Origin of the sequence: Leifsonia sp. 22587 (assembly GCF_052044215.1) — a bacterium.
GTDB classification, from domain to species: domain Bacteria; phylum Actinomycetota; class Actinomycetes; order Actinomycetales; family Microbacteriaceae; genus Leifsonia; species Leifsonia shinshuensis_C.
Genome location: NZ_JBQENB010000003.1, coordinates 157,437 through 212,962 on the forward strand (window position 1 = coordinate 157,437; position 55,526 = coordinate 212,962).

Here is a 55,526-nt window from a genome sequence, read left to right on the forward strand (position 1 = left end):
CAACGGTTCGCCGACCGACAACAACGCGACGCTGTTCAAGAAGGGCGCGCACAGCGTCATCGACTCCAGCGGCTACAAGGTGCTCGCCGAGTTCGACACCCCCGGATGGGACCCGGCCAAGGCCCAGGACTGGGTCTCCGGCCAGGTGTCGCAGTTCAAGGACCAGATCAAGGGCGTCTACGCGGCGAACGACGGCACCGGTGGTGGCGCGATCGCGGCCATGAAGGCGGCCAACGTCAACCCGCTCCCGCCGGTGACCGGTCAGGACGCGGAGCTCGCGGGCATCCAGCGGATCCTCGCCGGTGACCAGTACATGACCGTGTACAAGGCCCTCAAGCCGGAGGCCGAGAAGGCGGCGGAGCTCGCCGTCGACCTGACCAAGGGCAACAAGCCGAAGGGCGACACCACGGTGAACACCGCGGGCGGCGCGGCGATCCAGTCGTTCCTGCTCACGCCGGTCTCGGTCACGACGGACAACATCCAGAGCACGGTGGTCAAGGACGAGTTCTACGGAGCCGACTCCGCCTCGAAGATCTGCACCGCCGACTACAAGGCCGACTGCGAGAAGTACGGCATCAAGTAACCCCGTAGGACGATCCCGGCCCGGGATGCCCCTTTCACTCGGAAGGGTGCATCCCGGGCCGGGTGGTTCCGATCTAGCCTGAGAACAGGAAGCATGCTGCGCACAGCTCGAAGGAGAACGCCGTGACCATGGAATCCGCCATCGTGGACGAGGAGCGGTCGACCCGCCGGCCCGTCCTCTCCCTCCGCGGGGTCTCGAAAGGGTTCGGCGCCGTCCAAGCGCTCACCGACATCCACCTCGACGTCTACGCCGGAGAGGTCGTCGCGCTGGTCGGCGACAACGGCGCCGGCAAGTCGACGCTCGTCAAGATCCTCGCCGGGGTGCACCCGCAGGATGCGGGGACGATCGAGTTCGACGGCCAGGAGGTCTCGATCCCGTCGCCCGCGGCATCCCGCGAGCTCGGCATCGCGACCGTGTTCCAGGACCTCGCCCTCTGCGACAACCTCGACGTCGTCTCGAACCTGTTCCTCGGGCGCGAGATCACGAAGGGCACGCTCGACGAGGAGGAGATGGAGAAGCGCTCGTGGAGCCTGCTCCGTCAGCTCTCCGCGCGCATCCCCTCGGTGCGCATCGCGGTCGCGTCCCTCTCGGGCGGTCAGCGGCAGACTGTCGCGATCGCCCGGTCGCTGATCGGCGACCCGCGCGTCGTCATCCTCGACGAGCCGACCGCCGCCCTCGGCGTCGCCCAGACCGCCGAGGTGCTCAACCTCATCGAGCGGCTGCGCGAGCGCGGCCTCGGCGTCATCCTGATCAGCCACAACATGGCCGACGTGCAGGCCGTCGCGGACCGCGTCGCGGTGCTGCGCCTCGGCCGCAACAACGGCGACTTCCGCGTACCGGAGGTCAGCTACGAGGACATCATCTCCGCCATCACCGGCGCGACGGACAACGTGGTCGTCCGCCGTGCCGAGCGCCTCATGGAGGCCGAAGAATCCGCAGAACGGAGCCCGGAAGCATGACGAAGGCAGGACAGACGACGGCGTCCTCCGCCGCCGAGACACCGGCCGAGATGGCGGCCGACCTCCAGGACGAGCGCCTCATCCGCGAGGAGGGCCTTGCCGGAGCGGTGCGCGCGTTCGGCCGGCGGGTGCGCGGCGGCGACCTCGGGTCGCTCCCGGTGGTCATCGGGCTGGCCGTGATCTGGGTCGTGTTCCAGATCCTCAACCCGAACTTCCTGAGCGCGAACAACCTGGTCAACCTGACGCTGCAGTGCGCGGCGATCGGCACGATCTCGATCGGCATCGTGCTGGTGCTGCTGCTCGGCCAGATCGACCTGTCGGTCGGCTCGGTCAGCGGTGTGGCCGCGGCCATCCTGGGCGTCGGCTTCACCCAGCTTCACTGGCCGCTGTGGCTCACGGTGATCGTGGCCATCCTGGCCGGCTCGGCGATCGGCCTGCTCTACGGGTTCCTGTTCACGCGGTTCGGCGTGCCGAGCTTCGTGATCACCCTGGCCGGACTGCTCGGGTTCCTCGGCCTGCAGCTGTGGATCCTCGGCGCGAACAGTTCGATCAACATCCCCTACGACTCGTGGATCGTGAAGTTCGCGCAGCAGTGGTTCCTCCCGCCGTGGGCGGCCTACGCGCTGGCCGTGATCGCCGCGGGCGGGATGTTCTTCTCCGACTTCCGCCGCAACGTGCGCCGCCGGAACGCCGGGCTCTCCGAGGGCTCGATGACGGTGGTCGCGGTGAAGGCCGTCCTGCTGCTCATCGGCCTCTGCATCAGCGTCTGGTACCTCTCGACGGACCGCGGGACCGGGGCGATGTTCCTGTTCTTCGTGATCCTCGTGATCGTGATGAACTTCCTGCTCACCCGCACCCGCTGGGGCCGCTCGGTCTTCGCGGTCGGCGGTTCGGTGGAGGCGGCCCGGCGCGCCGGTATCCGCGTCAACCGGGTATTCATCAGCGTGTTCATCCTCTGCTCCACGTTCGCTGCGGTCGGCGGCCTGCTCGCCGCCGCGCGACTGGCGTCGGTCGGCGCGGGCTCGGGCGGCACGGACACCAACCTCAACGCGATCGCGGCGGCGGTCATCGGCGGCACGAGCCTGTTCGGCGGGCGCGGGTCGGCGTGGTCGGCGCTGCTCGGCATCCTGGTCATCCAGTCGATCTCGAACGGCCTGACGCTGCTGAACCTGGACTCGTCGTACCGGTTCATGATCACCGGAGCGGTGCTGCTGCTCGCGGTCATCATCGACTCGCTGTCGCGGCGCTCTCGCGAGTCGCACGGCCAAGCCTAGGGACCGTCAGGTCCCGCACCTGAGGCGGGCGTGGGAAAGTGGTGGGATGACCCGGACCACCACCTTCCGCGCCCGCCTCCTGCGTTCCGGCGCAGAGCCGCAGACGGTGACCGTGCGGTCGTCGTCGGACGCCCCGCCGCGCACGCTGCGGCGCGCCGCGGGCGGTGGCGGGACGCTCAACTTCGACGTCTACGCGCTGCTCGACGCGGACGGCTGGCCCGCCTCCGCCACGTACACCTACGTGGAGTCGCTCTCGCGCGAGCCCGCGGCCCCCGACGCGTAACCCCTCCCCCGATTCCCCTTTCGCCGAGGTGCACGTTGTTGCGGTCGACGCGCCGTGGGAGTGCGCAACAAGGTGCACCTCGGCGAAGGGGGAACGCGGGTTAGAGCGTGGCGGCGGCGGCCGCGCGGGCGGCGGCGGGGGCGGCGTCCAGGATGCGGGCGACGGCCGCGTCGTCGTGTGCGGCCGTGACGAACCAGGCCTCGAAGACGCTCGGCGGGAGCGAGACGCCCTGGTCGAGCATCGCGTGGAAGAACGCCCGGTAGCGGTACGCCTCCTGCCGCTGGACCTCCGCGTAGGTGCGCGGCGCCTGCGGGTAGTCGCCGAAGACGAAGCTGAACAGGTTGCCCGCGCGCTGCACGCGGTGGGCGACGCCGGCGGCGCCGAGCGCGTCCGAGACGCCGCTGGACAGCGTGGCGGCCACCTCGTCGAGCCGCGCGTAGACCGCGGCGTCGGCGTTGGCGAGCGTGGCGAGACCCGCGGCGACCGCGACCGGGTTCCCGGACAGCGTGCCCGCCTGGTAGACCGGGCCGGCCGGCGCGAGGAAGTCCATGAGTTCCGCGCGTCCGCCGAGAGCCGCCAGCGGCATCCCGCCGCCGATGACCTTGCCGAACGCGACGAGGTCCGGCGTGTAGCCGCGGTCGAGCCCCCAGTAGCCGGCCGGGCCGACCCGGAAGCCGGTGAGCACCTCGTCGAGGATGAGGAGGGCGCCGAACTCGTGGGCGAGGTCGGCGAGGGCCGCGTTGAAGCCGTCCTCCGGGGGCACGACGCCCATGTTGGCGGCCGCTGCCTCGGTGATCACGGCGGCGATGTCGGGGCCCTGCGCCTCGAAGACCGCGCGGACCGCATCCAGGTCGTTGTAGGGCAGCACGATGGTCTGCGCGGCCGTCGCCTCCGTCACGCCGGCCGAGCCGGGGAGGGCGAGCGTCGCGAGGCCCGAGCCGGCCTCGGCGAGCAGGCTGTCCGAGTGCCCGTGGTAGTGGCCGGCGAACTTGATCAGCAGCGGGCGTCCCGTGAACCCGCGCGCCAGACGGATCGCGCTCATCGTCGCCTCGGTTCCGGTAGACACCAGCCGCAGCTTCTCGACGAACGGGACGCGCCCGATGACGGCCTCGGCCAGCTCGGTCTCGGCCGGGGTGGATGCGCCGAACGAGAGTCCGCGCGCCGCCGCCTCCTGCACCGCCTCCACGACCGCGGGATGCGCGTGGCCGAGGATGGCCGGACCCCACGACGCGACGAGGTCGACGTACTCGCGCCCCTCCGCGTCGGTGACGTACGGGCCGCGCGCCGACACCAGGAACCGCGGCGTGCCGCCGACGGATCCGTAGGCGCGGACCGGCGAGTTCACGCCGCCCGGGATGACGCGCTGCGCCCGCTCGAACTGCTGGAGGTTCACATCGGTCATCGCAGCCATCCCGCCACTTCGGTCGCCCAGTAGGTCATGATCGCGTCGGCGCCCGCACGCTTGGCGCCGACCAACGTCTCGTGGATGATGCGGTCGCGGTCGATCCAGCCGTTGGCCGCCGCGGCCTCCACCATCGCGTACTCGCCGGACACCTGGTACGCCCACACCGGGACGTCGCTGATGGCGGCGACATCGCTCAGCACGTCGAGGTAGCTCAGCGCCGGCTTCACCATGAGGATGTCCGCGCCCTCCTCGAGGTCGAGCCGCGCCTCGCGCAGGCCCTCGCGTCGGTTCGCCGGGTCCTGCTGGTACGCGCGGCGGTCGCCGGAGAGCTGGGAGTCGACGGCCTCGCGGAACGGCCCGTAGAAACCGGACGCGTACTTGGCCGCGTAGGCGAGGATCACCACGTCGGTGTGCCCGGCGTCGTCCAGGGCCTCGCGCACGGCGGCGACCTGGCCGTCCATCATCCCGCTCAGTCCGAGCAGCTGCGAGCCGGCCTCGGCCTGGGCGACGGCCATGTCGCGGTAGCGGAGGAGGGTGGCGTCGTTGTCGACGTGCCCGCGGTCGTCCAGGACGCCGCAGTGGCCGTGGTCGGTGAACTCGTCGAGGCACAGGTCGGTCTGCACCACGAGCGCGTCGCCCACCTCGTCGGCCAGCACCCGGGTGGCGACGTTGAGGATGCCGTCCGGATCGGTCGCGGCGGAGCCGACGGCGTCGCGGGTCTCCGGCACGCCGAAGAGCATCAGGCCGCCGACGCCGGCCTCCGCGGCCTCGTTCGCGACGCGCTTCAGCGAGTCGAGGCTGTGCTGCGAGACGCCGGGCATCGAGCCGATGGGGATGGGCTCGGTGGCGCCCTCGCGCACGAAGAGCGGAAGGATCAGCTCGGCGGGGTGGAGGCGGGTCTCCGCGGTCAGCCGGCGCATCGCCGGGGACTGCCGCAGCCGTCGGGGACGGATGACGGGATGCAGTTCACTCACTCACATCAGCCTACGCCCGCGTGGCTGAGCGGCTGCCGAACGGTCCCGGTAGCCGGTTCGGTGTCAGTACTCGTCGTCGGAGGTGTCGACCGCCCGGGAGAGCGCGACCTGCACGACGGCGTCGATGAGGGATGCGGCGGTGCGCTCGGCCGCGATGACGTCGACCCGCAGGCCGAAGGCGCGGGCGTCGCGGGCCGTCTGCGGGCCGATCGCGGCGATCAGCGTCGACTCCGGCACCGGGCCCAGCTGCTGCTGCACCTGCTCGGCCACCGAGCCGCTGGTCACGAGGATCGCCTGGAACAGTCCGTCGCGGACCTCCGTGACCACGTTCTCGGGCACCGGGACGCCGACCGTACGGTACGCGACGACCGACTCCACGTCGTGGCCGATCCGGCGGAGGCCTTCGGTGAGCAGCGGCTTGGCGATCTCGGACCGGAGCGTGAGGACGCGCAGCGGGAAGGCTCCCTGCGTGGCGGCCTCCCACTCCGCGAGCAGCCCGCGCGCCGAGTTGTCCTCGGAGGGCACCAGGTCGACGTGGTAGCCGGCCGCGGCCAGGGCAGCCGCGGTCGTCTCGCCGACGGCGGCGACGCGGGTGCTCGGCGGCACGACCGCGCGCTGCGAGCTGAGGACGTCGACCGTGGTCGCGCTCGTGACGGTCATCCAGTCGAACTCGCCGTTCGCGAGCCGGGCGAGGGCGGCCTCCAGGGCCGGCGCGTCCGCCGTCGGAGCGAAGTTGATCATCGCGGCGACGACCGGGGAGGCGCCCTTCGACCGCAGGTCGGCGGCGACGGAGTCGCCCCACGGACCGCCGCGCGGCACGAGCACGCGCCAGCCGGCGAGCGGCTTCGGGGTCGGAGCCGTGTTCGTCATCGCGAGCTCCCCAGCGGCGCCAGGTCGGCGGCGCCCGCGCCGAGCAGCTCGGCGACGACGCGATCGCCGACGTCGTGGGCGGCCTCGTCGAGGTGGGCGGCGCCGAGCGAGTCGGGCGTCGCGGCGTGGGAGGCGGTCAGGTGCTCCGAGCCGTCGGGCCGGTACACGGTCGCGGTGAGGAAGAGGAGGCCGTCGTCGACGAGCGCGGTCGCGCCGATCGGGGCGGCGCATCCCGCCTCGAGTCCGGCGAGCACGATCCGCTCGGCGACGACCGAGGCGTGGCTCGTGACATGGTCGACCGCCGAGAGGGCCCGGGCGATCGGGCCGCGGCCCTTCTCATCCCCGGCGCGCACTTCGAGGGCGAGGGCGCCCTGGCCGGGTGCGGTCGGCATGAGCGACAGCGAGAAGTAGTCGGTCACCGCGTCGAGGCGGCCCAGCCGGCTGAGACCGGCGGCGGCGAGCACCACCGCGTCCAGCTCACCGGACGCGACCATCCCGAGGCGGGTGTCGACGTTGCCGCGGAGGTCCACGATGTCGAGGTCCGGGCGCTGCGCCTTGAGCTGGGCGACGCGACGCGGGGATCCCGTGCCGACGCGTGCTCCCTCCGGGAGCGTCTCCAGCGTGAGGCCGTCCCGGGCGCACAGGGTGTCGCGCGCGTCCGCACGCTTCGGGATGGCGCCGATCACGAGCCCGGGAGCGGGCGCGGTCGGCAGGTCCTTGAGCGAGTGCACGACCAGGTCCACGTGCCCGGCGCTCAGCGCATCCCGCAACGCCGTCGCGAACACCCCGGTGCCGCCCAGCTGCGCGAGCGATTCCCGCGAGGTGTCGCCCTGCGTCGTCACCGTGACGAGCTCGACGTCGGCGCCCGTGGCACGGGCGATCGACTGGGCGACCGCGGTCGTCTGCGCGACCGCCAGGGCGCTGCCGCGCGTGCCGATGCGCAGCACGCCGTCGCGGCGCTCGGCCGCGCCGTCGACCCTCGTCACGGTCCCGGTCACGGCGCCAGTCCCGCAGCGGCCGGCTTGAAGCCGAGCCGGACGTTCTCGCAGCATCCCGGACGGCACACGTCGTACCAGGGGCCGAGCGCGGTGACGGCCGGGCGCTGGTCGGCCGGGACGGCGTCGCGCCGCTCCAGCACCAGGTCGACGAGGCCCTTCACGTAGGCGTGGTGGGTGCCGGGGGTCGGGACGCGGACGGCGACCAGGCCGTTCTCGTCGCTGGTCTCCATGGCCTCGTTGTCGAGGTCCCAGAGCACCTCCATGTGGTCGCTCACGAAGCCGAGCGGCACGATGACGACGGCCTTGACGCCCAGCGCGGGAAGCTCGGCGATCCGGTCGTTGATGTCGGGCTCCAGCCACGGCATCGACGGCGGGCCGGAGCGGGACTGGTAGACCAGATCCCACTCGACGGTGCCGCCGGTCGCGGCCTGCGCGACGACCTCGGCGACCGCGAGGTGCTGCGCGGCGTACGCGCCGCCCTCGCCGAAGCCGCGCGACGCGGGTCCGGACTTGGCCGCGTCGGTGGAGGGGATGGAGTGCGTCGAGTACAGGATGCGCACCTCGGTCGCGGGGTCGAGGCCCGGCAGCTTCTGCTGCAGCTCGTCGATCGCTGTGCGGACGCCCTCGATGAACGGCTCCACGAAGCCCGGGTGGTCGAAGAACTGGCGCACCTTGTCGATCTGGATGCGCCCCTCCAGGCCCGTCGACTCCAGCGCGGCCGCGAAGTCCTCGCGGTACTGGCGGCAGCTCGAGTAGGACGAGTACGCGCTGGTCGCGATGGCGATGAGCTTGGTGAACCCGCGCTCGTCGGCCTCGCGCAGGGCGTCGGCCAGGTACGGGTCCCAGTTGCGGTTGCCCCAGAGAACCGGCAGGTCGATGCCGCGCTCGGCGAGCTCCGCCTCCAGGGCCGCCTTCAGCTCGCGGTTCTGGTCGTTGATCGGGCTCACGCCGCCGAAGTGGCGGTAGTGGTGCGCGACCTCCTCCAGGCGCTCCTCCGGGATGCCGCGCCCGCGGGTGACGTTGCGGAGGAACGGGATGACGTCGTCCTGGCCCTCCGGGCCGCCGAATCCCGCGAGCAGGATGGCGTCGTAGGCGGTCGGCTCGGTGACGTGCTCCGGGCCGGATGCCGCCGCGGGGGTGGCGCCCAGCACGCGCTGGGCGGGCTGGGCGTCAGTGGTCTGCGCGTCGGTCACTGGAGGACCTCCACGACCTCGGCCGCCTCGATGCGGCGGCCGGTGAAGAACGGGACCTCTTCGCGCACATGGCGGCGGGCCTCCGTGTAGCGGAGCTCGCGCATCATGTCGACGAGGTCGGTGAGCTCGTCCGCCTCCATCGGCAGGATCCACTCGTAGTCGCCGAGGGCGAACGAGGCGACCGTGTTGGCGAGCACCGAGCGGAACGCGGCGCCCTTCCTGCCGTGCTCGGCGAGCATCTTGCCGCGCTCCGCGTCGGGGAGCAGGTACCACTCGTAGCTGCGCACGAAGGGGTAGACGCACAGCCAGTTGCGCGCCTCCTTGCCTCGGAGGAAGCCGGGGACGTGGGACTTGTTGAACTCGGCGTCGCGGTGCACGCCCATCGCGTTCCACGTCGGGAGCAGGCTCTTCAGGAGGCGCGTGCGGCGCAGCTGACGGAGTCCCCACTGCAGGGTCTCGGCCTCGGGACCGTGCAGCCAGATCATCAGATCGGCGTCGGCGCGGAGACCGGAGACGTCGTAGAGCCCGCGGGTGGTCACCCCCTGCAGTTCGATGTCGGCGATGACGCCTTCGAGCTCGTCGACGAAGGTCGGCACATCCGTGCCGTCGAGGTCGTCGGGGCGCGCCGGGTCACGGCGCAGCACGGCCCAGAGGGTGAAGCCGGTCGGGTTCTCGTCGGGGGTGTCGGGGGCGGACGACTCTGCCGGAACGGCAGCCGGGGTACTCATACCCACAGTCTCCCTCCGAAACCTGGGAAGGCCAAAAACGTGCCTGCGCTCACCGTCGGACGAGGACCACGATGCCCCAGACCGCGCCCGCCACCGCGACAGCGGCTCCGACCGCGAGCCCGGCGAGAGCGGCCGGGTTGTCCTTGCGGAGGCGCTGGATGCGCTCGCTCGCCCGCTTGGGCACGTTCAACTTGTACTCGATCGCGTCCACGGTCGCGGCCAGCTCGGCGCGCGCCCGGTCGACGTCGCTGCGGTCAGTTGTCATACTTGCCCAGCCCCTTCAGCGCGTCCGCGTCCTCTTTGATGCTGTCGATGGTCTGCGACGGAGCGATGCCGTCCATCTTCTTGAACGAGCGGATGCCGATGAGCGCGAGCACGACGGCGATCACGATCAGCGCGCCGAAGACGATCAGAGCGGCCGCCCACGCGGGGAGCGCGACCGCGATCCCGAGGATCGCGGCGGCGATCAGCGTGCCGAGCGCGTAGAACGCCAGCAGCGCGGCACCGATGAGCAGCCCTATGCCGACCCCGGCATATTTGGCCTTCTCGGCGAACTCCGCCTTCAGATGGGCGAGCTCCACCTTCAGCAGCCCGACGAGCTGTCGCGGCAGGTCGGAGACCAGCTGCCCCAGAGACTTCGTGCGCGCACTCTCGGGCCGTACCGGGTCGGTCATCGCGTCTCCCCTCGTCGCTTCCGTACAGTACTCCGTCAGGAGGCCGACGGGCCTGAGCCGTCTGCGGCCCGGATGGCCGCCTCGGCGGCCGGCGACGGGTAGGGGGCCCGCGCCTCGCGGCGGCGCTCGTTGGCGCGCACCACGAACTTCTTGATCGTCACGTAGACGGTCTCGGGGAACTCTCCCACCTTGTCGGCCACGAAGTCCTCGACCGAGTGCACCTGCTTCTGCACTCCGGGCGACTCCCAGACCTTCGCGGCCGCGGCCTTCAGCTGCTCGTAGCGTTGGCGACCGGCACGCGCGCCGAGCACGTAGCCCACCGCCGCTCCGGTGATGAAGAGGATCTTGCCGCGCATTCCGTCTCCCTATTCCGTGTCCGTCGGTCCGTGTTCCGTCCCGCCGTCGGCCTGCAAGGCCTCCGTCAGGGCTTTCCACCGTAGACCTCGTGCCCGCTCGGCCGTGCGGCGAGCATCCGGGATGACGGAGGCGAGGCCCGTCCCGGTCAGCCAGGACCCGGTGACCTCGAGACCCTCGACGCCGTCGACCTCGGAGCGGACGCGCTCGATGCGTTCCCGCTGCCCCACTGTCGCATACGGCAGGGCGTTCGTCCAGGGGGTGCGGGCGAATGCGGTCACGGCGGATTCCGCGAACGGAATATTGAGCAGCCGCGCCGCGTCGGCGATGGCGATCGCTCGGAGTTCGGCGTCCGACAGGGTCGACGTCCCGTCGGTGCGTCCGGCGCGGCCGTAGGAGAGGCGCACCACGTGGCGGCCGGGGCCGGCGGCCTCCGCGACCCAGGCCCACTTCGCGCTGGAGTGCGTCATGGCCTTGGCGCGGACATCGGTGCCCGGAACGTCCGCCACGAGCACCCCCGTGCCGACCGGGCTCGTCGCGAGCCGGTCGTCGTCGATGACGAGGGTCACGAGCTCGACGCTCGACGCGGCGGGCCAGTCGAGCGCGCGCAGTGCGGCGAGCTCACCCCCGAGCCCGGCGAGCAGCTCCAGCGAGGCGTCGGCGGGTGAGGCGAGCACCACGGCATCGGCCGGAAGCTGCGTGCCGTCGCGCAGGGTGAGGAGCCAGCGCGCGGGGCGCGCCTCGGCATCCTCGCTGACGTCTGCTGCCTCAGCCTCCGGCGCGACGCTCCACGGGCGGATGGAGGCGACCGGCGAGTCCGTCCTCACGATCCCGCCCCGCGCCTCGATGTCGGCGACGAGCCCCTCCGGCAGCCGCCACATCCCACCCCGGATGCCGCCGACCGCGCTTCCGGCCTTGGAGGCGGACCGCAGCTCGCCGACCGCTCCCGAGAGCGAGCCGAGCCGGGTCAGCGCCGCATTCAGGCCGGGTGCGACCACGTCGATGTCGAGGTCGTCGGGCGATGCCGAGTACACGCCCGTCGCGACCGGGGCGACCAGCAGGTCGAGGACCTTCCGTCCCATCCGCTTGCGCACGAGGGTGCCGAGACTCCGCTCCTGCCCGATCTTGAGCACCGGCATGAGCCGGTCGAGGTACGCGCGGAACGCGCCGCCCCACCCGATCGCCGCCGCCACGTCCGTCGCGAGCGGGGAGCTCGGGATGCCGAGCAGCCCGGCCTTCGGCAGCGCGACGGACCGCGAGCCGTGACGCACCCAGGCGCCCGACGGGTTCGGCTGCACGACATCGTCGTCCAGCCCGAGGTCGTGCAGCAGTTCGGCGACGTGACCGCCGCGGGTGGCGAAGCTCTCCGCGCCCGCGTCCACGACCATCCCGCCGAGGGAGAGAGGTGCGACGCTGCCGCCGACCCGGCCGGACGCCTCCAGCAGCGCGACCTCGAACCCGGGACGTGCGCACTCGCGCGCGACCACCAGACCCGCCACTCCCCCGCCGACCACGACGATGCGCGTCGGCGGCGCCTCCACCACGTGGCGGAGCTCCTCGCCGACCTCGTCCTCGGTCACCGGGCCGTCGCCCGGGAGATCGGGCACGTCGCTCATTCCGGGCGCCACCCGTGGACCAGCTCGACGACCCGGGTCAGCACGGCCGGGTCGGTCTCCGGCGGCACGCCGTGGCCGAGGTTGAGCACGTGCGACGGGGCCTCGCGTCCGCGGTCGAGCACGTCGCGGACGTGGGCCTCGAGCACCGGCCAGGGGGCGTCGAGCATCGCCGGGTCGACGTTGCCCTGCACCGGAACGACATGACCCAGCCGCCGGCTGGCCTCGTCGAGCGGGATGCGGTAGTCGACACCGACGGTGTCGGCCCCGGCCTCGTGCATCGCCTTCAGCAGCTCGCCGGTCCCGACGCCGAAGTGGACCAGCGGCACGTTCCGCACCTCGGCCTCGGCGACGCCGCCCTCCTCCGCAGCGGCGCCGGCCACCTCGTAGGTGAGGTCGCGCACGTGCGACAGCGCCCGCGCGGACGCAGGCGCGACATGCGTGACGTAGTCGTGCAACGACAGGGACCCGGCCCACGAGTCGAACAGCTGCGCCGCGCTGGCGCCGGCGAGCACCTGGGCGCGCAGGAAGGCTCCCGAGATGTCGGCCGTCCAGGCCATGAGCCGCGCCCACGCCTCCGGGTCGGCGTGCATGAGGGTACGAGCCCGGATGTGGTCCTTCGACGGACCGCCCTCGACCAGGTACGCCGCCAGGGTGAACGGTGCTCCGGCGAAGCCGATGAGCGGCGTCTCGCCCAGCTCCGCGATGGTCAGCCGCACGGCCTCCTGGATGGGCGCGAAGACGTCGGCGCCGAGGGCGGCGGGGTCGACGGCGGTCAGCCGGTCGACGTCCTCCGCCGTGCGCACGGCCTGCGCGAAGACCGGGCCCTTGCCCGGCTGGATCTCCACGTCGACACCGGCGAGCTTCAGCGGCACGACGATGTCGCTGAAGAAGATGCCCGCATCCACGCCGTGCCGGCGGACCGGCTGCAGCGTGATCTCACTCGCCATCTCCGGGTCGAGGCAGGCGTCGAGCATGCGGGTGCCGACGCGCAGCTCGCGGTACTCGGGGAGCGAACGGCCGGCCTGCCGCATGAACCAGACGGGGGTCACCTCCGGCCGGTCGCCCTGGTAGGCGCGGACGAGCGGGCTGTTCGGGGTGCGCCCGGAGGCGAGGGGATGCTCGGGTGGGAGGGAGGTCACCCCACGATTCTGCCAGGGTGGTGTCTGGGCGCGCGCTGGGCTGGGCGCCGGCTGGGCGCCGATTCGAGGTTGGCCGGACGCGAGCGTAGGCTTTCGTCGTGCTTCTGTGCTTCTCGTCGAGTCACCGGACGGCGGACTTCGACCTCCTGGAACGGCTCGAGCGTCACGCTCCGGCCATTACCGCCGCACTCTCGGAGCACAGCGACATCGTCTCGGGCTCGGTCGTGCTCGCGACCTGCAACCGGTTCGAGGCCTACCTCGAGATCGACGAGCCGCTGCCCGCGGCCCGCGCCGTCTCGACCGAAGCCGTGCTGGGCGCGGTGAGCAGCGCCGCCGGCATCGACCCGGACACCCTCCGCGCGGCGAGCGCCGTCTACAGCGACCACGCGGTCGCCGAGCACCTCTTCGCCGTGACCAGCGGGCTCGAGTCCGTGGTGGTGGGCGAGGGCGAGATCGCCGGCCAGGTGCGTCGCGCCCTCGAGTCGGCGCGCGCCGCCGGATCGGTGACCAGCGAGCTCGAGCGGGTGTTCCAGGTGGCCTCGCGCACGTCGCGCGGCGTGAAGAACCGTACAGGGATCATGTCGGCCGGCCGCTCGATGGTTCGGCTCGCGCTCGACCTCGCCGAGAGCCGCGTCAGCGACTGGTCGCAGACCCGGGTGCTCCTCGTCGGGACCGGCAAGTACGCGGGCGCCAGCCTGGCCGCCCTCCGCGACCGCGGAGCGACCGACGTGCGGGTGTACTCCCCCTCCGGCCGTGCGCCGAAGTTCGCCCGCTCGCACGACATCCTCCCCGTCGCCTCCGACGGCCTGGTGGATGCGCTCGCCGAGAGCGACCTCGTCGTCACCTGCTCTGCGGTCACCGACTACGTGCTGACCCGATCCGTCCTGGCCGAGGCGCTCACCCGTCCGGGAGCGCTGGAGCGCCGCCTGGTCATCGACCTAGGGCTCCCCCGCAACGTCGACCCGGCCGTCTCCGAACTGCTCGGCGTCGAACTCCTCGACCTCGAGACCATCACGCTGCACGCCCCGCTGAAGGAGCTGCAGGCCGCCGACGACGCACGCAGCATCGTGGACGCCGCGGCCGCCGAGTACCGCGCGCGGACCGCGGAGCAGGCTGTCACGCCCGCCCTCGTCGCGCTGCGGAAGCACGTGTTCGACGTGCTGGACGCCGAGATCGATCGGGCCCGCGGCCGGGGCGACGGCAGCGAGCAGACCGAGGCGGCCCTGCGCCACCTCGCCGGCGTGCTGCTGCACACCCCGTCCGTGCGCGCCCGGGAGCTCGCCCGCAACGGCGACGCGTCCGCGTTCGTGGACGGCGTGGCCGCCCTCTTCGGCGTCGACGTCGAGGCCGAAGCCGCCTCCCGCCCCCGACTCTCCGCCGTGGACGACGAGTCCGCAGCATCCTGAACCGACCGCGTAAGGAGCGACCGTGAGCGACGAAGCAACCACGACCGCCGTCGCGCCGCATGGCGCCACCGGCCTTCCGTATGCCGCCGAGCAGCTCCGCACCGAGCGGCTGCTGCTCCGGCCGCTCAACACGGGCGACCTGGAGGACGTGCACGCCTACCAGAAGCTCAAGGACGTCGTCCGCTACCTCTACTGGGAGGTGCACGACCACGACGAGTCGGCCGAGCACCTGCGCAAGCGCATCGCGATGAACCGCCTCGCGGAGAACGGCGACGGCATCGTCTTCGCGGTCGAGCTGGCCGACCCGGACGGCGGCGTCGGCCGCGTGATCGGCGACATCAGCCTGTTCCTCAAGAACGCGACCTGGGGCAAGTTCGAGATGGGCTGGGTCTTCCACCCCGCCGTGCACGGCCGCGGCTACGCGACCGAGGCCGCGCAGCGCGTGCTCGAGCTGTGCTTCGACACCCTCGGCGCCCACCGCGTGTTCGCGCAGCTCGACGCCCGCAACGACGCCTCGGCGCGTCTCTGCGAGCGCCTCGGGATGCGCCAGGAGGCCCTGCTGCGCGAGACGGAGATCTTCAAGGGCGAGTGGTCGGACACCGCGGTGTACGCGATCCTGGAGCAGGAGTTCCGCGCCGGCTCGTGACCCGGCGGCGGGCCGGGGCGCATCCTCAGTAGGATGGACGGGTCCCACCACCCGCATCGCACAGGGGAGCACCATGGCCGCACCGTCGAGACTGGATTCCGTCATCACGCTGGCGCAGCACCGCGGATTCGTGTTCCCCTCCGGCGAGATCTACGGCGGCACCCGCTCGGCGTGGGACTACGGCCCCCTCGGCGTGGAGCTGAAGGAGAACATCAAGCGCGAGTGGTGGAACGCCTTCGTGCGCGGCCGCGGCGACATGGTGGGCCTCGACTCGGCCATCATTCTGCCGACCGCCGTGTGGGAGGCCTCCGGCCACGTCCAGGTGTTCAGCGACCCGCTGACCGAGTCGCTGATCACGCACAAGCGCTACCGCGCCGACCACCTGTTCGAGGCGTACGAGGCCGAGCACGGCCACCCGCCGGCGAACGGCCTCGACGACATCCCCGACCCGGACCACCCGGACAAGGTCGGCCAGTGGACGCCGATCCGGCAGTTCTCCGGCCTGATGAAGACCTACCTCGGCGTCGTCGACGACGAGTCCGGCCTGCACTACATGCGCCCCGAGACGGCGCAGGGCATCTTCACCGACTTCGCGTCGGTGCTGCAGACCTCGCGCAAGAAGCCGCCGTTCGGCATCGGCCAGATCGGCAAGGCGTTCCGCAACGAGATCACGCCCGGCAACTTCATCTTCCGCACCCGCGAGTTCGAGCAGATGGAGATCGAGTACTTCGTCGAGCCCGGCACCGACGAGCAGTGGTTCGACACCTGGATCGACCTCGCCTGGGACTGGTTCACCGAGCTCGGCATCAAGCCGGAGAACATCCGCCGGTTCGAGCACCCGAAGGACTCGCTGGCGCACTACTCGAAGCGCACCATCGACATCGAGTACCGGTTCGACTTCGTCGGCAGCGAGTGGGGCGAGCTGATGGGCGTCGCGAACCGCACCGACTTCGACCTGAAGACCCACATCGAGCACTCCGGCAAAGACCTGAGCTACTTCGACCAGAACAAGAACGAGCGCTACGTGCCGTTCGTGATCGAGCCGTCCTTCGGCCTGACGCGCGCGCTGATGGCGTTCCTGGTCGACGCCTACGACGAGGAGCAGGTGCCGAACGCCAAGGGCGGCACCGACAAGCGCACCGTGCTGCGCCTCGACCCGCGCCTCGCGCCGGTGAAGGTCGCCGTGCTGCCGCTGTCGCGCAACGAGGCGCTGTCGCCGCTCGCCCGCGGCCTGGCCGACCGGCTGCGCAAGCGCCGCAACGTCGACTTCGACGACTCGGGCGCGATCGGCCGCCGCTACCGCCGTCAGGACGAGATCGGCACGCCGCTCGCGGTGACCGTCGACTTCGACTCGCTCGAGGACGACGCCGTGACCGTGCGCGACCGGGACTCGATGCAGCAGGAGCGCATCCCGCTGGAAGGCCTCGACCGTTACCTCGCGGAGCGCCTCAAGGAGATCTGATGCGTCAGTCGCGGAGACTCTGGTCCGAACGGCTGGCAGGAGACGCTCCCCAATACGCCCGGGTGATCGCGCTGCTCGTGGCCACCCTGATGGTGGCGTTCTTCGTCGTGTCGGCGATCCACTACGCCCTGGACCGGCATCCCATGTCGCTGCTGGACGAGCACGTGCACTACGACACTGCACTGAAGATGCACGAGGGACGGCTCTCCTACCGAGGCGCCCTGATCGACCAGGGTGTGGTGCGCGAGTGGGCGTGCGGGGTCGGGCACCAGGCCGGGCCCGTGGCGCGCGGCTGCACCGATCCGAAGCTGTCGGCGGAGTCGCTGCCGAGCGGCAAGTACACGAGCGGGTACATCCACTACCCGACCTACTTCGTGGCTGCCGAGGGATTCCGGCACGCGATCGAGTTCGTCGCGGGGCCGCATGACCCGCTGACCGAGTACCGACTGTTCAGCGCGTTCGTGATGATCCTGGGCGTGATCGCCTGCGGGGTTGTGGCGTATCTGTTGCGGATCCGCGGTCCCGGGCTGGTCGCCGCGGTCACCGTCCCGGTGGCGGCGTCGACCATCATGGTGATGTCCGGGACGGTGAACCCAAACTGCGTGGGCATCCTGTCCGGCGCGCTGATCGCCGGCGCGGGGGTCGGGTGGATCCGCCGTGGCCGCGGTTTCCTCTGGCTGGCACTGGCGACGGCCTTCGGCGCGAGCATAGCCGTGGTCTGCTCGCTCCCGGTCGGCGGCTTCCTGCTGGCAGGACTCGGGGCGGTCGTCGCGCGGCGGGCCGGCTGGAGCATCGCATCGGAGCACTGGCGGCCCCGGCTCTGGCAGTTCTTCACCCTCGGGGCGATCGTCCTGGCGCCGGTTGTCATCTGGGGCCGCTACATCGCAGCCAGCGCGACCGTGTCGAACGACACGGTGTACGGGTCGATGCCGTTCGAAGGCTGGCGAAAGGTCGTGGTAGGGATCTTCGCGGAGCTGGGCGCTCTGCACACACCGTGGACAGACTGGGACAAGGCCATGAAGACCGGCCCCGGCGTCGTCGCCGAGATCGTTCGCGCCATCACCTCCGGGTGGCCGGTGTGGATCACTGTTCTGATCTTCGGCGGTCTGGTCTTCACCGTGCTCCGCAGCAACTTCGACGAGAGGCTGCACCTAACTCGCAGCACGCTCATCAGACCCCCTCTGGACCCCCTGCACCTGCTGGCGTTCGGGACGCTGCTGACCGTCGTGCTGTACCCCGCCGCGCTCCGGGTCACCAATGTGCTCACGTTCGGCATCGATGTCGGGATCGTCGCTCGCTACTCGATCGCCTTCGGGCCCCTTCTGATCCTGTTACTCCTCCTTCGCGTGCCGCAGCGCGCGACGCACCTGGTGTTGGGAGCGGTCGGCGTCGTCGGGATGGTCTCGGCGGCCGGAATCTGGCTATGACCGTTACCTCGGCGAGCGGCTGCGCGAGTTCTGACCGGCCCGTCCCCCGCGCGGTGCGCGACGCATGCTCTAGCCTGACCTCGGACTGAGCCCACCGCGACGGAGGCCCGAATGAGCACCGGAGAGACCGCCCGCCGACCCGGCGTCGGCAGCGCGCTCGCCCGCTACGCGCGGGTGGCCCCCGCGAGCATCGCCCTGGCCGTCGTCGTCCTCGCGACCTCGATCGCCACCGGCACGCTGTGGAGCGTCGCGGCCGTCGGCCGGCCGGCCACCATCTGGGCGGCCGGGGTCACGACCACCCTGCAGGCCGGCTCCTGGTGGACGCCGGTCACGGCGCTGTTCGTACCCGAGGACCCGCTGCAGCTCGTCGCCACGGTGCTCCTGTCCCTGACCGTGCTTGCCGCGGCCGAACGGCTGCTCGGCACGGCTCGCACGGTGCTCGCCTTCCTGGTGACGGGCGTCCTCGCCGTCGTCCTCGGGGTGCTGCTGCAGGCGGGTGCGGCGAGCATCGGCGAGCTCTGGGCGAAGGCCACCGAGTTCGACGTCACGCTGGACCCGACCATCGGGATCGTCGGCGCGCTCATCACGGCGAGCGCCTTCGCCGCCTCGCTCTGGCGCCGCAGGATCCGGCTCCTCACCTTCTCGGTCGTCCTGGTCTTCGTGCTCTACAACGGCGACCAGAACAACGTCTACCGGCTCATCGCGGCGTTGCTGGGGCTGGCACTCGGCGTGATCCTGCGCCGCGGGAGCATCCGGCGCCTCCACCGCAGCTCGCACCAGGAGACGCGCACGCTCGTCGCGGGCATCGTCGCGATCACGGCGTTCGGACCCCTGCTGGCCCTGCTCCCGCCCGGCGGCTTCGGACCGCTGTCGTTCGTGGCCGCCTTGTTCCAGCAACCCGCGGTGGATGTCGCACAGGTGCTCTCGCGCTGCGACACCTCGTACTCGAGCAACTGCCGCGCCGAGCTGCTGCTCGTCTCGGTCCAGGGCCCCGGCGCGCTGCTCCTCTCGGTGCTCCCGCTCGCCCTCCTGCTGCTCACCGCGATCGGCCTGCGGCGTGGGCGCCGCTTCGCCCTCGTGCTCGGCATCGTCGTCAACGCCGCGATGCTGGTGCTGCCGTTCACCGCCCTGGGCGACATCACGGTGGTCGCGGACGACGTCAGCGCTCTCGGTCCCGCGCTCGAGGTGCTGCTCTGGCTGCTCGCGGCGATCCTGGTGCCGGCGGCGTCGATCGCCCTGCTGATCGCCACGCGACGGCAGTTCCAGCTGCGCTCCCCGCGCGACGCGTTCGTCCGCTTCGGCATCGTCGTCGTCTGCACCTTCGGCCTGCTCGCCCTCGCGTACCTGGTCGCCGCGCTGTCGTCGCTGACCGAGTTCGTGCCGGACGCGACGGTGGCCGACGTGTTCGCCTCCACGCTGCGCCGGTTCGTGCCCGCCGGGTTCCTCTCCGCGCTCGGCACCCCGATCATCCCGACCGCGCCGGTCGTCTGGCTGCTCTACCAGTGGGTCGGACCCGCCTTCTGGACCGTGTTCGTCTTCGCCACGCTGCGGCTGTACCGCGCATCCTTCACCGGCCGGACGGTCGCCGACGAGGAGCACTTCCGCGCGCTGCTGCGCGAGGGCGGGGGCGGCACGCTCGGGTTCATGGGCACGTGGCCGGGCAACGTGTACTGGTTCAGTGCCGACGGGGAGGCCGCGGTCGCCTACCGCGTGATCAACGGGATCGCGATCACTCTCTCGGACCCGGTCTGCCCGCCGGGACGCGCACAGCGCACCATCTCGGAGTTCGTGCAGTTCTGCGACGTGAACAGCTGGGTGCCGGTGTTCTACAGCATCCACGGCGAGTACCTGCCGGTGTTCGAGGCCCTCGGCTGGCCGACCATGTCGGTCGGCGAGGAGACGCTGATGCACCCGCAGACCTTCGACCTGGTGGGGAAGCCGTGGCAGAAGGTCCGGCAGGCGCACAACCGCGGCATCAAGGCGCGCATCTCGACGCTCTGGACCCGGTGGGACGACCTGTCGCCGCTCATCCAGACCCAGATCACGGCGGTCAGCGAGCAGTGGGTCTCCGAGAAGGAGCTGCCGGAGATGGGCTTCACCCTCGGCGGCATCGCGGAGCTCAAGGACCCGGACGTGCGGCTGTATCTCGCCTTCGACCCGGACGGCGGCCTGCAGGCGGTGACCAGCTGGCTGCCGAGCTGGCGCGACGGACGGATCGTCGGCTGGACGATCGACTTCATGCGCCGGGCCGACGGGTCCATGTCCGGGATCATGGAGTTCGTGATCGCCTCGGCCGCGCAGCGGATGCGCGACGAGGGTGTCGAGGTGCTCAGCCTGTCGGGCGCGCCGCTCGCGACGAAGCCGGACGCGGACCTCGCGGCCGCCGGCGAGGGCGACGGTGAGGGGGACGGCGACGGGGCGACGGCGATGGACCGCGTCCTCGCCTTCCTGGCGCGCACCCTGGAGCCGGCCTACGGCTTCGCATCGCTGTTCTCGTTCAAGAGCAAGTTCAACCCGACCTACGAGACGCTGTACCTCGCGTACCCCGACCCGCTGGCCCTGCCGGCGATCGGGAACGCGATCACCAGGGCGTACCTGCCCGACGCGAACGCGCGCGAGTACGTCGCCCTGGCGCGCACGCTGGTGCGCTGACGTCGCGTCCTAAACCGCCTCGCGCTCCTCACGGCGTCGCCGGATGCGCCGTGCGATGAGCAGCCACGCCAGTCCGCTGCCGAGCACGAACAGCAGCTCGAACAGCAGGAGCAGCCCGCCCCGCGCGGCGGCCGGCCACGGAAGCACCTGGGCGAGCCAGGTGGCCCCGTTGAAAAGTCCGTGCGCGGTCGCCACCGCGAGATAGGCCAACACGACGCTCCACGTCAGCCGGAAGCGGCCGCCGCGCGCCGCGGCGAACACGGCGGCGCCGAGCAGGGCGGAGAACACGGGATGCAGGAAGGGCCCGGTCAGCTCCCGGCCGATGACCGTGGCCAGGAACATCCCGAAGCCGGACCCGTTCTCCTGACCGCGCGCGAACGCCTCCTGCAGGTAGACGAGGTTCTCGATCACGCTGAAGCCCAGACCGACGGCACCGCCGACGAAGAGGCCGATCCGCGCATCCTTCACCGGCAGCTTCAGCGCGAGCACGACGACGGCGGCCATCTTGACCAGCTCTTCGACCACCCCGGCGAGCACCAGCGCGAGCCCGCTCGGGTGCGAGGCGGTGCCGCCGCTGAGCACGTCGATCAGGCTGTTGATCGGGGCCGCCACCAGCGTGGCCGCCAGGCCGCCGACGCCCGCGATGATGACCAGCCGGGATGCGGTCAGCCCGTCCTCGCGCCGCAGCCGGTACGCCATCGTGTACAGGATGGCCGCCCCCACGGTCGCCGCGCCGGTCATCAGCAGGTAGGGCGAGAGCACTGCGGGCCCGTCGTCCGCCGCGTGCGGTGCGATCGCCGAGAGCAGCAGGCTGAAGCCGAGGAGCCAGGCCCAGATGAACGCACTCGCGCCGACGATGATCCACCCGCCGAAGCGGCCGATCCACTTGCGCGGCTGCCGGGGACGCTGCCGCACCGGCGCCTGCTGCAGCGGAGCGGTGTACGCGGTCCAGCCGGCGCCGCTCCACCACCGCAGGAACCGCGCGTCGTACGGGTCGCCGTACCAGCCGGCCGGCGGCAGCGCGGTGTTCTGCGGGTCGTACCCGGTGGGCTGGTTCTGCGAGGGAGCGACGGTCACCGAGCCAGCATACGAACGGAAGCCATGCGGCACCTGACCCCGTCCGGGTCGCACGGCGAGCCTCCGCACCCGACCGGGCAGGCGCCTGACATGCTGGACCTCAGGCACCAGAAGGATCACCATGCGCTTCACCACACCCGGCCGGAAAGCGGCCGTCATCGCGGTGCTCGTCGCGATCAGCCTCCTGCTGACCCTGCTGTTCGACGCTCTGCACTCGCAGGCGGGCTCGATCATCCTGACCGTGCTCCAGGTGCTCGCCTGGTACCTGGTGACGCGGCTGTTCCGCGGGCCCGGGGAGCCGGTGCGCGCCGCCCGGCCGTGGTGGCGCATGACCAGCCGGCCGCTCCTGAGCGGCGTGCTCGCGGTGATCTACGGCCTGCTCGCCGTCGTCAACATCGGGTTCTCGTTCGCCGGTTTCGGCAGCCTCTCCGGCACGGTGTCCATCCTCGCCGAGCTCGTCCTGGCCGCGCTGTTCGCCGTGTCCTTCCGGCGGCTGTCGTCGCTGGCCCGCGCGACGGCCTGACCCGTAGGCTGGGCGCATGACGCTCGATTCCGGCATCCGCACCGACGAACTCGATGAGACGATCCGCCCGCAGGACGACCTGTTCCGGCACGTGAACGGCAAGTGGCTCGACCGCACGGAGATCCCCGCCGACAAGGCGCGCTGGGGATCGTTCATGATCCTGGCCGAGGAGTCCGAGAAGGCGGTCCACGAGATCGTCGAGCGGGCGCAGACCGCCGACGAGGGCACCGACGAGCGGAAGTTCGGCGACCTGTACACGAGCTTCATGGACGAGGAGCGCGTCGACGCCCTGGGCGTGGAGGCCATCCGCGACGAGCTGACCTTCGCCGACGGTGTGGACAGCATCCCGAGCCTCCTGGAGACGGTCGGGAAGCTGGAGCGCCGGGGCCTCGGCGGCTTCTACCAGCTGTTCGTCGACAACGACCCGGGCGACCCGGAGCGCTACCTCGTCTTCCTGGAGCAGTCCGGGATCTCGCTGCCGGACGAGTCGTACTTCCGCGAGGAGCGGTTCGCCCCGGTGCGGGAGGCGTTCGTCGCGCACATCCAGCGGATGTTCGAGCTCGCCGGGTTCGACGACGCGCCGGCCCGCGCGCAGCGCGTGTTCGACCTTGAGACGGCGATCGCGGCCCAGCACTGGGACAACGTGGCCTCCCGCGACTCGGAGAAGACCTACAACCTCTACAGCTGGGCCGACGCGACCGCGGTCTTCGACGGCGGCGCTCCGGCCGGCCACGACGCCGACCTGAACGTCTGGGCGCAGGCCCTCGGAGCACCCGAGGGAGCGCTGGCCGAGGTCGTCCTGCGGCAGCCGTCGTTCACCTCCGGTCTCGCCGGACTTCTCACCGAGGACCGTCTCGACGCGTGGCGCGACTGGCTGAGCTGGCAGGTCGTCCACGGTGCGGCGCCGTACCTCTCCGGCGACTTCGTCGAGGCCAACTTCGACTTCTACGGCCGCACGCTGACCGGCACCCCGCAGATGCGCGCCCGCTGGAAGCGCGGCGTCTCCCTCGTCGAGGGCGCGATGGGCGAGGCCGTCGGCCGCATCTACGTGCAGGAGCACTTCCCGCCCGCCGCCAAGGAGCAGATGGATGCGCTCGTCGGCAACCTGATCGAGGCCTACCGGCAGAGCATCCGGACGCTCGACTGGATGGGCGAGGAGACCCGCAAGCGCGCGCTCGACAAGCTCGAGAAGTTCACGCCCAAGATCGGCTACCCGGTGAAGTGGCGCGACTACTCCAGCCTGGAGATCGACCCGACGAACCTGGTCGCCAACGTGCGCGCGGCCGCCCTCTTCGAGTTCCACCGCGAGCTCGGCAAGATCGGCAAGCCGCTGGACCGCGACGAGTGGTTCATGACCCCCCAGACGATCAACGCGTACTACAACCCGGGCTTCAACGAGATCGTGTTCCCGGCGGCGATCCTGCAGTTCCCGTTCTTCGACGCCGACCGCGACGCCGCCGCCAACTACGGCGCCATCGGCGCGGTCATCGGTCACGAGATCGGCCACGGCTTCGACGACCAGGGCTCGAAGTTCGACGGTGACGGCCGCCTGGAGGACTGGTGGACGGAGGCGGACCGCGCGGCGTTCGAGAAGCGCACCGCGAGCCTGATCGAGCAGTACAACGCGCTCGCGCCGGCCCAGGTGCCGGAGCACCACGTCAACGGCGCGCTGACCATCGGCGAGAACATCGGCGACCTCGGCGGCCTCGGCATCGCCTGGAAGGCGTACCTGCTGTCGCTCGGCGGCGATGAGCCGCCGGTGATCGACGGGCTCACCGGTGCGGAGCGGTTCTTCCTCTCGTGGGCGCAGGCATGGCAGCAGAAGGGACGCGACGAGGAGGTCATCCGGCTCCTCGCCATCGACCCGCACGCGCCGAACGAGTTCCGGTGCAACCAGATCGTCCGCAACATCGAGGCGTTCTACGACACCTTCGGCGTGACCGACGGTGACCGGCTCTGGCTGGCGCCCGAGGAGCGGGTGACCATCTGGTGACCCTCGGGCCCCTCCCGGATCCGGCCGCCCATGGCCCCCGATCACGGGGTAACATCGTCCCTGTCGTCTCCGCGGACACCCTCGCGGAACGGCGGCGGAGCCGGGTGGGGCGCCGCGATTCCGGGAGAACCGATTCGGAAGAAAGACCCAGCGACACCGTGACGATCCAGGCACAAGAGTCCGCACGCCGAGCGCGCCAGGCGACAGCCGGTCGTGCCAGGCACCGGGCGCCGGGATCGACCGAGACGTTCAGCCGCGGCTTCGACGCGCTCGGGCGGCTCGCGGTCTCCGGGGTCCAGGTGTCGGCGCGGGCGACCGACCTCGCCACGGGTGCCGTGCTGTTCTCCGTCGACGATCACATCGTCATGCCGACCGCCAGCATCGGCAAGGTGCTCCTCCTCGTCGAGGTGGCCGCACGACTGCAGTCCGGCGAGCTGAGCCCGCTCGCCCACCTCGACCGCGACCCGCGCGACGTCGCCGGCGACTCGGGCATCTGGCACCACCTGCACGTGCCCTCGCTGCCGGTCGCGGACCTCGCGGCGCTGGTCGGCGCGACGAGCGACAACCTGGCGACGAACGTCCTGCTCCGCCGGGTCGGCCTGGAGGCGGTCAGCGCACGCACGGAGTCGCTCGGTCTCACGCGCACCGCGCTGCTCGACCTGGTGCGCGACCACCGCGGACCGGATGACGCACCCCAGCTGTCGGTCGGCAGCGCCAACGAGCTCACCTGGCTGTTCTCGGCGCTGGCCCGCGGCGAGATCGTCAACCCGGCGACGAGCCAGCGCGTGATCGCGTGGCTGTCGCTGAACAGCGACTTCTCGCTGGTGTCGAGCGCGTTCGGCCTCGACCCGCACTCGCATCGGCATCCCGAGCACGGCATCCTGCTCGTCAACAAGACCGGGACGGACGACGGCGTGCGCAGCGAGGTCGGCGTGCTCCGCGGTCCGCGCGCCGGCGTGACGTACGCGGTGTCGACCTACTTCGACGACACCAGCCTCCCGGAGCGCTTGGCGGTCATCGACGGGATGCGCGCGGTCGGGCTCGACCTGCTCGAGTACGTGTTCTGAGGGCGCTGCCCGCGCGTCACGCGTTCCGCGCGGCGTCGTTCCGGGAGGCGCGGACCTGCTCCCACTCCGCGATCATCTCGGGAAGCCGCTCCTGCACGAACCGGTAGAAGCCGGCCATGTCGCGCAGGCGCTCCGTCGCGGGCGAATCCGGGTCGCCGACGGCGGCGAGACCCGCGTCCGCCTGATCGGCGAGGGTGCCGTAGATCGGGCTGTTGCGCACCATGAGGGCGTACCAGTCGCTGGGGAGCTCGTAGCGGTCACGCCGGGTGCCGGTCTGCGAGAGGCGGCGGATGATGCCGATCGTCTGCAGGTAGCGCACGGCGCCGGAGATCGCGGCGGGGCTCACGTCGAGCCGTTCGGCGAGCTCGGCCGCCGTCAGACCCGGCGTCTCGGTGACGGTCAGGGCCATCATCACCCGCGCGGGCATCCTCGGCATCCCCGCCGCGGTGAGCACGGCCGCGGAATGCTCCATCACCTCGGCGAGCGCCGCCTCGTCTTTGGCCATGGATCCGTCCCTCTGTTCGTGCTGGATGAGCGGCCTCACGCGCTGAGTGGCCGCCCGCCCGCGCTGACTATCCGATCGCGAAGTCTCTCCGGCTGATCAGCGCCGCGGAGCCCGCGAGGGCCGCGACGGTGATGCCGAGCATCCAGTATCCCCCGGTCCAGTCGACGTTCCCGACGACGACCGGGGCGTCGGCGAAGGGCGAGACGTGCCGCAGCCACTCGGGCAGCTTGATCAGGCCGCCGAAGATGCCGACGAATGCGCCGAGACCCAGAGCCGCCCAACCGACCAGGATGGTCCAGGTCGGGAGGACGACGAACACCAGCGTCAGCACGCCCAGGTAGACCAGGGCGACCGGCAGCTGCGCCGCCGCCGCCGAGAACGAGTCGCCGATGGTGGAGGCCGGCTCGCCCGCGGACACGGCCGACAGTCCCGACGCGACCGCTGCGGCCAGCAGCACGAGCACGATCGCGATCAGCCCGACGGCCACGATCGAGAACAGCCAGCGCACGCGCGAGAGCGGCGTCGCGAGCAGCACCTCCGCCGTGCCGGACGCCTCCTCCTGCCGCAGCCGGATGACGCACTGCACGGCGGCCGCAGCGGCGAGCACGCCGACGATGGAGAAGATCGCCGAGATGAAGAGCTGCGTGAGCGGGCCGGAGCCGCCCGCGCCGATCCGCGTCATCGCCTCCCGGATGCCCGCGAGGTCCGGGTTCTGTGCGAGCGAGCTGTTGATCGCGCTGCCCAGGGCTCCCGCGAGCAGTCCGCCGAGCGCGCCGCCGACGGTCCAGCCGACGACGGTCGGCCACTGCAGGCGCCAGGCCAGTCCGAACATCCCGCCGAGCGCCGGGGAGGCGTCCGCGCGCCCCGGACGCGCCGCGATGAGGCCGGCGCCCGAGTCCCTGACCGCCTGCAGGCCGAAGACGCCCGCGACAAGCAGCGCCGCGAAAGCCACCTGGAGGAGGAGCGGCCGCGGGTCGTCGGCGGTGAACGCGGCGGACTGCTCGCCCCAGCCGATGGGGCTGAGCCAGCTGGGCCACGCCGCGCGCAGGTGCGTGCCGTCGCCGAACGGCGTGCCCATCGCGTCCCCGATGCCGCGCAGCACATAGGCCAGGAGGACCACCGCCGCGGAGAAGCCGTTGGCGGCGCGGGACGTGCTGAACACCTGGGCGAGCAGGAGACCGACCCCGAAGAACGCGAGCCCGGCGCCGCCGGTGACCGCGCCGGCCACGAACGATCCCGCGACCGGGAGACCCGTCGAGATGAACCCCAGAGCGACGAGCACGGCGAGCAGGATGTTCGCCAGCGTCGCGTGGATCACGGTCGCGGTCGTCGGCAGCAGCCGGCCGGCTGGGCTGGACGCGATCAGCTCGGCGCGGCCCGACTCCTCCTCGGCGCGGGAGTGACGCACGGCGAGGAAGGTGTTCATCAGGCCGGCCAGCAGAGCGAGGAACGTGAAGATCTCGAAGAAGGTCAGAGCCGCGAGGGTCGTCCCCTGCGGCAGACCGCGGAGGACGAGGATGGTCGGGTCGGCGATCGCGAGGCGGATCAGCTGCACGCGCGACGCCGCGCTTCCGTACGTCTGCTGCAGGCTCGCCGCGGAGAACGCTCCGAGCGCCGCGATCGAGAGCAGCCAGATCACGAGCTGCCAGCGGTCGCGGCGCAGGCGCTGGCGGACCAGCGCGGCGAGAGTCGCGGCGGTGCTCGACCGGGGCGCCGTCGCACGTGTCGCAGCCGGCGCCGCGGGAGTCGTCACGGTGGTCATCGCGCCGCTCCGGCCGGCGCAGCGGGCCGTCCCGCGGTGTCCTCGCTCGGGTCGTCGCCGTAGTGGCGGAGGAACAGCTCCTCGAGTGACGGCGGTGCGACGGTGAGACCGCGCACGTCGAGGCGAGCGAGCGCGTCCAGCACCGGTCCGAGCGCATCGCTGTCGGCGGTGAAGCGCACCCGGCCCTCGCGGACGGTGGCGTCATGGGCGCCGGGCACCCGCGCCAGCGCCTCCGGCGCTACTCCCTCGGCCCGGAAGGAGACCTCTGTGCGGGTCAGATGCCGCAGCTCGTCGAGCGTGCCCGTCTCGACGGTGCGGCCGGCCCGGATGATGCTGACCCGGTCGCAGAGCTGCTCCACCTCCGACAGGATGTGACTCGAGAGCAGCACCGTGGCCCCCTCGGCGGCGACGCGGCGGATCTCGGCGTCGAACACGGCCTCCATCAGCGGGTCGAGACCGCTGGTCGGCTCGTCCAGGATGTACAGGTCGGCCGGGGTGGCGAACGCGGCGACGAGCGCGACCTTCTGCCGGTTGCCCTTCGAATAGGCGCGGCCCTTCTTGGTCGGGTCGAGCTGGAAGGCCTCCACGAGACGCTTCTTGCGCGCCGCATACGCCGCCCGGTCCGACGTTCCGCCCCGCAGGCGGCCGAGCAGGTCGATCGCCTCGCCGCCGGACAGGTTGGGCCACAGGCTGACGTCGCCGGGAACGTAGGCGATCCGGCGGTGCAGCTCGACCGCATCCCTCCACGGGTCGCGGCCGAACAGGGCGGCGCGGCCGCCGTCCGCGCGCGCCAGGCCCAGCAGCACGCGGATCGTGGTGGACTTGCCCGCGCCGTTCGGCCCGAGGAAGCCGTGGACGTCTCCCGGAGACACCTCCAGGTCGAGGCCGTCGAGGGCGCGCACGCGCCCGAATCGTTTTTCGAGTCCGGAGACGTCGATCACCGCATCCATGGACGGCATGCTACGCCGTTTTCAGTAATTCGTGAAAGTTATGTTTTCAGCGAAGCACTATGCCTGTCCGCAATCCACCGCGTCGATGCCGGCGTAGTCGTGCACCGACGCCGAGTCGGGGATGGTGAACGTGTACGGGACGCCCTCCTCGAGGTCGACCGTCGTGCTCCACTGGTCCAGCTCATCGCCATCGGGCGTGTCCGAGAACCCGGCCGTGACCGTAGCGCCCGCGCAGGTCTGGCCCGGGGTCAGCTCGAAGGTCCAGCCGTCGACGTAGTGCACGTGGACGCCGTCGACGTCGTAGTCGTCGACGGTCGCCGGGTCGTCCGGAGCGGCGTCCGTGGGGTCGTCCGACGGCGTGTCCGAGGGAGCGGCGAACGGCGCCTCGGTCGACGATCCGCTCGGCTGCGCGAGACGGCTGGAGTCGTGGGCGATCGCGGCGATGGTGAACAGTGCGACCAGGAGGATGACGAGCCCGCCGGCCATGCTGCCGAGCGTGATGCCCACGATCGCGCCCGTGGACAGCCCGCGGCGCGCCGGCGGCGCGGGGTACCAGGGGGCGGGGGCGGCCGCATACGGAGGCTGCTGCGGCGGGTAGCCGGGAGGTGGCGGGGTGAAGGGCTGGCCGGTCGGATGCTGCGGGGGTGCGGGAGGCTGCGCTGCAGCCGCATTGTGACCCCCGGGCGCCTGCCACGCGGATGCGGCGAGCACCGCATCCCGGGCCGCCGTCACCGCGTCGCGCCGCTGCATGTCGGCACCGGCCTCCACGATCCGCTGCTCGTACGCCCGCTGCACCTCGTCCGTCCCGGCCGAGGCCGGGATGCCGAGCACTTCGGCCGCTTCGTTCGGACTCACCGCGCCCCCCATCTCCCACCGGCGCAGCTCCCACCGGCGCCGCAGCGCCGGGCACGCGGTGGCCGGGTCAGCGCGTCCGGGACGATCGTATCCGCCGGGCGCATAGGAGCCCGCCAGGGTGGCCTTAGGCGACGCACCTCGATCGTCTGCGGCACTCGGTGAAGGTCTCCGCGGCCCCGCTCAGGCGCTCAGCGTCGTGAGTCCCCGACTCAGCCCCTGGTCGCGCCGCCCCGGACGCTCCGCCGTCGCGATCTCGCCCAGCTCGCGCATGGTCCGGGCGTAGTAGCCGCCGGCGACACCCGAGCGGTAGGCGGCCGGCTGCAGGTCGGCCTCGTTGCGCAGCCGGATCTCCGCCCGCGCCGCCTCGATGGGCGTGATGATCTTGACGCCGGCGCGGTACCGGATCAGCCGGTGCACCCACTGGTCCAGCTGCTCCGGGAGACCGGCGGGAACGCGGTCGTGTTCGCTCGCGAGGGAGCTGCGCGAGCGTCCCCCCGTTCGGTTCTCGACGGGCGCGCCCCGATCCGCCGCCTCGCGCTCCGCCCGCCGTCGGTCCGCCGCCATGACCGACAGCAGGTCGTCATGGCGGTTCGCCTGCCGGGAGAGCACGTCGAGCTCATCCAGGGCGGCCGCGTACTCGTCCTCGTATCCGGCGTAGTCGTCGGGATGCGCGGCGCGGTCGTGCGCCAGGTCGGCGCGAGCCGTGGCCGCCTGAGCCCGCGTGAGCACCGTCCGGCCGCTGCGCACGCGCTCCAGGCGCCAGGTCCAGGTGGCGAGACGCTCCGGCATCAGGTGGCTCATGCGTCCACCGTATGGGCGACCACCGACATCGGACGGAGCGGGCCCGCGCGCCGGTGGGGCGGGCTAGCGTGGATGGTCGTGAGCACCATCCTGCGCCGCCGGCCTGTCGATCGGGAGATCCTGCGTCTCGCCGTTCCGGCGCTCGGCGCGCTCGTGGCGGAGCCGGTCTTCCTGCTCGCGGACTCGGCGATGGTGGGGCACCTGGGAGTCGACCCGCTGGCGGGTCTCGGGATCGCCAGCGCGGTGCTGCAGACGGTGGTCGGGCTGATGGTGTTCCTCGCGTACAGCACCACCCCCGCGGTGGCCCGCCGGATTGGCGCCGGCGACCTGCGCGGCGCGGTCGCCGCCGGCGTCGACGGCTGCTGGTTCGCGCTCGCCCTCGGCGTCGTCCTGGCGGCGGCGGGATTCGCGGCCGCGCCGTTCCTGGTCGGCCTGTTCGGCGCATCCCCGAGTGTGACCGCGCAGGCGACGCAGTACCTCGCGCTCTCGATGTTCGGCCTGCCCGCCATGCTGCTCGTGTACGCCGCGACCGGCCTGCTGCGCGGCCTTCAGGACACCCGCACGCCGCTCGCCGTCGCCGTGGCCGGGTTCGGCGTCAACATCCTGCTCAACTACCTGTTCATCTATGTGGCGGATCTCGGGATCGCCGGCTCGGCGCTCGGGACCGTCGCCGCCCAGTGGGGCATGGTGGCGGTCTACGTCGTCATCGTGGTGCGGCACGCCCGCCGCGCCGGCGCATCCCTCCTCCCCCACCACTCCGGACTCGGACGCACCGCGCGCTCGGGCGGCTGGCTGTTCCTGCGGACGGCGAGCCTCCGCGCCGCCATGCTGCTGGCCGTCTTCTGCGCGACGCAGCTGGGCCCCGACGAGCTGGCCGCGTTCCAGGTCACGATGACGGTGTTCGCGACCCTCGCCTTCGCGCTCGACGCGCTCGCCATCGCCGCCCAGGCGCTGATCGGCAAGGGCCTGGGCGAGGGAGACCTGGAGAGCGTGCGCGCCGTCCTGCGCCGCTGCCTGCAGTGGGGTGTCGGCGCAGGCGTCGTGCTGGGGCTGGTCACGATCGCGCTCAGCCCGGTCGCGGCGGTGGTCTTCACCTCGGATCCGTCCGTCGCCGCGCTGCTCCCGCTGTCGCTCGCGATCGTCGGAGTGGGCGCACCGCTCGGCGGGTACGTGTTCGTGCTCGACGGCGTCCTCATCGGAGCGGGAGACGCGCGGTACCTGGCGCTGACGGGGCTCGTCAACGTCGCGGTGTTCGTCCCGTTGGCCATGGCGGCCGCGGTGTGGGGCGGCCACGACGGCGGCGGGCTCGCGGCGCTCACGGCCGCGTTCGCGATCGGGTACCTCGGCGCCCGCGCGGTGACCCTGGGGTTGCGGGCGCGGGGGCGCCGGTGGATGCGGGCGGGGGCGACCGTCTAGGGGTTCCGGCGGCTGCCGGGCGCGCTGCTGGGTCGGTGGTGGATGCGCGGCGGGCCGCTGCTGTCGCTGCGCCGGTGGGCGTCAGCCCAGCCACTCCCGCGCCGCGACCACGAGCGCGCGGACCCCGGTGTCGATCGTCGGCTGCGGCAGCGGTGCGAAGAACGGCGAGTGGTTGGTCGGGATGTCGGTCTCCACGGTCCCGGCCGCCATCGCGCGGAGCACGGTCTCCGGGTCGGCGCCTCCGAGCATCCAGTACACGAGGGGGGCTCCGGCCGCGGTGGCCAGGTTCCCGACGTCCTCGCTGCCCGACAGCGCGCCCGGGTGGAGCACGCTCGCCTCGCCGAACTCCCGCGCGAACGCGGTGTTGACCCGCTCGGTCGACTCCGGATCGTTCACCGTGACCGGGTAGCGCTCGCCCCACTCGATGTCCGGATCCTGCGGGGCGCCCGACGCCTGCGACTCGGCCGCGATGACGCGGTGGACGCCGTCCAGCACCTTCTGCCGCACCTCCTCGTTGAAGCTGCGGACGCTGATCCCGAGCGTCGCCTCCGCCGCGATGATGTTGTTCTTGGTCCCCGCGTGGAGGCTGCCCACCGTGACGACCGCCGTGTCCTGCGGCGCGATCTCGCGGGAGACGACGGTCTGCAGCCGCATGACCGTCGCGGCGGCCATCACGACCGGGTCGATCGTGGTCTCGGGACGCGAGCCGTGGCCGCCGCGGCCGTGGAGCGTTACCTCCATCGTGTCGACCGCCGCCATCGCGGCGCCGGGGTGCGCGCCGACCATGCCGGCCGGGTAGGGCAGCACGTGCTGGCCGAGCACCACATCCGGGACGGGCACCTTCTCGAACAGGCCGTCGTCGACCATCACCTGCGCGCCGCCGCCGTGCTCCTCGGCCGGCTGGAACAGCGCGACCAGGGTGCCGGACCACTCCGTCCGGGCGGCGTCCAGCGCCTCGACGGCGCCGAGAAGGCAGGTGATGTGGATGTCGTGGCCGCACGCGTGCATCAGCGGGATCGAGTTGCCCGCCTCGTCGGTGACCGACTGCGTGGACGCCCACGCGAGCCCGGTCTGCTCGCGAACAGGGAGCGCATCCATGTCGGCCCGCAGCAGAACGGTCGGGCCGTCGCCGTTGCGCAGCACGCCGACCACGCCGGTCGTCGCGATGCCGGTGTGCACCTCGAGGCCGAGCTCCGTGAGGCGGTCGGCGACGATGCCGGCGGTGCGGTGCTCGGTGAACGCGAGCTCGGGGTGGGCGTGCAGGTCGCGGTACAGGGCTTCGAGATCCATACGGCCACCCTACGACCGGGGGCGCTGGGCCGCTGGTGGGGGTGGGGCGTGTGGGGCGGGGTTGGCGGCGCGGGTCGTCGGACATAGGGGTTGAGATGTCCGACGCAAGCTCTGCGGAGGGAGATGCGCGGCGGATCGGCGCGGGCAGGCCCGGCGGCAGCACGATCGTCGGAAGAAGGGTCCCAAATCTCCGACACAACGCTCTGCGGAGGGAGATATGGGCGACATCCGCGCGGATCTCCGACGAACGGCGACGGATCTCCGACGCAACGCCGGGCACGGTGACCGGGCGACAGCGGCCCCGTCGGGCCCGGCGGCAGCATGATCGTCGGAGAAAGGGTGCGAAATCTCCGACACAACGCTCTGCGGAGGAGATGTGGGCGAGATGCGCGCGGATCTCCGACGAACGGTGTCAGATCTCCGACGCAACGCGCCGGCGCAGGTGACAGGGGCGATCCTTTACGGACGGCGACGGATGTCCGACGCAATGATGTGGACGGCGCAACGGGCAGGCACGCCGCGGTGCGCCGCCCGCGCGGTGGGGCGACCGCGCGGCGCCCCTCCCGCCTGCGCTACGCGACGGGGCGGGGCGCGGCCGTCGTGTTGCCGCGGTGGAAGACGCTGGTGAACGTGGAGGGGCGGGGCACGCCGCCCTCCAGCATCTCGACGACCGCTCGTCCGGCGGCGCGACCCTTGTCGACGGCGGGCTGCACGAGGGTGGTGAGGTCGTAGGGCCACAGGCCGTCGACGCGGACGCCGTCGAAGCCGACCACGCTGACGTCGCCGGGGACGTCGAGTCCGAGCTCCTCCGCCGCGCGGATCACCCCGGCGGCGAGCAGGTCGCTCTGGGCGATGATCGCGGTCGGGCGGGTGGACGGAACCTCGAGCATGGCGCGGCCGGCGAGGCGGCCCTCCTCCACGAACGAGCCGCGCGTCACCCATCCGCCGGCGTCCGGGAAGACGTCGCGAGCTCCGGCGAGGCGTTCGATCGCGGTGGTCGAGCTCGCCGCGGCCACGCGGTCGGGCGTCAGTGCGCCGCGCGCGCGGTCGCGCGTCAGCGACAGTGTGACGACGGCAACATCGCGGTGTCCGAGGTCGGAGAGGTGCTGGGCGGCGANNACGCGCGTCGCCTCCCGGTTGTCCTGGCCGATGGTCGGGACGCCGTCGGCCGGGTCGCCCTCGATCGCCACCAGGGGGATGCCGCGCTGGCGAAGCATGGCGACCGACTCGTCCAGGCGCGGGCTGCAGCCGATCAGGACCACCGCGTCCATCGGGGCGTCCTCGATGCGCTGGGCCGCCTCCCCCGCGTCGGTGAGGATGAGGAGGCCGGCGTCGATCGCGCCGATCTCCTCGGTGATGCCGTCGAGCAGGGCGATCTTGATCGGGTCGCGGAACGCATCCCGAACGCGCTCCTCCATGACCACGCCGACGATCCCCGAGCGTCCGCGGCGCAGCGAACGCGCCCGCGGGTCGGGTCCGGCGTAGTTGAGCTGCTTCGCGGCGGCCAGCACGCGCTCGCGCGTCGCCTCGGAGACCGGTCCGGTGCCGGAGAAGGCGAGAGACGCGGTCGAGTTGGACACGCCGGCCAGGCGGGCGACCGCGGCAAGGGTGGGGCGCGCGGTCGCCGGGGCTGTGCTGGGTTCGTTCACGTGTGATAGCTTAGTCGAATCGTTTCGATCGAAACGATTCGAGCCACCAGACACTCAGGAACAGCGACGATGTCACAGCCGACCTCCGCCCCGACGCGCACCCGCCGAGAGCTGACCGCGTGGCGCAACGCCGTGTTCGTGATCTTCATCCTCAGCGGGCTCGCGATGGCCACCTGGGTGGCGCGCATCCCGGGCGTCCGCGACGACCTCGGACTCGGCAAGGACCCGTCCGCGGTCGGCCTCCTCATCCTCGGGATGTCGGTCGGCGCGATCGCCGGCCTCTCGGTGTCGTCGCCGCTCCTCGTCCGCTTCGGGCCGCACAAGGGGATGGTCGGCGGGCTCGTCATCGTGGCCATCGGAACTTTGAGCATCGGTTTCGGGTCGACCACGTTCCACAGCGTCCCGCTGGTCGCGATCGGGCTCATCCTGCTCGGCTTCGGCAACGGCATGGTCGACGTGATGATGAACGTCGAGGCGACGGCGGTCGAGCGCGAGATCGGGAAGACGCTGCTGCCCCTGATGCACGCGTGCTTCAGCCTCGGGACGGTCTTCGGCGCCGGCATCGGCGCGCTCGCCGCCTGGCTGCTGGTGCCGGTCGCCTGGCACCTGCTGGGCATCGCGGTCGTGATCGTGGTCGTTGCCGTGGTGGCGATCCGTTTCATCCCGCGCGAGGCGGAGCTGGGGGACGACGCGGAGCAGACGGAACGCATCCCCTTCGGCGAGCGCTTCCGCACCTCGCTGGCGGTGTGGGCCGACTGGCGCCTCATCCTCATCGGCGTGGTCATGCTCGGGATGGCGTTCGGCGAGGGCTCGGCGAACGACTGGATCTCGCTGGCCGTCGTCGACGGACACGGCCAGACGAACTCGGTCGGCGCGGTCGTCTTCGGCTTCTTCGTCGCGGCGATGACGGTCGGCCGCGTGGTCGGCGGACCGATCGTGGACCGCATCGGACGCGTCGCCGCCATCCGCATCACGGCCGGCATGGGGGCGGTCGGACTCGTGCTCTTCATCGTCGGCGGACCGATGTGGGTCGTCGTGATCGGGACCGTGCTCTGGGGCTTCGGCGTGTCGCTCGGCTTCCCACTCGGCATGTCGGCCGCCGCGGACGGCGCGGCGAACCCGGCCGCCCGCGTGTCGGCCGTGGCGATCATCGGCTACTGCGCGTTCCTCGCCGGACCGCCGCTTATCGGCTTCCTCGGGCAGCACTTCGGGCTGCTGAACGCACTGTTCCTCGTGCTGGCGCTGCTGGTCGCGGCGTTCCTCGCGGCGCCGGCCGTGCGCCCGGTGTCGGCGCCGCCTGCCGACCGCCGCCAGAAGGCCGCCGAGCCCGCCTGACCCGCGGGGCGGGTGCGGAACGGGCGCGGGCCGCTTCGCGAGTTGCGTCATCAAGTCACCACTCGCGTGGAATTCGCGCATCCACTCACGACTCGAGGCCGGCGCCGAGTCGCACGGAGAGCTCGCTGCCGCTAGTTTCGACATCAAGTCACCACTCGCGCGCGATTCGCGCATCCACTCACGACTCGAAGCGCGCACGGGTTCGCGGAGAGGTCGCGTCGCCGCGAGTAGCGACATCAAGTCACCACTCGCGCGCGATTCGCGCATCCACTCACGACTCGATCGCGAAGCGGGCGCGCGCGCTCACACGAACGCGAGGCGCACCGGGGTCGGGACGGGGGATGCGCCCAGCGGCGTGAGCCTCCGCGTCGGCTCGTCGAAGGCGAAGACCGTGACCTCGTCGCTGTCCTGGCAGGCCGCGAGCACGCGGTCGCCGTCGGGAGCGATGACGAGGTCGCGCGGCGACCGGCCGCCGACGGGCACGGATGCGACCAGCGTGAGCCGGGAGGCGTCCGGGTCGAATGCGAACACCGCGATCGTGTCGTCCCCGCGGTTGCTTGCCAGCACGGTCGTCCCGGATGCCGTGACGCACACCGCCGCGGGGGCGTTGTCGCCGGTGGCGCCGTCCGCGCGGGTGGTCGTGCTCTGCACCCGGACGAAGCGGTCGCCCTCGCGGCGGAGCACGTCGATGCTGGAGTCGAGCTCGTTCACGAGCAGCGCGTGTGCGCCGTCCGGGTGGAACGCCAGGTGCCGGGGACCCGCGGACCCGATGACCACCGTCGCACCGGGCCGCAGGGCGAGCGACCCGGTGTCCGACAGCCGGTACCAGCGCACCTCGCCCAGCCCGAGGTCGACAACGACGACGTCCCCTGTCACCGGGTCGATGCTCAGCTGGTGGACGTGCGGCCCCTCCTGGCGGTCGGGGTCCGGGCCGCGGCCTTCGTGCTGGATGAACGCGGTCCGCTCCCCGAGCGAGCCGTCCGAGCCGAGCGCGTACACGGACACCGTGCCGCTGCCGTACGTCCCGGTCACCAGCAGGCGGCGTTCGGGATGCACGACGAGGTGGGCGGGCGACGCCCCGCCGCTCGATGCGGAGCCGAGCTCGGTGAGCGCGCCATCGGCCGCGCGCGCGAAGGCGACGACGCGTCCGTCCGGCTCGGTCTCGCTCACGGCATAGACCGCTGCGGCGCCCGGCGCGACCGCGACCCACGAGGGATTGGTCACCCGGGCGGCGACCGCGACGTCCGACACGGCGGTCCCGTCGAAGCTCGCCGAGAGCACCCCCTCCGCGTGACCGTCGACGTGCGGGAGGGTCTCGGTGTACGTGCCGATGAGGAGTTCGCGGGCCATGCGCCCATCCAACCACCGCGCCCGGGTGCGCCCCGGCGCCCTGCACGTAGGATGTTCCGGTGCGTCTCGTCATTGCCACCTGCTCCGTCGACTATGCCGGGCGGCTCAGCGCGCACCTGCCGCTGGCCACGCGGCTGCTGATGCTGAAGGCCGACGGCAGCCTCCTGGTCCACTCCGACGGCGGGTCGTACAAGCCGCTCAACTGGATGAGCCCGCCCTGCACCCTCACCGTCGACGAGCCGGACGAGCTCCAGGCCGCCGCGGGCATCCGCGAGGTGTGGCGTGTCACCCAGGCGAAGACGGCGGACATGCTCGTGGTGTCCATCCACGAGATCCTCAGCGACACCGCGCACGACCTGGGCGTCGACCCCGGCCTGCAGAAGGACGGCGTCGAGGCCCACCTGCAGAAGCTCCTCGCGGAGCAGATCCACCTCCTGGGCGACGGGCACGTGCTGGTGCGCCGGGAGTACATGACCGCAATCGGGCCGGTCGACATCCTGGCGCGGGACGCGGCGGGCGCGGCGGTCGCCGTCGAGCTGAAGCGCCGCGGCGACATCGACGGGGTGGAGCAGCTCACCCGCTACCTCGAGCTGATGAACCGCGACCCGCACCTGGCGCCGGTGACCGGCGTGTTCGCCGCGCAGGAGATCAAGCCCCAGGCCCGCACGCTCGCCGAGGACCGCGGCATCCGCTGCCTGGTGCTCGACTACGACGCGATGCGCGGCCTCGACGACAGCGACAGCAGGTTGTTCTGATGGCCAAGCCCCGACCCCGGTTCCCGCAGACCTACGAGAACGCGCCCGTCCGGAAGGCGCTCGCGGCCATCGCCGCCGAGCCGACGCTGGAGAACCTGGATGCGCTGCTCGCCGCGGCGACGAAGGGCGGGCTCGTCGTCGATGTGACGGGGTCGACCCCGCAAGACACCCGCCTGCGCACCATCAGCTCCACCACCGGGGAGCCCGTGCTGCCGCTGTTCACCTCGACGAGCGCGCTCCGCGCCGCCGTCGCGCAGACCGCCGAGGGCGACGGCGCTCCCGTGCAGGCCGTGATCGTGCCGGCCGTGGAGGCGCTGGGCTTCATCCGCACCGCCGATTTCGTGGCCGTTCAGTTCGATCCGGGCGCCGAGCACACCATGGTCGTCGCGCGCTCGCACATCGAGTCCGCCCTCGGCGAGCACTGAACCGGCGCTCAGAAACGTCACATACCATAGGACCGCTATGACCAACCCGACCACCACCGTCACCCGGACGTGGACCTGCATCCTGTTCGACCTCGACGGAACCCTCACCGACTCCGCCCCCGGCATCACCTCCTCGCTCGCGCGCATGTTCGCGACGCTCGGCCAGCCGGTCCCCTCCCCCGCCCAGCTGCTCGAGTACGTCGGGCCGCCGCTGCTGGAGTCCCTGCAGGAGCTCGGCGGGATGACGGAGCCTGCGGCGCGCGACGCGCTCGCCGTGTACCGCGCCGACTACTCGCAGCACGGCGCCTTCGACTCGGCCGTGTTCCCCGGCATCCGCGGACTGCTGGAGCGGCTGCACGCCGCCGGCATCCCGCTCGCGCTGGCCACGAGCAAGCCCGAGCTGCAGGCCACGCGCATCCTGGAGCACTTCGGCCTCGCCCAGTACTTCGAGGTGATCACCGGCGCGACCGAGGATGAGAGCCGCAGCGCCAAGGCGGATGTGGTGGCCGAGGCCCTGCGCCGGCTCGAGGAGCGCGGCGTCGACCTCGACCACACCGTGATGGTCGGCGACCGCCAGTACGACGTCGAGGGCGCCGCCGCACACGGCCTGCCGACGATCCTCGTGGAGTGGGGCTACGGCTCCCCCGCCGAGGCCGCCGGCGCGATCGCCGTCGTGCACTCGGCCGACCAGCTCCGGTCCCTCCTCCTCGGCTGACGGGGGCCTCTCAACGGGCCCGAGGACGGGACTAGGCCGCGCCACGGCTGCCCGGGTAGGCTGATGTGTTGCGAAACCGCACCTCATACAGCACTAGGAATCATCATGCGCACACGTAATCCGTTCGTTCCGGCCGCCATCGTCGCGGCCCTGACCATCGGTTCCCTGGCCGGGTGCTCCACCGCCGGGAACAGCAACTACGTCACCCCGCAGACCGCCGGCTCCTCGTCCTCGGCGCAGGCGACCTCCGGGTCCTCGGACTCCTCCGACTCCGGGGCGACCTCCGAGGAGCTGCCGTCCGACTTCCCGAAGGACGACGTCCCCCTTGTGGACGGCACCGTCGTGGTCGCCCGCGGCGACAAGGACAACGGCTGGTCGGTCACCGTGCAGCCGTCCGGCAAGGACGCCTTCGCGGACGCCCAGTCGGCCCTGAAGGCCAAGGGCTACACCGAGCAGCCCGGCGCCACGGACAGCGCCGCCGTCTACACCAACGACAAGTACACCGTCGCGGTGAAGACCCCCGGCGTCTCCGTCACGTACGCCGTGACCGCCAACCAGTGACGCGCTCCTCGTAGCGCACGGGCCGCCCACCGTCCACGCGACGGTGGGCGGTCCGCTTTCTCCGGGAGCGGCGTCAGGCGTCGATGATGCGGACGAGCTCGTCGATGAAGGCCGTGAAGGTGTCGGCGCGGCGGATGAGGCCGAGCACGGCCTCCCGGTCGGAGAAGACCTCGACGAACTGGTCGAAAACCGTCTGGAACGACGCGCGCCCGGCGGCGGAGAACGCGATGAACGCGATCACGTTGACGCGCGCATCCCCCCAGTCGATGGCGGTGTCGTTGATGACGATCGCGATGGCGGTGCGTTTCGCGCTCATGGTCATCGCGTGCGGCACGGCCAGCGAGTCGGTGAACGCCGTGGACGACATCTGCTCGCGCTCGACGGTCTGGTCGACGTACTCCTGGTCGATCGCCCCGGCTGCGATCATCCGGTCCCCGAGGGCACGGATGAGGGTGATCGGGTCGCGGGCGTAGAAGTTGCGCAGGAACAGGCTCTCGTCGAAGTACTCGAGCAGCTCGCTCTTGATGCGCGCGCGGTGACGCTGGCGGCGGATGCGCGACGCCGCCTGGCGGATGTGCTCCACGTCCGTCTCGGTGAGGAACGGCTGCACGATCACCGTGTTCTCGCGCCTCCCCCGCGGGTCGATCGTGGTCAGCACCAGGTCGGCGTCGAGCTCCTCCCAGTCCACGTCCGTCGAGGTGATGACGCTGGTGATGTCGAGCTCGTCGCCGAGCGTGCTCTCGAGCCGGTCGCGCAGCAGGATGTGCATGTCGTAGTAGTTGGGGCACACGACCGCGCAGGTGACCGCGTCCCGCCGCCGCGACTGCTGCTCCAGGTAGGCGCCGACGTGCATGGCGATGTAGGCGATCTCGTCGTCGTTGACCGCGATGCCCTCGGCGGCCTGCAGACGGCTGGCGATGTAGACGGCGAGCTCGTAGATCATCGGGTACGAGCTCTTGATCGACCGGGTCAGGGGGTTACGCGAGTACGTGTTCTCGTGGGCGCGGGCGACGAGGTTCTGCACGTGGAGGCTGAGGCGCACGATGAAGTCTTCGTCGTGCAGGTCGACGAGGTACTCGCTGGAGGCGCGGTCGATGATGCCGCGGACGACGTCGAGGTGGGCGGAGCTGACGAACTCCTCGATCGGGTCGCGGCCGGCCCCGGGCGCGATCACCCGCGTGCGCATCAGGATGGCGAGGTAGCGCAGCTCGGTCGTGTCGAGCGTGGTGCCGAACCGCCGCTCGATCAGTTCGCCGAGGTCGTGGGCGAGCGACTGGATGGTCTCGCTGGTCTCCGGCTCATCCACTGTCGGGAGGACGCGATCCTTGGCGACCCGGTCGAGCGCCACCGCCATGTGCAGCAGCACGTCGTTGATGCCGTACTCGTTGACGAAGAACCCGCGCGCATCGAGCATCGCGACGAGGTCCGACTTGAACTCGGCCAGCCCTTCCGCGCCGAACGCCTCCTGGATGCGCGCGACGTCGATCACGCTCTGGCGCATCTCGTCGCGGAACAGGCGGCTCAGCAGCTTCCGCCGCGCGATCTCCGGTCCGAGCAGCTGCACCGCCGAGCCGTGCCGCTCGAGGGTGAGCTCGGTGCCGGTGAGGAGCCCGCGCATCCGTGTCAGGTCGGACTCGATGGTGGAGTCCGAGACGAACAGGCTCTCGGCGGTCTCGTAGACGTCGATGCCGTCCGGCTCGTCGAGCAGCCTGCGCGCCAGGAAGACCAGCCGCTCCTGCGGCGACCCGGCCTTCCCGGTGTCGGAGCTGCCGTCGCCCGCCAGGTAGGCGGCGTACGCGTCAGGCTTGACCCGGTATCCGCTGGGACCGGACTCGACGACGTCCCCGAGCGCGGCCGCGTACGAGCGGATGCTGCGGGTCGTCACGCCGATGTCGTGGGCGAGTTCGCCGGCCGTCACCCAGGCAGCACGACGCGCCAGGATGTCCAGCATCCTCGTCTGCTTCGCCGAGAGCGCCACCGCGATCACCTTCCCGTCACGAGTCAACCACCCCTCGCGCCCGCGACCGGGCGTTCCGGCGATGTTTCCGCACCCCCGGAAGAAACGCTGCTGGAAGCGTCCCGCCGCCCGGAGGGACCATGACTGTCGTCCCATGAGCTCCACCCAGCACCTCCCCGCATCGATGGATGCGGCCCTGCGTCACCCGGAAAGGCAAGATCGATGAGGATCGTGGTCGTCTGCGGCGCCGGTGCGTCCAGCACCTTCGTCGCCGTGAAGCTGCGCAGCGCGGCACGCAGCCGCGGAGCCGTCGTGGAGGTCGAGCCGGGCAGCGCCAGCCAGCTGGAGTCTCTCACCGGCGTCGACGTCGTCCTCGTCGGAGCGCACCTCGAGTACGCCGTGCCTGGCCTCCGTGAACGCGCCGCCGCGACCGGCACCGCCGTCGCCGTGCTCCCTCCCGTCTCCCCGGCCGCCCTCGACGGCGACAGCGCGCTGGACCTGGCCCTCAGCGCCCAGGCGACGACACTATGAGAGACGGCGGCCGCCTCCGGCCGACACCGAGCGAAGGAGATCAGAACCATGGCTGAACGGATCATCACCGTCGGATCGACGCACGGGCTGCACGCCCGCCCGGCGAAGCTCTTCGTCGAGGCGGTCAACGGCTCGGGTGCGAAGGTGAAGCTGACCAAGGAGGGCGGCAAGACCGTCGACGCGGGCAGCATCCTCGGAGTGATCTCGCTGGGCATCGACCACGGCGACAAGATCGTGCTCACCACCGACGCCGCCGACGGCGAGGCCGTGCTCGACGACCTGGCCGAGATCCTGGCCACGGACCACGACGCCTGATCATGACCGCCAACGCGAACGAATCAGCCACGCTGCTCCGCGGCGCCGGCATCGGCCAGGGCGTCGCCGTCGGCCCGGTGCTCCGGATGTCCGCTCCGCTTCCCGAGCCCTCCGACCAGCCCAGCACCCGCACCCCCGACGAGGAGAAGGCACGCGTCCAGGAGGCGGTGGCCGCGGTCGCCGCGGACCTGCGCCGGCGCGCATCCACCGTCCAGGGCACCGCCGCCGATGTGCTCGAGGCCCAGTCGATGATGGCGGAGGACTCCACCCTCGCCGACGACGTCGCGTCGCGGATCGACAGCGGCCGCACTGCCGAGCGGGCCGTCTTCGAGGGGTTCGCGGTGTTCCGCGACATGCTCAAGGAGCTCGGCGGCTACATGGGCGAGCGCGCCGGCGACCTGGACGATGTCTCGCAGCGCGTCGTCGCCGCGCTGGAGGGCAAGCCGGCTCCCGGCGTTCCGGACTCGGACACCCCGTACGTCCTGGTCGCCCACGACCTCGCTCCTGCCGACACGGCCCTGCTCGACCTGACGAAGGTGCTCGGCCTGGTGACGAAGGAGGGCGGACCGACCTCGCACACGGCCATCCTGGCGCGGGAGAAGTCGATCGTCGCGATCGTCGGGGCCGACGACGCCGACCGGCTCTCCGACGGCGACGAGGTGATCGTGGATGCGGCCTCCGGCACCGTCACCGTCTCGCCCACCGACGAGCAGCGTGCCGACGCGCAGCGCCGCATCGAGGAGCGGGCCGCGGCGCTCGCCGGCGGCGTGGAGCCGGGCGCCCTGGCCGACGGGACCGCCATCCCCCTGCTGGCGAACCTCGGCTCGGCCGAGGGCGCCGAGGCGGCGATCGCCGCGGGCGCGGAGGGCGTCGGGCTGTTCCGCACGGAGTTCCTCTTCCTCGACCAGCGGATGGCGCCCACCGTCGAGCAGCAGCGGGAGCAGTACCTCGCCCTGCTGCGCGCCTTCAGCGGCGGCCGGAAAGTCGTCGTCCGTGTGCTTGACGCCGGCGCTGACAAGCCGCTGGAGTTCCTCAACGACGCGCACGAGGACAACCCGGCGCTCGGGCTCCGCGGGCTGCGCTCCCTCCGCGCCAACGAGGACATCCTGCGCGAGCAGCTCACCGCCCTCGCCGAAGCGGACGCCCAGACCGACGCCGACCTCTGGGTCATGGCGCCGATGGTGTCCACCGTCGAGGAGACGCGCTACTTCACGGAGCTCGGCCGCGAGTACGGCCTGAAGACCGTCGGCGTCATGGTCGAGGTGCCGTCGGCCGCGCTGCTCGCCGACCGCATCCTCCCGCTGGCCGACTTCGCGTCGATCGGCACCAACGACCTCACGCAGTACACCCTCGCGGCCGACCGCCTGCTCGGCTCGGTCGCCGGCTTCCAGGACCCGTGGCATCCCGCCGTCCTCCGCCTCATCGGCGAAGTCGGCGCAGCGGGTGCGGCGACCGGCAAGCCCGTGGGCATCTGCGGCGAGGCGGCGGCGGACCCCCTGCTCGCCGTCGTGCTGGTGGGCCTCGGCGCCACCACCCTCTCCATGTCGCCGGCGGCGCTCGCCGACGTGCGACTCTCCCTGAAGCGCTACACCCTCGGCCAGGCCCGATCCCTGGCCGAGACCGCCCTGGCCGCCGACGGCGCGGCCGAAGCCCGGGAGGCGGTCCGAGCGGCCGCCGACCGATTCACGTCCCAGGACAGAAACGAGGCACCAGAATGACATCGGCGACACAGACGTCGGCGACGGCGTCGACCCCGAAGAAGCCCAACAGCGCGCGCGTCCACGTGCAGCGGTTCGGCACCTTCCTCTCCAACATGGTGATGCCGAACATCCCGGCGTTCATCGCCTGGGGATTCATCACCGCTCTCTTCATCGCGACCGGCTGGCTGCAGAACACCGGCTGGGCGATCAGCCCCATCCTGGGCGGCTTCGGCGACTCGGCGAAGGTCGGCTGGCAGGGCGCGCAGACCGTGCTCGCGCAGGACCCGAGCGGCCACACGTTCCAGCAGTACGTCGGACTCGTCAGCCCGATGATCACCTACCTGCTGCCCCTGCTCATCGCGAACACCGGTGGCCGCATGGTCTACGGCGTCCGCGGCGGCGTGGTCGGCAGCATCGCCACCATGGGTGTGATCGTCGGCTCGACCATCCCGATGTTCATCGGCGCCATGATCCTCGGCCCGCTCGGCGCGTGGATCATGAAGCGCATCGACATGCTGTGGGAGGGCAAGATCAAGGCCGGCTTCGAGATGCTGGTCAACAACTTCTCCGCAGGCATCGTCGGCATGCTGCTCTCGATCGGCGCGTTCTTCGGAATCGCACCGATCGTGGAATGGCTGAGCTCGGTGCTCGGCGGCGCGGTCAACTGGCTCGTCTCGGCGCACCTGCTGCCCTTCGCGAGCATCCTCATCGAGCCGGGCAAGGTGCTGTTCCTCAACAACGCCATCAACCACGGCGTGCTCACCCCGCTCGGCGTCGAGCAGGCGCAGCAGACGGGCAAGTCGATCCTGTTCCTGCTGGAGGCCAACCCCGGCCCCGGCTTCGGCATCCTGATCGCGTACTCGATCTTCGGTCTCGGCATCGCCCGCGCCAGCGCTCCGGGCGCCGCCCTCATCCAGTTCGTCGGCGGCATCCACGAGATCTACTTCCCGTACGTGCTGATGAAGCCGATGATCATCATCGCGGCCATCCTCGGCGGCATGACCGGCATCGCCGTGAACGTGACCTTCGGCTCGGGCCTCCGCGCCCCCGCCTCCCCGGGTTCGATCATCGCCGTGCTGCTGCAGACCCCCGCGGACAGCTTCGTGGGTGTGACGCTCTCCGTGGTGCTCGCGGCGGCGGTGTCCTTCATCGTCGCGTCGATCATCCTGCGGGCCAGCCGCAAGCGCGACCTCGCCGCGGGCAACGCCGGCGACCTGTCCGCCGCGGTCGCCCAGACCGAGGCGAACAAGGGCAAGCAGTCGTCGGTGCTCGAGGGCCTCGTCCAGGAGGGCGAGCACGACACCGGAGACGCCCAGGGCGACGCCACGAAGCGACTGGTGCAGAACATCGTGTTCGCGTGCGACGCTGGGATGGGCTCGAGCGCGATGGGCGCATCCGTGCTGCGGAACAAGATGAAGAAGGCAGGCGTCGAGGGCGTCACGGTCACCAACCAGGCGATCAGCAACCTCGACGGGACGGCCGACCTGGTCATCACGCAGCGCGAGCTGACCGACCGCGCGAAGGGCCAGTCGCCGAACTCGGTGCACGTGTCCGTCGACAACTTCATGAACAGCCCCAAGTACGACGAGGTCGTCGACCTCGTCGCCAGCCAGCAGAAGACCCCGGAGGACGCCACCAAATGACCGACACCATTCTCGACCGGGCGAACGTCGTGGCCGCGGGCACCGCGACCACGCGGGAGGACGCGATCCGGGAGGCGGGTGGACTGCTCGTCGCAGCCGGCGCCGTCGAACCGGGCTACGTCGACTCGATGCAGGACCGCGAGAACACCGTCTCCACCTTCATGGGGAACGGCCTCGCCATCCCGCACGGCACCAACGAGTCCAAGGACGAGATCAAGCGGTCGGCGCTCTCCTTCATCCGCTACTCCTCGCCGCTCGACTGGGGCGGCGAGGAGGTGCGGTTCGTCGTCGGCATCGCCGGGCAGAACAACGAGCACCTCGAGATCCTGTCGAAGATCGCGATCCTCTTCTCGGAGGAGGACGACGTGCAGAAGCTGATCGACGCCCCGGACGCGGACGCGCTGTTCGCCCTGCTCGGCGACGTCAACGAGTGAGGAGCGCATCGTGAAGGCCGTCCACTTCGGCGCGGGCAACATCGGACGCGGCTTCGTGGGGCTCCTGCTCCACGAAGCCGGGTACGAGGTGGTGTTCGCGGACGTCAACGCCGAGCTGATCGACGCGCTCGGCGCCGCGGACTCGTACGACGTGCACCTCGTCGGCGAGGACTCCGAGACGAAGACCGTGACCGGCTTCCGGGCGATCAACAGCGCGACGGATGAGGATGCGCTGGTCGCGGAGATCGCATCGGCGGACGTCGTCACGACGGCGGTCGGCCCGCGCATCCTGCGCTTCGTCGCACCGGTCATCGCCCGCGGGCTGGCGGCCCGCGCCGACGACGCGCCCCGGCTCGCCGTGATGGCGTGCGAGAACGCGATCGGCGCGACCGACCTGCTCGCCGCCGAGCTGATGGACGGCCTCCCCGACGACGACACCCGCGAGGAGCTGGCCGCACGCGCCGTCTTCGCCAACACGGCCGTCGACCGGATCGTCCCGGCGCAGGCCGCCGATGCGGGCGTCGACGTCACGGTGGAGACGTTCTACGAGTGGGTGGTCGACCGCACGCCGTTCGGCGGGCACGAGCCGCGCATCCCCGGCGCGCACTTCGTCGACTCGCTGGGCCCGTACATCGAGCGCAAGCTGTTCACGGTGAACACCGGCCACGCGACGGTCGCGTACACCGGCTTCCTCGAAGGGGCGACGACGATCAGCGAGGCGATCGCCATCCCGGCGGTCCGCGAGGCCGCCGAGGCGGCGCTGCGGGAGACGTCCGCGGCGCTGTCGGCGAAGCACGGCCTGGCCGAGGCGGATCTGGCGGCGTACCGCGAGAAGATCCTCGGGCGGTTCGCGAACCCGTACCTGGTGGACGAGGTGACGCGGGTCGGCCGCGAGCCCATCCGCAAGCTCGGGCGCAACGACCGCTTCATCGGCCCGGCGTCCGACTACGCGGAGCACGTCGGCGGCGTCCCGGCCGCGCTGCTGTCCGCGATCGGCGCGGCCCTGCGGTTCGACGTCGCGGAGGACACGCAGAGCGTCGAGTTGCAGCGCCTCCTCGACGAGGCGGAGCCGGCCGCGATCGTCGAAGAGGTGATGGGCGTCGAGCCCGGATCCGCCCTCCACGACCCGCTGGTCGGCGTGGTCTCGGAGGCGCAGCAGGACCGCATCCACCGGGCCCGCTGAGCCCTTCTCCTGCGGGCGGTCGCGCGGCTCCTCACGGGGTGGCGCGACCGCCCGCTGGGTATCCGCCGACCGCCGGTGCCGGTGGCGGGACCCGGTGGTACGTTTCGCATGTGAGCCGAATCGTGTCGGTGGCCCCGGTGCTCCCCGCCCGGAGCTACAGCCAAGGGGAGATCACCGCTGCGCTGCTCGCGATGATCACGTCGGACCCTGCGCGGCAGCAGGTGATGCGCCGCATCCACGCCTCCTCGGGGGTGCAGACGCGGAGCCTGGTGATGCCGCTGGAGCGGTACAGCTCGCTGGCGTCTTTCCAGGAGTCCAACGACTACTTCATCGCAGAGGGGACCTCGCTCGCCGAGCGCGCTCTCACGGCCGCGCTCGCCTCCGCCGGGCTCGAACCGGCCGACGTCGACTTCCTCCTCTTCACCTCCGTCACCGGCATCGCCGCGCCCTCCATCGACGCGCAGCTGGTCTCGCGCCTGGGCCTGCGGTCCGACGTGAAGCGCCTCCCGAGCTTCGGGCTCGGCTGTGTCGCCGGGGCCGCGGGCATCGCCCGTGTCAACGACTACCTGGCGGGGCATCCCGACGAGGTCGCCGTGCTGCTGTCGGTGGAGCTGTGCTCGCTGACCGTCCAGGCGAGCGACGACTCGATGGCCAACATCGTCGCCAGCGGCCTGTTCGGCGATGGGGCGGCCGCGGTCGTGATGGTCGGCGAGCGTCGCGCCGAGCAGCTGGGTCTCGCCGGCCCCGAGGTCGTCGACACCCGCAGCCACATCTACCCGGACACCGCGGACGTGATCGGCTGGGACATCGGCGGCACCGGGTTCCGCATCGTGCTGAGCGCCGGCGTGCCCGAGGTGATCGAGCGCAACTTCGCCGGGGACGCCCGCGGCATCCTCGCCGCCCACGGCCTGGAGGTCGCCGACGTCGGCGCCTGGGCCGCGCATCCCGGCGGCCCGAAGGTGCTCGAGGCGTTCTCGCAGGCACTCGACCTGCCCGAGGGGGCGCTGGATGCGAGCTGGCGCTCGCTGGCCAACGTCGGCAACCTGTCGTCGGCGGCCGTGCTGCATGTGCTCGCCGAGCAGTTGGATGCGCATCCCGCCGGCACGATCGGGCTCCTGTTCGCGCTCGGGCCCGGTGTGACGAGCGAGCTGGTGCTGCTGCGCTGGGCGGAGGGCGCCGAGCGGACGATCCTCGCACCGCTAACGGTCGCGGAAGTCTCGGCCCCGGACGCCGCTGCATGATCTGGTACACCGTCCTGGTGCTGGCCACCGGCGCCGAGCGCATCGCCGAGCTGGTGGTGTCCACCCGCAACGCGAAGTGGTCGTTCGCGCGGGGCGGCGTCGAGTTCGGTCGTGGCCACTTCCCCGCGATGGTGGCGCTGCACACCGGACTGCTGCTCGCCTGCCTCGCCGAGGTGTGGTTCGCGGGACGGCCGTTCCTCCCCTGGCTCGGCTGGCCGATGCTCGTGCTCGTCCTCGCCAGCCAGGCGCTGCGCTGGTGGTGCATCGCGACCCTCGGTCCGCGCTGGAACACCCGGGTGATCGTCGTGCGCGACCTGCCGCTGGTGACCGGCGGCCCGTACCGCTGGTTCACCCACCCCAACTACGTCGCCGTGGTGGTCGAGGGGTTCGCCCTCCCGCTCGTGCACACGGCCTGGATCACAGCACTGACGTTCACGGTGCTGAACGCCTGGCTGCTGGTCGTCCGCATCCGCTGCGAGAACCGGGCGCTCGCGACCGTGGTCGGATCCCCGGCGCCCGCATGAAACCGCACGTCGTCGTCGTGGGCGGCGGCCCGATCGGACTGGCGTGCGCGATCGAGGCGCGCATCGACGGGATGGACGTGGTGCTCGTCGAGCCGCGCGTCGGCCCCATCGACAAGGCCTGCGGCGAGGGCCTGATGCCGGGGGCGCTGGCCGCCCTGCACCGGATCGGCGTCGACCCGCACGGCCGCCGGCTCGACGGCATCGCGTACCTGGACGGCGCCTCGCGCGTCGAGCACCGGTTCGCCGAGCGTCCGGGTCGCGGGGTGCGGCGCACCGTTCTGCACCAGGCGCTCGCGGAGCGGGCCGCTGAGCTCGGCGCTCACCGCATCCACGCCAAGGTGACCGCTCTATCGCAGACCGCGGACGGGGTGACGCTGACCCTGAGCACCGGCGAGACCGTCGAGGCGCCGTGGGTGATCGCGGCCGACGGGCTGCACTCGCCGGTGCGCCGGATGGCCGGGCTCGACGGGCGGGCGCAGGCGGCCCAGCGGCGGCGCTTCGGGCTGCGGAAGCACTTCGGCGTGGAGCCGTGGACGTCCCTGGTCGAGGTGCACTGGTCGCACGGCGCCGAGGCGTACGTGACGCCGGTCGATGACCGGACGGTCGGGGTCGCGGTGCTCGGCTCCCGTCCGCTCGACATCGATCAGGTGATCGCCGGGATCCCCGAGCTCGCGGGACGGCTCGACGGTGTGCCGTCGGTCTCGGACCCGCGCGGTGCGGGCCCGCTCCTCCAGCGGGCGCGGTCGCGCTCCGCGGGGCGCGTGCTGCTCGCCGGCGACGCCTCCGGCTACGTGGATGCGCTCACGGGCGAGGGGATGCGCGTCGGCTTCGCGCAGGCCAGGGCGTCGGTCGCCGCGGTGCGGGCCGGCAGCACGGAGCAGTACGAGCGGGCGTGGCGCGCGACGACCCGCGACTTCCGGATGCTCACGTCGGCCCTCGTGGTGGCCGCCCGCTCCAGCTTCCGGCCCCGGATCGTGCCGACCGCGGCGCGTCGCCCGGAGCTCTTCGGCTCGATCGTCGAGCGCTTGTCGCACTAACGACCCTCCTCGCGCTCCTCCAAAATGCCTGCATTATCGGGCTTTTAAAGCATGCGTAGCAGCTGTGGATACTGGTCCGCGGTCGTCGCTGCCAATTAGTATGTGAGATCGATGATGGACATTCGAGATACGGAAGGTGAGCCATGGACGATCCCGCTGACACCGGCGACGAGACCCTGACCCCTGCAACCGGAGCCGAGGTGCGACCGTCGTCCGCCCCGCCGACGGCAGATGCGCCCGGCCACTCGAAGCGGCCCCCGAAGCGCACGACGGTGACCTTCTACCTGACCGACGCGATGCGCAACCGGGCGCGAGCCGCATACCGCCGGACGTCCTTCGATGAACGGGACAGCAGTTGGTCGGAGATGCTCAACAAGGCCCTCCTCGCGGAGGTGCAGCGGCGTGAGCGCGCGTACAACGGCGGCCGTGCCTTCGTGGGCAACGACAAGCCGCTGACCCCGGGGCGGCCGATCGGCTTCTGAGCCGGGAACGGCTGCGGGCGCGCGAATTCCCGGCACGCCGGCGGCTGGGGTTGCCGGCGTGCCGGGAAGACATCACCCGCGCTCAGCGGGCGCGGGCACTCACCGCAGGTGGTGGTGCCGACGGCCGCGACCGGCCGTGGTGAAGGCGAGCATCACTCCGAGGAGCGCCAGCAGCGCACCCAGCGCCCCGAGGCCGAGGTCGTCCGACCCCGTCGAGGCGAGGGCCGTGGTACCCGACATCGCACCGGACATCGCGCCGCCCGCGAGCGCCGTGGCACCCCCGGTCGAGGCGACCGTCGCCGGTGCCGACAGCTCGCCGGCCGACGGCGTCGACGGGGTGGTCGGCGTCGTCGGGGTCGTCGGGGTCGTCGGCGTCGTCGGGGTCGTCGGCGTGGTCGTCGAACCCGTCGTGGTGGCGTCACCGACCACGGAGATCGCTCCACCGCCCACCGTCACGGGAACGTCGACGCCGATCGGGAGACCGATGCCGTCGAGCAGACCGCCGCCGGTGGTTCCGGTCCCGCCGTTCGTCCCGCCTGTCGATCCGCCACCGGCGGTGGCGCCGCCGGTCGCAGGAGCGGTGGTGGACGATCCGGCCGACGTGGCGTCACCGATCCCGGAGACCGCCGTGCCGCCGACCGTCACCGGGACGCCCGCACCGACGGGCACCTGGATGCCGGACAGCACGCCGCCGTCCGTCGACCCTCCGGTCGCGGTGGTTCCGCTGCCCGAGCCGGCCGCCGGAGCGGTCGTCGTCGACCCGGAGGTCGTCGCGTCGCCGATCACGGACACCGCGTCACCGCCCGCCGTCACCGGCAGCGCAGCGTCGACCGGAGCCTGGATGCCGGACAGGATGCCGCCCGAGCCGCCGTTCGCGGTCGAACCGGTCGCAGTCGAGCCGGACCCGGTCGCGGGCGCCGTCGTGGTGGAGCCGGACGTGGTCGCGTCGCCGATCACGGACACTGCGTCACCGCCGACCGTCACCGGGACGGCCGCACCGATGGGCGCCTGGATGCCGGAGAGGATCCCGCCGTCCGAGCCCGAGCCGCCGGTCGCGGTCGCGCCGCCGCCGGAGCCGCTTCCGGACGGGGCGGTCGTGGTCGATCCCGTGCTGCTCGCGTCACCGAGCACCGAGATCGCGTTGCCGCCCGCCGTCACCGGCGCCACAGCGCTGATCGGCGCCTGGATGCCCGAGAGCACGCCGTCGGAGCCGGAGCCCGACGCGGTCGCGGTCGACCCGGATCCGGCCGCGGGGGCCGTCGCCGAGGAGTCGGACGACGTCGAGTCGCCCACCACCGAGATCGCGTTCCCACCCGCGGTCACGGGCACGGCGACCGAGACCGGCGCCTGGATGCCCGACCCGACGCCGTCGGAACCGGACGAGGTCGCGCTGCTCCCGGACCCGGAGGCCGCCGGAGCGGACGCATCGGAGCCGCTGCTTGCGGAGTCGCCGACGACGCTCACGGCGTTGCCGGAGACGTCCACCGGGACGCTGACGGCCACGACCGCCTGGTCGCCGCTCAGCACTCCGCCGACCGAGTCGGGAGAGATCGAGGCGGACGGGGCGGCGGGCGCCGCCGGGGCGCTCGCGGTGGATCCGGTGCTCGTCGCATCCCCGAGGACGGAGATGCCGGTGCCCGAGATCGAGACGGGGACGGTGATGCCGACGACCGCCTGGTCGCCGGTGGCGACGCCGTCGCCGCCGGACGTTTCGGCCGCGTTCGCCGCGGCCGTTCCGGCGAGCCACAGCCCGCCGACGCAGAGGGTGAACCACATCCCTCTGGAGACGTACTTGTTCATGGGTCATGCCTTTCGACTGAGAGTTGTCGCCCGGGCACACGAGTGCCGGGCAGGGGTCATGTGCTGCCTGCGCGGCAGCCGTGACCTGCTCAGTCGGGGCTGATGTCGTGGTCGGCGACGGGGCCGGCGGGGACGTGATCGTCCGCGGCCGCGCCGCTGAGTCGGATCCACGAGGACCCGGAGAAGAAGAAGCCGTCTGCGGTCGCGGCGAATCCGGGCGCAGCTCCGCCCGGGCCGCTTCCGCCGCCCGTCGAGCCCGCGGATCCTCCCGGCAGCCCGCCGGGCGCTCCACCTCCGGGAGCCCAGGGGTCTCCCGCGGGGACGCCTGCAGGCGCCGAACCGCTCGCACCGGCACCGGCCGACGAGCCGAACGGCAGCAGTCCGCCGGGGAGGCGCGTGCCGGAGGCCGCGAGCAGGGCGGGCACGGATGCCGCGAGCGCCGCCGAAGAGGCCAACGCCGCGTCGAGGCCGCCAGGGAGCTCGGACGCGGGCGAACCCGGCTCCGGCCCGGCCTGTTCGCCGTCCGCCGCGATGATGGGGGCGACGGCCGTGTCGACCGCGCCCACCACGTCCGACACCGTCTGGTCGACGGTCCCGGTGACCGGATCCGTGACCGTCGCGACGGGCGCGGGAGGCAGGACGTCGCGCACCACGGGGACGGCGGCGACCACCTGGTCCACCGCGTCGGCAACCGGCTGCACCGCACTGGCGACGGGCGACTGCTCGACCACCTGGTCGACGGTGGCGGTGACCGGGGTGACGACCGCGGACACCACGCTCTGCACCGGGTCGGGAAGCGCGGGTGCCACCGCCTGGGTGACCGAACCGACCGCATCCCCCACCCCCGTGGTGACGCTCGAGACGAGCGCGCCGACCGGTGCGGCGGGCGGCGCCGGTTCGGCCGCCGAGGCGGCGGACCCTCCGGCGAAGAAGCCGAGAACGGTGAGACCGGCGCCGGCGATCAGAGAGCCGACCAGCACGCGCGCAGGGGTGAGGATGCTGTGGCGGGCCTTCTCAGCCAGCTCCGGCATACGATCACCCCCTGACCGTTCGAGACGAGGGCGACTATACGCTCCGTTCTAGGGGACCGGAAGTGCGGATTCCCGATCGGCACTCGCGTGCGCCGCGCCGGGCCTGCGGGAACGACGCGCCGAGGCCGCCGCGATGGCGACCACGATGAGCGCTCCGACGGTCATCGCCGCGCCCACCCAGAGCGGCGAGGTGTACCCGAGACCGGCCGCGATGGTGAGCCCGCCGAGCCAGGCGCCCAGGGCATTCCCGAGGTTGAAGGCGGCGATGTTGGCGCCCGAGGCGAGGGTCGGAGCGTGCGCTGCGGAGGAGAGCACCCGCAGCTGCAGAGCCGGCACCGTGGCGAACCCGAACGCGCCCATGAGCACGAGCCCGATGATGGCTCCGGCCGGGACTCCCGCCACGAGCGCGAACGCGGCGAGGACCACGGCGAGCGCTGCGAGCAACCAGAGCAGCGTGCGGTCGATCGACCGGTCGGCGAGCCGCCCGCCGGCCCAGTTGCCCGCGAACAAGCCGAGACCGAACAGGATCAGCAGCCACGGCACGGCGGCGGATGCGAAGCCCGCAACACCGGTCAGCGTGTACGCGATGTAGGTGAAGGCGCCGAACATCCCGCCGAAGCCGAGCACCGTGGCCGCCAGCGACAGCCAGACCTGGCCGGAGCGGAACGCCGACAGTTCGCCGCGCAGCCCGGTCGCGGACCGTCCGCCCGCGCTCGCCGGAACCAGCAGGGCGACGCCGATCAGGGCGATCACGCCGATCCCGGTGATGGCCCAGAAGGTGGAGCGCCATCCCAGCGCCTGGCCGAGCAGCGTGCCGAACGGAACGCCCAGCACGTTCGCGGCCGTGAGCCCGGTGAACATGACCGCGATGGCGCGGGCCTGCTTCTCGGGCGCGACGAGTCCGGCCGCGACGACCGAGCCGATGCCGAAGAAGGCGCCGTGGCAGAGCGCCGCGATGATCCGGCCGGCGAGCATCGTGCCGTAGTCCGGGGCGACGGCGGAGAGCAGATTGCCGACGATGAACAGCACCATCAGCCCGATGAGCGCGGCCTTCCGCGGCAGGCGCGTCGCCGCTGCGGTCAGCCCGAGAGCGCCGACGACCACCGCGAGCGCATATCCCGAGATCAGCCACCCGGCCGCGGCCTCGTCGACGTGGAAGTCGGCCGCCACCTCCGGCAGCAGCCCGGCGATGACGAACTCGGTGAGGCCGATCCCGAATCCTCCGAGAGCGAGGGCGATCAGGCCAGCGGGCATGGATGTCTCCTTCTGGATGCGGTGGGGGTGCGCTACTCTGTTAGTTGCAGACGCGCTATAAATAGTTGCACGTGCAACTACATTGCGCAACCCCGTCTGCTTCGACCGCGGCCCGAACGCGGCCGGACACCGAAGGGAGCGCCCATGGGCATCGCGGACGACGCGGTGGAGGTGCGCGCGCACGGCTGGCGCACACTGGCCGCCCTGCACGGGTACATCGAGGCCGAGCTGGAGCGGGAGCTGAGCCGCACCGTGCAGCTGTCGGTGGTCGAGTACACCGTGCTCGACGCGCTCGCGCGCCAGGACGGCTGGCACATGCGGATGCAGCAGCTCGCCCGCGCGAGCGCCCTCAGCCCCAGCGCGACGACCCGCCTCGTGAACCGGCTGGAGGACCGCGGGCTGCTCACGCGCATCCTGTGCGACGACGACCGCCGCGGCATCTACACCGAGCTGACCGGGCCGGGCCACGAGCTGCTCGACACCGCGCGGCCCGTGCACGACGACGCGCTGGCCCGCGCGCTCGACGGCGCCCGTCAGGTGCCCGAGCTCGCGCCGCTCGTCGACGCGCTGCCGGAGCTGACCGCGCAGCCCGAGCTGACGGCGCAGCCGGCCTGACCGCGTTCCGCGTGACGGCTCAGCGCAGCACCTCGACGAGCGCCACCCACGAGAACGCGACGGTCGCCACGATGGCGACGATGGTGCCCACGGCGACCAGCACCAGC

The 55,526-nt window shown here is 71.9% G+C and carries 54 protein-coding genes (2 of these 54 cut by a window edge); 29 read left to right on the forward strand and 25 right to left on the reverse strand.

All coding sequences use genetic code 11. The features are described 5' to 3' along the window. The 4 genes from ACTJI1_RS12845 to ACTJI1_RS12860 all read left to right on the forward strand — a co-directional run. Positions 1-583 carry the 3' portion of an ABC transporter substrate-binding protein gene (locus ACTJI1_RS12845; protein ID WP_310132949.1) on the forward strand. It extends 533 nt beyond the left edge of the window, so the window shows 583 of its 1,116 coding nt (coding positions 534-1,116); the start codon falls outside the window, past its left edge; its stop codon occupies positions 581-583. Positions 584-711: 128 nt separating this feature from the next. Then, positions 712-1,542 carry an ATP-binding cassette domain-containing protein gene (locus tag ACTJI1_RS12850; RefSeq protein ID WP_310135038.1) on the forward strand — a complete coding sequence of 277 codons (831 nt, stop codon included), beginning with the start codon at positions 712-714 and terminating at the stop codon, positions 1,540-1,542. A 50-nt stretch (positions 1,543-1,592) separates the two neighbouring features. Continuing rightward, positions 1,593-2,816 carry a sugar ABC transporter permease gene (locus ACTJI1_RS12855; RefSeq protein WP_440743387.1) on the forward strand — a complete coding sequence of 408 codons (1,224 nt, stop codon included), beginning with the start codon at positions 1,593-1,595 and terminating at the stop codon, positions 2,814-2,816. Between the two features lie 46 nt (positions 2,817-2,862). Beyond that, on the forward strand, positions 2,863-3,099 hold the full coding sequence (locus ACTJI1_RS12860) for a hypothetical protein (RefSeq protein ID WP_121263242.1): 237 nt from the start codon (positions 2,863-2,865) through the stop codon (positions 3,097-3,099). A 100-nt stretch (positions 3,100-3,199) separates the two neighbouring features. On the opposite strand, the gene hemL is transcribed toward ACTJI1_RS12860, so the two are convergent. The 11 genes from hemL to hemE all read right to left on the reverse strand — a co-directional run bounded on the left by hemL (position 3,200) and on the right by hemE (position 13,050). Further along, positions 3,200-4,510: a glutamate-1-semialdehyde 2,1-aminomutase gene (gene hemL, locus ACTJI1_RS12865; protein WP_440742956.1), complete on the reverse strand. Its 1,311-nt coding sequence runs from the start codon at positions 4,508-4,510 to the stop codon at positions 3,200-3,202. Beyond that, positions 4,498-5,424 (reverse strand): porphobilinogen synthase, encoded by a 927-nt coding sequence (gene hemB, locus ACTJI1_RS12870; RefSeq protein ID WP_440743388.1) that lies wholly within the window; start codon positions 5,422-5,424, stop codon positions 4,498-4,500. Before hemB ends, hemL begins: the two co-directional genes overlap by 13 nt. 117 nt (positions 5,425-5,541) lie before the next feature. Next, positions 5,542-6,348, reverse strand: a complete 807-nt coding sequence (locus ACTJI1_RS12875; protein WP_310132940.1) for a uroporphyrinogen-III synthase — start codon at positions 6,346-6,348, stop codon at positions 5,542-5,544. Then, positions 6,345-7,346: a hydroxymethylbilane synthase gene (gene hemC / locus ACTJI1_RS12880; protein ID WP_440742957.1), complete on the reverse strand. Its 1,002-nt coding sequence runs from the start codon at positions 7,344-7,346 to the stop codon at positions 6,345-6,347. The genes ACTJI1_RS12875 and hemC overlap by 4 nt, the downstream gene beginning before the upstream one ends. After that, complete coding sequence (locus ACTJI1_RS12885) at positions 7,343-8,539, reverse strand: ferrochelatase (protein WP_440742958.1); 1,197 nt, start codon at positions 8,537-8,539, stop codon at positions 7,343-7,345. The genes hemC and ACTJI1_RS12885 overlap by 4 nt, the downstream gene beginning before the upstream one ends. Continuing rightward, positions 8,536-9,267, reverse strand: coding sequence for a hydrogen peroxide-dependent heme synthase (hemQ, locus tag ACTJI1_RS12890; protein WP_440742959.1), 732 nt, complete (start codon positions 9,265-9,267; stop codon positions 8,536-8,538). The genes ACTJI1_RS12885 and hemQ overlap by 4 nt, the downstream gene beginning before the upstream one ends. 49 nt (positions 9,268-9,316) lie before the next feature. Further along, entirely contained in the window at positions 9,317-9,532 is a 216-nt protein-coding gene (locus ACTJI1_RS12895; protein WP_310132934.1) for a DUF3618 domain-containing protein, read from the reverse strand. Continuing rightward, positions 9,522-9,941: a phage holin family protein gene (locus tag ACTJI1_RS12900; protein ID WP_440742960.1), complete on the reverse strand. Its 420-nt coding sequence runs from the start codon at positions 9,939-9,941 to the stop codon at positions 9,522-9,524. Before ACTJI1_RS12900 ends, ACTJI1_RS12895 begins: the two co-directional genes overlap by 11 nt. 35 nt (positions 9,942-9,976) lie before the next feature. After that, complete coding sequence (locus tag ACTJI1_RS12905) at positions 9,977-10,297, reverse strand: hypothetical protein (protein ID WP_310132929.1); 321 nt, start codon at positions 10,295-10,297, stop codon at positions 9,977-9,979. A gap of 9 nt (positions 10,298-10,306) precedes the next feature. After that, positions 10,307-11,902, reverse strand: coding sequence for a protoporphyrinogen oxidase (gene hemG / locus ACTJI1_RS12910; RefSeq protein ID WP_440742961.1), 1,596 nt, complete (start codon positions 11,900-11,902; stop codon positions 10,307-10,309). Between the two features lie 5 nt (positions 11,903-11,907). Then, a complete protein-coding gene (gene hemE, locus ACTJI1_RS12915; RefSeq protein ID WP_440742962.1) occupies positions 11,908-13,050 on the reverse strand; it encodes a uroporphyrinogen decarboxylase in 1,143 nt (380 codons plus the stop codon). Between the two features lie 98 nt (positions 13,051-13,148). Between hemE and ACTJI1_RS12920 the strand changes: the two genes are divergently transcribed. From ACTJI1_RS12920 to ACTJI1_RS12940, 5 genes are all read left to right on the forward strand, one after another. Continuing rightward, positions 13,149-14,456: a glutamyl-tRNA reductase gene (locus ACTJI1_RS12920; RefSeq protein WP_440742963.1), complete on the forward strand. Its 1,308-nt coding sequence runs from the start codon at positions 13,149-13,151 to the stop codon at positions 14,454-14,456. 22 nt (positions 14,457-14,478) lie between these two features. Continuing rightward, entirely contained in the window at positions 14,479-15,102 is a 624-nt protein-coding gene (locus ACTJI1_RS12925; RefSeq protein WP_310132921.1) for a GNAT family N-acetyltransferase, read from the forward strand. Between the two features lie 73 nt (positions 15,103-15,175). Further along, a complete protein-coding gene (locus tag ACTJI1_RS12930; protein WP_440742964.1) occupies positions 15,176-16,564 on the forward strand; it encodes a glycine--tRNA ligase in 1,389 nt (462 codons plus the stop codon). Next, entirely contained in the window at positions 16,564-17,991 is a 1,428-nt protein-coding gene (locus tag ACTJI1_RS12935) for a hypothetical protein (RefSeq protein ID WP_440742965.1), read from the forward strand. Before ACTJI1_RS12930 ends, ACTJI1_RS12935 begins: the two co-directional genes overlap by 1 nt. Before the next feature lie 111 nt (positions 17,992-18,102). Next, the gene (locus ACTJI1_RS12940; protein ID WP_440742966.1) at positions 18,103-20,643 is read left to right on the forward strand and encodes a bifunctional lysylphosphatidylglycerol flippase/synthetase MprF; all 2,541 of its coding nucleotides are present in this window, start codon (positions 18,103-18,105) and stop codon (positions 20,641-20,643) included. Between the two features lie 9 nt (positions 20,644-20,652). Here ACTJI1_RS12940 and ACTJI1_RS12945 read toward each other — a convergent pair whose 3' ends face one another. Further along, positions 20,653-21,720, reverse strand: coding sequence for a PrsW family glutamic-type intramembrane protease (locus ACTJI1_RS12945; RefSeq protein ID WP_440742967.1), 1,068 nt, complete (start codon positions 21,718-21,720; stop codon positions 20,653-20,655). Positions 21,721-21,841: 121 nt separating this feature from the next. Between ACTJI1_RS12945 and ACTJI1_RS12950 the strand changes: the two genes are divergently transcribed. The 3 genes from ACTJI1_RS12950 (at position 21,842) to ACTJI1_RS12960 (ending at position 25,303) form a co-directional block, all read left to right on the forward strand. After that, the gene (locus ACTJI1_RS12950) at positions 21,842-22,243 is read left to right on the forward strand and encodes a hypothetical protein (protein WP_440742968.1); all 402 of its coding nucleotides are present in this window, start codon (positions 21,842-21,844) and stop codon (positions 22,241-22,243) included. A 16-nt stretch (positions 22,244-22,259) separates the two neighbouring features. Beyond that, entirely contained in the window at positions 22,260-24,236 is a 1,977-nt protein-coding gene (locus ACTJI1_RS12955) for a M13 family metallopeptidase (RefSeq protein ID WP_440742969.1), read from the forward strand. Positions 24,237-24,394: 158 nt separating this feature from the next. Continuing rightward, on the forward strand, positions 24,395-25,303 hold the full coding sequence (locus tag ACTJI1_RS12960) for a serine hydrolase (protein WP_310132906.1): 909 nt from the start codon (positions 24,395-24,397) through the stop codon (positions 25,301-25,303). A 16-nt stretch (positions 25,304-25,319) separates the two neighbouring features. Here the strand turns inward: ACTJI1_RS12960 and ACTJI1_RS12965 are convergent, their stop codons facing one another. From ACTJI1_RS12965 to ACTJI1_RS12985, 5 genes are all read right to left on the reverse strand, one after another. Further along, positions 25,320-25,808, reverse strand: a complete 489-nt coding sequence (locus ACTJI1_RS12965) for a GbsR/MarR family transcriptional regulator (RefSeq protein WP_310132903.1) — start codon at positions 25,806-25,808, stop codon at positions 25,320-25,322. 67 nt (positions 25,809-25,875) lie between these two features. Beyond that, entirely contained in the window at positions 25,876-27,570 is a 1,695-nt protein-coding gene (locus ACTJI1_RS12970; RefSeq protein WP_440742970.1) for an ABC transporter permease, read from the reverse strand. Continuing rightward, positions 27,567-28,520, reverse strand: a complete 954-nt coding sequence (locus tag ACTJI1_RS12975; protein WP_440742971.1) for an ABC transporter ATP-binding protein — start codon at positions 28,518-28,520, stop codon at positions 27,567-27,569. Before ACTJI1_RS12975 ends, ACTJI1_RS12970 begins: the two co-directional genes overlap by 4 nt. A 57-nt stretch (positions 28,521-28,577) precedes the next feature. Continuing rightward, positions 28,578-29,375, reverse strand: coding sequence for a hypothetical protein (locus ACTJI1_RS12980; protein WP_440742972.1), 798 nt, complete (start codon positions 29,373-29,375; stop codon positions 28,578-28,580). Between the two features lie 180 nt (positions 29,376-29,555). After that, positions 29,556-30,176 carry a hypothetical protein gene (locus ACTJI1_RS12985; RefSeq protein ID WP_440742973.1) on the reverse strand — a complete coding sequence of 207 codons (621 nt, stop codon included), beginning with the start codon at positions 30,174-30,176 and terminating at the stop codon, positions 29,556-29,558. Positions 30,177-30,248: 72 nt separating this feature from the next. Here ACTJI1_RS12985 and ACTJI1_RS12990 point away from each other — a divergent pair, with 72 nt between their 5' ends. After that, a complete protein-coding gene (locus ACTJI1_RS12990) occupies positions 30,249-31,592 on the forward strand; it encodes an MATE family efflux transporter (protein ID WP_440742974.1) in 1,344 nt (447 codons plus the stop codon). Positions 31,593-31,673: 81 nt separating this feature from the next. On the opposite strand, the gene ACTJI1_RS12995 is transcribed toward ACTJI1_RS12990, so the two are convergent. Together ACTJI1_RS12995 and ACTJI1_RS13000 are read right to left on the reverse strand one after the other, a co-directional pair. Then, positions 31,674-32,882 carry an amidohydrolase gene (locus ACTJI1_RS12995; protein ID WP_440742975.1) on the reverse strand — a complete coding sequence of 403 codons (1,209 nt, stop codon included), beginning with the start codon at positions 32,880-32,882 and terminating at the stop codon, positions 31,674-31,676. Between the two features lie 572 nt (positions 32,883-33,454). After that, positions 33,455-34,531, reverse strand: coding sequence for a LacI family DNA-binding transcriptional regulator (locus tag ACTJI1_RS13000; RefSeq protein ID WP_440742976.1), 1,077 nt, complete (start codon positions 34,529-34,531; stop codon positions 33,455-33,457). Positions 34,532-34,600: 69 nt separating this feature from the next. On the opposite strand from ACTJI1_RS13000, the gene ACTJI1_RS13005 reads away from it, so the two are divergent. Then, the gene (locus tag ACTJI1_RS13005; RefSeq protein WP_440742977.1) at positions 34,601-35,866 is read left to right on the forward strand and encodes an MFS transporter; all 1,266 of its coding nucleotides are present in this window, start codon (positions 34,601-34,603) and stop codon (positions 35,864-35,866) included. 303 nt (positions 35,867-36,169) lie between these two features. Here ACTJI1_RS13005 and ACTJI1_RS13010 read toward each other — a convergent pair whose 3' ends face one another. After that, positions 36,170-37,216 (reverse strand): lactonase family protein, encoded by a 1,047-nt coding sequence (locus tag ACTJI1_RS13010; RefSeq protein ID WP_440742978.1) that lies wholly within the window; start codon positions 37,214-37,216, stop codon positions 36,170-36,172. A 59-nt stretch (positions 37,217-37,275) separates the two neighbouring features. Here ACTJI1_RS13010 and nucS point away from each other — a divergent pair, with 59 nt between their 5' ends. The 4 genes from nucS to ACTJI1_RS13030 all read left to right on the forward strand — a co-directional run bounded on the left by nucS (position 37,276) and on the right by ACTJI1_RS13030 (position 39,672). After that, the gene (gene nucS / locus ACTJI1_RS13015; protein WP_440742979.1) at positions 37,276-37,971 is read left to right on the forward strand and encodes an endonuclease NucS; all 696 of its coding nucleotides are present in this window, start codon (positions 37,276-37,278) and stop codon (positions 37,969-37,971) included. Beyond that, positions 37,971-38,396: an SseB family protein gene (locus ACTJI1_RS13020; protein WP_440742980.1), complete on the forward strand. Its 426-nt coding sequence runs from the start codon at positions 37,971-37,973 to the stop codon at positions 38,394-38,396. Before nucS ends, ACTJI1_RS13020 begins: the two co-directional genes overlap by 1 nt. 37 nt (positions 38,397-38,433) lie before the next feature. Next, a complete protein-coding gene (locus ACTJI1_RS13025; RefSeq protein WP_310132879.1) occupies positions 38,434-39,111 on the forward strand; it encodes an HAD hydrolase-like protein in 678 nt (225 codons plus the stop codon). A 105-nt stretch (positions 39,112-39,216) separates the two neighbouring features. Further along, a complete protein-coding gene (locus ACTJI1_RS13030; RefSeq protein ID WP_440742981.1) occupies positions 39,217-39,672 on the forward strand; it encodes a hypothetical protein in 456 nt (151 codons plus the stop codon). 73 nt (positions 39,673-39,745) lie between these two features. On the opposite strand, the gene ACTJI1_RS13035 is transcribed toward ACTJI1_RS13030, so the two are convergent. Beyond that, positions 39,746-41,650 (reverse strand): BglG family transcription antiterminator, encoded by a 1,905-nt coding sequence (locus ACTJI1_RS13035; RefSeq protein WP_440743389.1) that lies wholly within the window; start codon positions 41,648-41,650, stop codon positions 39,746-39,748. Positions 41,651-41,851: 201 nt separating this feature from the next. Between ACTJI1_RS13035 and ACTJI1_RS13040 the strand changes: the two genes are divergently transcribed. The 10 genes from ACTJI1_RS13040 (at position 41,852) to ACTJI1_RS13085 (ending at position 50,719) form a co-directional block, all read left to right on the forward strand. Beyond that, a complete protein-coding gene (locus ACTJI1_RS13040) occupies positions 41,852-42,160 on the forward strand; it encodes a PTS sugar transporter subunit IIB (RefSeq protein ID WP_310132874.1) in 309 nt (102 codons plus the stop codon). 48 nt (positions 42,161-42,208) lie between these two features. Next, positions 42,209-42,475, forward strand: coding sequence for an HPr family phosphocarrier protein (locus ACTJI1_RS13045; RefSeq protein WP_121263210.1), 267 nt, complete (start codon positions 42,209-42,211; stop codon positions 42,473-42,475). A 2-nt stretch (positions 42,476-42,477) separates the two neighbouring features. Continuing rightward, positions 42,478-44,193, forward strand: coding sequence for a phosphoenolpyruvate--protein phosphotransferase (ptsP, locus tag ACTJI1_RS13050; protein ID WP_440742982.1), 1,716 nt, complete (start codon positions 42,478-42,480; stop codon positions 44,191-44,193). Beyond that, on the forward strand, positions 44,190-45,818 hold the full coding sequence (locus tag ACTJI1_RS13055) for a PTS mannitol transporter subunit IICB (protein WP_440742983.1): 1,629 nt from the start codon (positions 44,190-44,192) through the stop codon (positions 45,816-45,818). The genes ptsP and ACTJI1_RS13055 overlap by 4 nt, the downstream gene beginning before the upstream one ends. Further along, on the forward strand, positions 45,815-46,252 hold the full coding sequence (locus ACTJI1_RS13060) for a PTS sugar transporter subunit IIA (protein WP_310132864.1): 438 nt from the start codon (positions 45,815-45,817) through the stop codon (positions 46,250-46,252). Before ACTJI1_RS13055 ends, ACTJI1_RS13060 begins: the two co-directional genes overlap by 4 nt. A 10-nt stretch (positions 46,253-46,262) precedes the next feature. Next, the gene (locus ACTJI1_RS13065) at positions 46,263-47,435 is read left to right on the forward strand and encodes a mannitol-1-phosphate 5-dehydrogenase (RefSeq protein ID WP_440742984.1); all 1,173 of its coding nucleotides are present in this window, start codon (positions 46,263-46,265) and stop codon (positions 47,433-47,435) included. Positions 47,436-47,545: 110 nt separating this feature from the next. Beyond that, positions 47,546-48,676 carry a type III polyketide synthase gene (locus ACTJI1_RS13070; protein WP_440742985.1) on the forward strand — a complete coding sequence of 377 codons (1,131 nt, stop codon included), beginning with the start codon at positions 47,546-47,548 and terminating at the stop codon, positions 48,674-48,676. Continuing rightward, positions 48,673-49,200 carry an isoprenylcysteine carboxyl methyltransferase family protein gene (locus ACTJI1_RS13075; protein ID WP_440742986.1) on the forward strand — a complete coding sequence of 176 codons (528 nt, stop codon included), beginning with the start codon at positions 48,673-48,675 and terminating at the stop codon, positions 49,198-49,200. Before ACTJI1_RS13070 ends, ACTJI1_RS13075 begins: the two co-directional genes overlap by 4 nt. Continuing rightward, entirely contained in the window at positions 49,197-50,237 is a 1,041-nt protein-coding gene (locus ACTJI1_RS13080) for an NAD(P)/FAD-dependent oxidoreductase (protein WP_440742987.1), read from the forward strand. Before ACTJI1_RS13075 ends, ACTJI1_RS13080 begins: the two co-directional genes overlap by 4 nt. 143 nt (positions 50,238-50,380) lie before the next feature. Further along, a complete protein-coding gene (locus tag ACTJI1_RS13085) occupies positions 50,381-50,719 on the forward strand; it encodes a ParB family protein (protein ID WP_440742988.1) in 339 nt (112 codons plus the stop codon). A gap of 99 nt (positions 50,720-50,818) precedes the next feature. Here the strand turns inward: ACTJI1_RS13085 and ACTJI1_RS13090 are convergent, their stop codons facing one another. The 3 genes from ACTJI1_RS13090 to ACTJI1_RS13100 form a co-directional block, all read right to left on the reverse strand. Continuing rightward, positions 50,819-52,519 carry a chaplin family protein gene (locus tag ACTJI1_RS13090; protein ID WP_440742989.1) on the reverse strand — a complete coding sequence of 567 codons (1,701 nt, stop codon included), beginning with the start codon at positions 52,517-52,519 and terminating at the stop codon, positions 50,819-50,821. A gap of 89 nt (positions 52,520-52,608) precedes the next feature. Further along, entirely contained in the window at positions 52,609-53,550 is a 942-nt protein-coding gene (locus tag ACTJI1_RS13095; protein WP_440742990.1) for a hypothetical protein, read from the reverse strand. A 48-nt stretch (positions 53,551-53,598) separates the two neighbouring features. Continuing rightward, complete coding sequence (locus ACTJI1_RS13100; RefSeq protein ID WP_440742991.1) at positions 53,599-54,804, reverse strand: MFS transporter; 1,206 nt, start codon at positions 54,802-54,804, stop codon at positions 53,599-53,601. A gap of 144 nt (positions 54,805-54,948) precedes the next feature. Here ACTJI1_RS13100 and ACTJI1_RS13105 point away from each other — a divergent pair, with 144 nt between their 5' ends. Further along, on the forward strand, positions 54,949-55,419 hold the full coding sequence (locus ACTJI1_RS13105; protein ID WP_440742992.1) for a MarR family winged helix-turn-helix transcriptional regulator: 471 nt from the start codon (positions 54,949-54,951) through the stop codon (positions 55,417-55,419). 19 nt (positions 55,420-55,438) lie between these two features. Here the strand turns inward: ACTJI1_RS13105 and ACTJI1_RS13110 are convergent, their stop codons facing one another. Continuing rightward, a protein-coding gene (locus ACTJI1_RS13110; RefSeq protein ID WP_440742993.1) for a hypothetical protein crosses the window boundary here: on the reverse strand, positions 55,439-55,526 show its end. The gene runs 416 nt beyond the window's last position; 88 of the gene's 504 nt are visible here — the last part of the coding sequence; its start codon lies off the right edge, out of view — the gene reads right to left on this strand; the stop codon is at positions 55,439-55,441.

What these genes read in the sequence shown, in the direction of transcription:
- ACTJI1_RS12850 (WP_310135038.1), top strand. Translation starts at nt 712, where the DNA reads ATGGAATCCGCCATCGTGGACGAGGAGCGGTCGACCCGCCGGCCCGTC.
- ACTJI1_RS12855 (WP_440743387.1), top strand. Translation starts at nt 1,593, where the DNA reads ATGGCGGCCGACCTCCAGGACGAGCGCCTCATCCGCGAGGAGGGCCTT.
- ACTJI1_RS12860 (WP_121263242.1), top strand. Translation starts at nt 2,863, where the DNA reads ATGACCCGGACCACCACCTTCCGCGCCCGCCTCCTGCGTTCCGGCGCA.
- hemL (WP_440742956.1), bottom strand. Translation starts at nt 4,510, where the DNA reads ATGGCTGCGATGACCGATGTGAACCTCCAGCAGTTCGAGCGGGCGCAG.
- hemB (WP_440743388.1), bottom strand. Translation starts at nt 5,424, where the DNA reads ATGCGCCGGCTGACCGCGGAGACCCGCCTCCACCCCGCCGAGCTGATC.
- ACTJI1_RS12875 (WP_310132940.1), bottom strand. Translation starts at nt 6,348, where the DNA reads ATGACGAACACGGCTCCGACCCCGAAGCCGCTCGCCGGCTGGCGCGTG.
- hemQ (WP_440742959.1), bottom strand. Translation starts at nt 9,267, where the DNA reads ATGAGTACCCCGGCTGCCGTTCCGGCAGAGTCGTCCGCCCCCGACACC.
- ACTJI1_RS12895 (WP_310132934.1), bottom strand. Translation starts at nt 9,532, where the DNA reads ATGACAACTGACCGCAGCGACGTCGACCGGGCGCGCGCCGAGCTGGCC.
- ACTJI1_RS12900 (WP_440742960.1), bottom strand. Translation starts at nt 9,941, where the DNA reads ATGACCGACCCGGTACGGCCCGAGAGTGCGCGCACGAAGTCTCTGGGG.
- ACTJI1_RS12905 (WP_310132929.1), bottom strand. Translation starts at nt 10,297, where the DNA reads ATGCGCGGCAAGATCCTCTTCATCACCGGAGCGGCGGTGGGCTACGTG.
- ACTJI1_RS12930 (WP_440742964.1), top strand. Translation starts at nt 15,176, where the DNA reads ATGGCCGCACCGTCGAGACTGGATTCCGTCATCACGCTGGCGCAGCAC.
- ACTJI1_RS12935 (WP_440742965.1), top strand. Translation starts at nt 16,564, where the DNA reads ATGCGTCAGTCGCGGAGACTCTGGTCCGAACGGCTGGCAGGAGACGCT.
- ACTJI1_RS12940 (WP_440742966.1), top strand. Translation starts at nt 18,103, where the DNA reads ATGAGCACCGGAGAGACCGCCCGCCGACCCGGCGTCGGCAGCGCGCTC.
- ACTJI1_RS12950 (WP_440742968.1), top strand. Translation starts at nt 21,842, where the DNA reads ATGCGCTTCACCACACCCGGCCGGAAAGCGGCCGTCATCGCGGTGCTC.
- ACTJI1_RS12955 (WP_440742969.1), top strand. Translation starts at nt 22,260, where the DNA reads ATGACGCTCGATTCCGGCATCCGCACCGACGAACTCGATGAGACGATC.
- ACTJI1_RS12965 (WP_310132903.1), bottom strand. Translation starts at nt 25,808, where the DNA reads ATGGCCAAAGACGAGGCGGCGCTCGCCGAGGTGATGGAGCATTCCGCG.
- ACTJI1_RS12970 (WP_440742970.1), bottom strand. Translation starts at nt 27,570, where the DNA reads ATGACCACCGTGACGACTCCCGCGGCGCCGGCTGCGACACGTGCGACG.
- ACTJI1_RS12975 (WP_440742971.1), bottom strand. Translation starts at nt 28,520, where the DNA reads ATGGATGCGGTGATCGACGTCTCCGGACTCGAAAAACGATTCGGGCGC.
- ACTJI1_RS12985 (WP_440742973.1), bottom strand. Translation starts at nt 30,176, where the DNA reads ATGAGCCACCTGATGCCGGAGCGTCTCGCCACCTGGACCTGGCGCCTG.
- ACTJI1_RS12990 (WP_440742974.1), top strand. Translation starts at nt 30,249, where the DNA reads ATGGTCGTGAGCACCATCCTGCGCCGCCGGCCTGTCGATCGGGAGATC.
- ACTJI1_RS12995 (WP_440742975.1), bottom strand. Translation starts at nt 32,882, where the DNA reads ATGGATCTCGAAGCCCTGTACCGCGACCTGCACGCCCACCCCGAGCTC.
- ACTJI1_RS13005 (WP_440742977.1), top strand. Translation starts at nt 34,601, where the DNA reads ATGTCACAGCCGACCTCCGCCCCGACGCGCACCCGCCGAGAGCTGACC.
- ACTJI1_RS13010 (WP_440742978.1), bottom strand. Translation starts at nt 37,216, where the DNA reads ATGGCCCGCGAACTCCTCATCGGCACGTACACCGAGACCCTCCCGCAC.
- ACTJI1_RS13020 (WP_440742980.1), top strand. Translation starts at nt 37,971, where the DNA reads ATGGCCAAGCCCCGACCCCGGTTCCCGCAGACCTACGAGAACGCGCCC.
- ACTJI1_RS13025 (WP_310132879.1), top strand. Translation starts at nt 38,434, where the DNA reads ATGACCAACCCGACCACCACCGTCACCCGGACGTGGACCTGCATCCTG.
- ACTJI1_RS13030 (WP_440742981.1), top strand. Translation starts at nt 39,217, where the DNA reads ATGCGCACACGTAATCCGTTCGTTCCGGCCGCCATCGTCGCGGCCCTG.
- ACTJI1_RS13040 (WP_310132874.1), top strand. Translation starts at nt 41,852, where the DNA reads ATGAGGATCGTGGTCGTCTGCGGCGCCGGTGCGTCCAGCACCTTCGTC.
- ACTJI1_RS13045 (WP_121263210.1), top strand. Translation starts at nt 42,209, where the DNA reads ATGGCTGAACGGATCATCACCGTCGGATCGACGCACGGGCTGCACGCC.
- ptsP (WP_440742982.1), top strand. Translation starts at nt 42,478, where the DNA reads ATGACCGCCAACGCGAACGAATCAGCCACGCTGCTCCGCGGCGCCGGC.
- ACTJI1_RS13055 (WP_440742983.1), top strand. Translation starts at nt 44,190, where the DNA reads ATGACATCGGCGACACAGACGTCGGCGACGGCGTCGACCCCGAAGAAG.
- ACTJI1_RS13060 (WP_310132864.1), top strand. Translation starts at nt 45,815, where the DNA reads ATGACCGACACCATTCTCGACCGGGCGAACGTCGTGGCCGCGGGCACC.
- ACTJI1_RS13075 (WP_440742986.1), top strand. Translation starts at nt 48,673, where the DNA reads ATGATCTGGTACACCGTCCTGGTGCTGGCCACCGGCGCCGAGCGCATC.
- ACTJI1_RS13080 (WP_440742987.1), top strand. Translation starts at nt 49,197, where the DNA reads ATGAAACCGCACGTCGTCGTCGTGGGCGGCGGCCCGATCGGACTGGCG.
- ACTJI1_RS13085 (WP_440742988.1), top strand. Translation starts at nt 50,381, where the DNA reads ATGGACGATCCCGCTGACACCGGCGACGAGACCCTGACCCCTGCAACC.
- ACTJI1_RS13090 (WP_440742989.1), bottom strand. Translation starts at nt 52,519, where the DNA reads ATGAACAAGTACGTCTCCAGAGGGATGTGGTTCACCCTCTGCGTCGGC.
- ACTJI1_RS13095 (WP_440742990.1), bottom strand. Translation starts at nt 53,550, where the DNA reads ATGCCGGAGCTGGCTGAGAAGGCCCGCCACAGCATCCTCACCCCTGCG.
- ACTJI1_RS13100 (WP_440742991.1), bottom strand. Translation starts at nt 54,804, where the DNA reads ATGCCCGCTGGCCTGATCGCCCTCGCTCTCGGAGGATTCGGGATCGGC.
- ACTJI1_RS13105 (WP_440742992.1), top strand. Translation starts at nt 54,949, where the DNA reads ATGGGCATCGCGGACGACGCGGTGGAGGTGCGCGCGCACGGCTGGCGC.